We start from the raw sequence: 57,671 nt of genomic DNA, 5'->3' as shown, positions 1-57,671 counted from the left end.
TACAGGATGATCGCGCCGCCGAACCCGCCGCTGGCCGACGCGACGATGACGGCCAGCGAGGTGGCGATGAACAGGGCGTTGCCGAGACCCCAGCCGGCGCGGAAGCCGACGATGCCGTTGATCGATCCGGAGGTGCCGGCCAGGGCGGCGAAGACCACGATGACGACGAGACCGGTGACGAGGGTGCGCTTGGCGCCGAAGCGGCTGGAGAACCAGCCCACGAACAGCATCGCGACCGCCGTCACGATCAGATAGCTGCTGAACAGCAGGGAGACCTGGCTCGGTGTGGCGTGCAGGCTCTTGGCCAGGGCGGGCAGGATCGGGTCGACGAGCCCGATGCCCATGAACGAGATGACGCAGGCGAACGCGACGGCCCAGACAGCCTTGGGCTGCCGGAACGGGCCGGCCGCGGATCCGTTGGGAACGCTCATGTGTGCTTGTCCTCCAAGGAGTTGAAGGGGATTCGGCGATGTCAGGCCCGGTCGTGGCGGTCCTGGATCGCGCGGGCCAGGGCCGGGAGGGCGATCCGCACCGCCTGTTGTTCCGGCTCGGTCAGTTCCTCGATCAGCAGGTCGAGGGCGTGGGCGCGTTCGGCGCGCCGCTGCCGGGAGACCTCCAGGCCCGCTTCGGTGGCCGCCACCAGGACGCCCCGGCCGTCGCTGCTGTCCGCGGTGCGCCGGACCAGGTCCGCGCGCTCCAGCCGGGTGACGAGCTGCGTCATGTTCGGCTGGGAGACGCCTTCGGCCCGGGCCAGGTCGGTCAGCCGGCACGGGCCCTCACGGCCGAGGCGCCCGAGCACGGCGGAGGCGGCCATGCTCAGTCCTCCGGTGACGGCGCTCCGGCGGACGTAACGGACCATCCGCTCGACGGCGATGATCAGCTCCTCCGGGGAGGTCTCGGGGAGCGACGGATCCATAACCCGCTTATGCATAACGCCATTATGAACTTAGATGTAGCGTGAAACAAGATCTCGGCGTGGATCGTGTGTGCGACCAACCGCCGCGCCCGTGCCGGACGCTGAAAGGAACCGGCCGCTGCCGGACAGTACGGGGTGTGGAATCCATGACGGAACAGGAGGCGCGCCGGATGCGGCGGGTGCGCTTCGAAGGACTGGCGCACCTGGTGGTGGAACCGCTGCACCGGTATCTGCTGCGCCGCACGAGCGCCGACCTGGTCGAGGACGTCCTGTCGGAGACGATGCTCGTGCTGTGGCGCCGGATCGACGACGTCCCCGGACTAGGAACGGACCCGGTGCCCGACCCCGCTGACGTACTGCCCTGGTGCTACGGCGTGGCGCGCGGGTGTCTCGCGAACGCGCGCCGGGCCGACGGGCGCAGACTCCGGCTGGTGGAGCGGTTGATCCGGACCCAGGAGGACGCTCCGGCGGCGGACCCCGATCACAGCGCACTGCATGCCGCGCTCGCCACCCTCGGGGCACTGGACCGCGAGGTGGTGCGGCTGTGGGCGTGGGAGGGGCTCGCGCCCCGGCAGATCGCGGAGGCGACCGGGCTGACCCCGAACGCGGTGAGCATCCGGCTCCACCGGGCGAAGGCGCGACTCGCCGCGCGGCTGGCGCGAAAGGATGCCGGACGGCCCGGACAGAAAAGGGACGAAGGAAGGAGCAGTCGGTGAATGACGACGAGTTGCTGGCCCGGCTGAAGTCCGCGGACCCGGCACGCACCCGCCTTGCTCCGCCGCCCGACATCGACCGCCTTGTGGAGGCCACCTTGAACACCGACACCGCAGTCCAGTCGGCGACCGCCGCCGTCGCCGTGACGACCGCGGGCTGGGGACACCGTCATCGCGTCGGACTCGCGGCGGCCGGCGCGCTGCTCGTCCTCGGCGGTGGCGTCGCGGGAGGAATCATGGCCAACAGCGGTGACAGCAAAGGCCGTTCGGTCGCGGCCACGAGCCCGGCCCCGCCCCACAGCTCCGCCCCGACCGGCCCGCTGCGGCTCACCGCCGGCGGAGGCTCCGCCAAGTGCATGGAGCCGAGCCCCGAGACGCTGGGCGGATACCCGACCCTCTTCGCGGGCACGGTCACGTCCGTCAAGGACGCGACGGTCACGTTCCATGTCGACGAGTGGTTCAAGGGCGGCGGAGTGGCGGCCGTCGAGCTCACCGCCGACACCGAGGTGCCGGAGACGCTGACGTTCTCGGAGGGCGAGCACTACATCGTGGCCGCCAAGGACGGCGTCGTCCCGCCGTGCGGCGCGAACACGGCCTCGCCCGAGACCGTCGCCAGGTTCCGCCAGGCGTTCGGGACCTGATCCCGGCCGCTCACGCGGGGGCGTCCAGCAGGCGCCGGGCGAACGCGTGCGCCGGGTCCGCCAGCCCGGCGCGGAGCGCGGCGAAGAGGTCCGCCGCCCTCGTGCCGGACCAGGTGGCGGGAAGGAGGGCGGCGGGCAGGCCCGGGTCGAGATAGGGCAACCGGCGCCAGGCGGTCAGGACATGGACGTAGTCGACGAACGCCTCCTGGTCCGACACCCCGGCGCCGGTCCCGCTCCAGCGCGCGGCCATCGGCGTGAACTCGGTGACGAAGTCGTCGTAGAGCTTCTGGAGCGCGGCCAGGTCCCACCAGCGGCCCACCTGCCGGGCCGGGTCGCCGAAGGCCACGTAGTCGGCGCGGAAGAGGTCGACGTACTGTTCCAGGCCGTGCCGGAGCAGGTGGTCGCGGGTGTCGTCGAGGGCGTGGGCCGGGGCTATCCAGACCCCGGACGAGACCGTGCCGAAGCCCAACCAGGCCAGCCTGGAACGGAGTTGGTGCCGCTGCTGGCGCTCGCTCTCCGGTACCGAGAAGACGGCGATGACCCAGCCGTCGTCGGTGACGGCATGACGTTCGAAGATGCGCCGGTCACCGGTCTCCAGGACGGAACGGGCGTACGGCGAGAGCGCGTACCCCGCGCGGCCGTCCCGGTGCTCGGAGACCAGGATCTCGCGGCGCTTGAGCCGCGAGATCGACGAGCGGACCGCCTGCGCGTCGACGTCCAGCTCGGCGAGCAGCTGGATGAGGGTGCTCACCCCGATCCAGCCGCCGACCTCGCGCGCGTAGAGGCCGTACACCGTGACGATCAGGGAGCGCGGCGGTGCGGGCTGGCCCGGGCTGTCGTCTTCGAGATCGCTTGCCGTCACGGTCGCAGTATTCCAGCGCGCTGTTCCGGGCACGCCGTCGAGACGGCACAGGGCCCGCTCATTCCGCCGCCCTGCCCGGGGTCCACCGCAGATGCACGGCATCCCTCGGCGTCTCCCGCAGCAGCGCGAGACGCGGCCGGACCGCGTCGGTCCGCGAGGTCGGAGGCTTGCGGCGCCCGGCCGCGAACTGCACCGGCCAGTCGGCACCCGCACCCCGGTACTCCTGCTCGGCCGCGGCCTGGAGCGTCCACTGCGGGTTGTACAGATGCGTACGGCCGAGCGCGCACAGATCGGCCCGCCCGGCGAGCAGGATCGAGTTGACGTCGTCGTACGACGAGATCGCTCCTACGGCGATCACGGCCGCGCCCGCCGGAGCGGCCACCTCGTGGCGGATGCGGTCGGCGAACGGGGTCTGGTAGGAGCGGCCGTACGCCGGTTTCTCGTCCTGGGTGACCTGGCCGGACGACACGTCGACGGCCGCCGCGCCGTGCGCGACGAACGCCCGCGCGATCTCCACCGCGTCGTGCTCGGTGTTCCCGTCCGGGACCCAGTCCGTGGCCGAGATCCGTACCGTCACCGGGCGGTCGGCGGGGAAAGCGGACCGTACGGCGTCGAAGACCTCCAGCGGGAAACGCAGCCGGTTCGCGAGGTCGCCGCCGTACTCGTCGGTGCGGTGGTTGGAGATGGGGGAGAGGAACGAGGAGAGCAAGTAGCCGTGGGCGGCGTGCACTTCGAGCAGATCGAAGCCCGCCTCGGAGCCGCGCCGCGCGGCGGCCACGAAATCGGCGACCACCGCGTCCATGTCGGCCCGCGTCATCTCGCGCGGCTGATGACAGCCCGTGCCGTACGGCACCGGGGAGGGGCCCATGACTTCCCAGTTGCCCTCGGTGAGGGGCTCGTCCATGCCCTCCCACATCACACGAGTTGAGCCCTTGCGGCCCGAATGGCCCAGCTGGAGACCGATCTTGGCGGTGCTGCGCTCGTGGACGAAGCCGGTGACCCGGGCCCACGCGTCGCGCTGCGTGTCGTTCCACAGGCCCGTGCAGCCCGGCGTGATGCGCGCCTCGGGGGAGACGCACACCATCTCGGTCATCACCAGGCCGGCACCGCCGAGCGCCTTCGAACCCAGGTGGACGACGTGGAAGTCGTCCGGTACTCCGTCGACGGCGGAGTACATGTCCATCGGCGAGACGACGATCCGGTTCTTCAGCTCCAGACCGCCGACGGTGAACGGCTGGAACATCGCCGGGACCGCCTCCGCCGCGCCCTGTGCGTCCGCGAAACCACGCTCGATCAGGTCGGCGAAGCCCGGGTCGCGTTCTTTGAGGTTGTCGAAGGTGATCCGGCGGGAGCGCGTGAGCAGGTTGAAGCAGAACTGCGCGGGGTCCTGGCCGGCGTAGCGGCCGATGTTCTCGAACCACTCCAGCGAGGCCTGGGCGGCGCGCTGCGTGGACTCCACCACCGGGCGGCGCTCCGTCTCGTACGCCGTCAACGCCTCCTCCACGCCGGGGTGTTCGTGCAGACACGCGGCCAGTGCGAGGGCGTCCTCCATGGCCAGCTTGGTGCCGGAGCCGATGGAGAAGTGCGCGGTGTGGGCCGCGTCGCCGAGCAGGACCACGTTGTGGTGGTGCCAGCGCTCGTTGCAGACCGTCGTGAAGTTCAGCCAACGCGAGTTGTTGGTGAGGAGGTTGTGCCCGGCCAGCTCCCCGGCGAAGATCTCGCGGAGCCGGGCCACCGACCGCTCGTCGCTGACGCCGGGCGCGAACTGCGTGCCCTCCGTCGCGTCGAGGCCCGCCGCACGCCACACGTTCTCCGCCATCTCCACGATGAACGTCGAACCCGCGTCGGAGTACGGGTAGCCGTGGATCTGCATGGTCCCGAACCCGGTCTGCCGGACGAAGAACTGGAACGCCTCGAAGACCCGGTCCGTGCCCAGCCACATGTACTTGTTCGTCCGCTCGTCCAGGGAGGGCACGAACGCGTCGGCGTACTTGGTGCGCACCGCCGAGTTGATCCCGTCTGCGGCGACCACGAGGTCGTAGGACGCGCGGAGTTCGTCCACGTCCGGGGCGAGGGTGCGGTAGTGCACGGTGACACCGAGACCAGCCGCCCGTTCCTGGAGGATGTGCAGCAGGTCCTTGCGGGCCATCGCCGCGAAACCCTGGCCGCCGACCGTGAAGGCGTGCCCGTCGCACTCGATGTCGATGTCGGTCCAGCGGGCGAACCGGCTCTCCATCGCCTCGTGGACGACGGTGTCCGCGTTCTCGATCCCACCCAGGGTCTCGTCGGAGAAGACCACACCGAAACCGAAGGTGTCGTCGGGGGCGTTGCGCTCCCAGACGGTGATCTCGTGCGCGGTGTCGAGCTGCTTCATGAGCGCGGCGAGGTACAGCCCACCGGGCCCGCCGCCCACGATCGCGATCCTCATGCCCGGTCCTCCTTCTCGCTCTCGACGAGCCGACGCAGCAGGAAGTGCTGAAGCTTTCCACTGGTGTTGCGGGGCAGCACCTCGCGAAAGCGCACCGCCCGGGGGTACTTGTACGGCGCGAGCTGCGCCTTCACGTGGTCCTGGATGTCCTTGACCTTGGCGTCGTCACCGACGACTCCGTCGACCAGGACGACGAACGCGCAGACGACGGAGCCGCGTTCGGGATCGGGCTTGGCGACCACCGCCGACTCGACGACGTCCGGGTGGGTGTTGATCGCGGACTCGACCTCGGGACCGCTGATGTTGTAGCCGGAGGACACGATCATGTTGTCCGTGCGGGTGCGGTAGTAGAAGTAGCCGTCCTCGTCGCGCACGAAGGTGTCCCCGGTGACGTTCCAGCCGCCCACCACGTAGTTCTCCTGGCGCCGGTCGTCGAGGTAACGGCAGCCGACCGGACCGATCACGGCCAGCCGCCCCTCCACACCGGGACCGACCTCCTCGCCGTCGAGGTCCAGAATGGTGGCCCGGTAACCGGGCACGGGCCGTCCCGTCGCGCCGGGCCGGATGTCGTCACCGGCGGCGGAGATGAAGATGTGGATCATCTCCGTGGCACCGATGCCGTCGATGACCCGGATCCCGGTCTCCGCCCGGAGCCGCTCCCGGACCTCCTCCGGTATGTGCTCCCCGGCGCTCACCGCGCCGCGCAGACCGTGCAGCCGGTCCGCCTTGCCCGCCTTGAGGATCTGCCGGTACGCCGTGGGCGCGGTCGCCAGCACGGTCACCCCCGCCTCGGCGACCAGATCGGCCAGTGGCTCCGGCGCCACGGCCTCCGTGAGCAGCGCGCACGCTCCGGCACGCAGGGCACAGACGACCAGGATGCCGAGACCGAACGTGAACGCGAACGGGGCCGTGCACGACACCAGATCGTCCGGCCGCAGGCGGAGCGTGTGCCGGCCGAAGGTGTTGTCGATCGACAGGATGTCCCGGTGGAAATGCGTCGTGATCTTCGGTACGCCGGTACTGCCCGAGGTGGGCCCGAAGAGGGCCACATCGTCGGCGGCGGTGTCGACCGCGCTGAACTCCCCCGGCTTCGACTCCACTTGACGCGTCAGATCGTCGGGCGCCTCCCCGCCGTACGCCACGATCCTGAGGGCCGGCAGGACGTCGTCGCGTACGGCTTCCACGTCCGCCGTGAACCGGTGGTCGACCAGGGCCACGGCCGGGCGGGTCTTCTCCACGACCGGGGCGAGTTCACGGGCCCGCAGCGCGGCCATGGTGGTGACGACTATGCCCCCGGCCTTGAGGGCGCCGAGCCAACACGCCACCGTCCAGGGGTTGTTGGGCGAGCGGAGGAGCAGGCGGTTGCCGGGGACCAGGCCGAGGTCGGCGGTGAGGACGTGGGCGATCTGGTTGGCGCGGCGCAGGAGTTCGCCGTAGGACCACACCTCGCCCTCCGGGGTGCGCAGGGCCGGGCGGTCGGGGCCGAACGCGGCGGTGGGGACGTCGATCAACTCGGCGCCGGCGTTGAGGCGTTCGGGGTAGCGGAGTTCGTCGGTGGTGAACTCCAGGACCGGCCACTGGGCCAGCGGCGGGAGGTGGTCGCGGGCGAACGTGTCCGGATAGGCGGAGGGCGAGAGACCCATCTGGTCCAGCTGGTCCATCGGGAGGTTCCTTTCCGCAGGCAGGCGGCGGGCCGTGCAGGGATCAGGAGCTGCGGGGGAGGCAGGAGCTGTGGGGGAGTCAAGAGCTGCGGATCAGGCCTTCCTGGACGACCGTCGCCAGATGCGTGCCGGTGGGGGTGAAGAAGCGGCCCACGGCGAGACCGCGACCGGCGTCGGCGGCCACGGCTTCCTGGGCGTAGAGGAGCCAGCCGTCCACCGGGGCGGGCTGGTGGAACCACATCGCGTGGTCGAGGCTCGCGGTGACGAGTCCGGGGAGTGCCCACGGCAGATCCAGCATCCGCAGGACGGGTTCGAGGATCGTGTAGTCGCAGACGTAGGCGAGCGCGGCCAGGTCGCGCTGCTCGTCGGTGAGGCCCTCGACGGGCCGCAGCGGATCGAACGGCCGCACCCACACAGCTTGTTGGGGGACGCGCTCGCCCTCGATCGTGAGGTAGACGGGTCCCGGCACGTGCCGCATGTCGAAGCTGCGGCCACCGCCCCAGTACTCCTCGGAGGCGTCGGTCATCGTGCCCCGAGGCGCGGCCGTGTCGCGCAAGTAGGAAGCGGAGCTGGGCAGTTCGGCGGGGCCCGGTACATCGGTCGGTGGCTCGGCGGCGAAGGTGCCACCCGGCTCGCCCGCCGCGAAGTTGGCGAGGCAGACGTAGACGGGCTTGCCGTTCTGGAAGCCGCGGACCTGCCGGGTGGCGTAGCCGCGGCCGTCGCGCAACAGCTCGACCTCGTAGCGGACGTCGGCGCCGATGTCGACCGGCCGCAGGAAGTAGGAATGCGTCGAGTGCAGCGTCTTGCCCTCGACGGAGCGCATCGCGGCGGCCGTGGCCTGCGCGACCATGTCACCGCCGTAGGCCTTCGGCCACGGGCAGGGCTGGGTGGTCGCCGTGAAGGCGAGGTCGAAGTGCTCGGGCTCGGCGGGGGTGAGCGCGATCGCGGCGGTGAAGGCCGCCGAGGTCGGGACGGAGCGGAGGCCGGCGCCGGTGGCGCGGGAGCCGGTCACGGCCGGTCCAGCCAGTCGCGCAGCTCGGTGTCGGCCACCTCGGCGAGGTTGACCACGATGTTCTCCGGCGTGCGGGTCGTCATCCAGGTCAGCGGGTTGTTGCGGTCGAGGTTGCACTCGACGTGCGGCATGAACGGCGGGACGAAGACCCAGTCGCCCTCCGCGAGGTCGAGGTAGTCCTCGAAACGCTCGCCGAAATAGATCCGGGCCCGGCCCGAGAGGACGTAACCACCGGTCTCGGCCTCGCCGTGGTGATGCGGCACCGAGCGGTAGCCCGACTCGTTGCTCACCTTCCCGAACCACAGCCTGGTCGCGGGCGTGTGCTGCGCGGAGACGCCCGAGATCCGGGTCGCGCCCGCCGACTGACCCGTGGCGCCGACCTCCAGGCCACCGCGCGTGACGACCGGGACGACCAGGCCTGACGCGTCGGCGTAGGACGAATTGTCGCCCTCCAGAACGTACTTGGAGAAATCGGGTTCCATGATCAGCTCCTGGGGTCGGTGAGACGGAAGCGGTTGCGCAGGGTGCCGATGCCGGGGATCTCCGTCTCGACGAGGTCGCCGTCGGTGAGGAAGACCGGCGGGGTCATGCCCGACCCCACGCCGCCGGGGGTGCCGGTGAGGATCAGGTCGCCGGGGCGCAGGACCGTGAAGGCGGAGACATAGGCGAGCAGGTCGGCGGCGTCGAACACCAGCGTGCGGGTGTCGCCGCGCTGTCGTTCGACCCCGTTGACCCGGCAGATCACCTCGACGCCCGCGACCGGGTCCAGCTCGTCGGGCGTGACGACCACCGGGCCGATCGGGGTGGTGCGGTCCCATGCCTTGCCCTGGAACCACTGCAGAGTGCGCTTCTGCCAGTCGCGCACGCTGATGTCGTTGGCGACGGTGTATCCGGCGATGGCCCGTTCGGCCAAGTGCCGGTCCGCGTCCCGGACTTCGGCGCCGACCACGACCGCGAGCTCGGCCTCCCAGTCCACGTCGACACCCGGCGGGAGGACCAGGTCGTCATCGGGGCCGGTCAGCGTGTCGGCGAACTTGGCGAAGAGGGTCGGGTGGGCCGGCAGTTCGCGGCCCATCTCGGTGATGTGGTCGGCGTAGTTGAGACCGCAGCAGGCGACCTTGCGGGGCGAGGGCAGCGGCAACACGGCTGTGGCGCCGGGGAGTTCGGGCCCGGCGAGGTCGGGGATGCGGTCGGTCGCCGTGGTCGCCAGCAGTGCGGAGAGGTCGTCGGCCGGCAGTGCCCGCCAGCGGTCACCGTCGAGGACGGCGGCCGTGGTGCGGCCTCCATGGGCCACGGTGGCGAGCTTCATGGGGCGGTCTCCCTCGGGTGGAAGCGGGCCGGGGCGGTTCGCGCGGCCGGGGTGTGGCGGGTGGCGCGACTGGTGGTGTGGCTGGGCGAGCGGCCGGATTGAGGTATAGCGAGATTTTCACGACCGTCGAAAACAGTCAATAGATGGGCTACGCTGGCTGCGTCAGCCGGTCCGGTGCACCCAGTCCACCCAGTCCACCCGGTCCGGCCGATCGACCCGATCCGGCCCGTCCGTTCGATCCACCTGGTTCACCCGATCCGCTTGATCCACCCGGTCACCCGATCCGCCCCGGTTCACCAGGTCCACTGATCCGACAGACCCCTCCGGCCCGTCCGGCCCACCCCGAGGAGCACTCAGCCATGACTCCGATCCCGGTGAACCCGCCCTCGCTCCCCGTCCCGAGCGGCTACTCGCACGGCACCCTGAGCGGCAACACGCTCTACCTGGGCGGGCAGACGGCCCTGGACGCGGACATGCGGATCGTCCCCGGCGGCATCGTCGAGCAGTTCCGGCAGGCGTTCGGCAATGTCCTCACCACGCTGCGGGCGGCCGGAGGCATCCCCGAGGACCTGGTGAGCCTGACGATCTACCTCACCGACATCCCCGACTACCAGGCCCATGGCAAGGAGATCGGCAAGGTCTGGCGCGAGCTCGCGGGCCCGGTCTATCCGGCGATGGCCGGCATCGGCACGACCGCGCTGTGGCAGCCGGAGGCCATGATCGAGATCCTGGGCGTGGCGGTCGTACCGGACGAGCGGCTCGTCCGGACGCAGGGCGGGGGCGTCCCCGAGGCGTGACGGATCGCTGAGGCCGTGACGGAGTTCGCCGCTGCCCCGGAGTCAGGCCATGGTGGTGTTGTAGTTGACTATCCGCTCCACGAGAACGGCGGACGCACCGGCCAGCGGACTGTCCGCACCCTTGCTCGCCACGTCGGGCAACCGGTGTGCCTCCTCTTCGGCGACTGCCACCATGCCCCAGAACGCGTTGAACCCGGACGGATCCGACGGCTTGTCGGTGGCCGCCCGGACCGTCGCCGTGCCGTCTCCCTCGACCACGGCCAGGGCCCCCATCTGCCGGAGGGTGTCGGGGTCCCGTTCCTCGGCGGCCACGACGCTCCACCCCGTGACCTCCGTCTGCCGTAACGCGGCGAGGAGACTGCCCGAACTCCCCGCGCCCGAGACAACGATGTCGGGCAGGACGAGGGCCACCGGCCCCCGCGTCATCGGCAGGGCGGACCGGATCGCGCCGTCAAGATCGGGTTCGAGCGCGTGGTCCTGGTAGACGAAGACCAGGTGAAAGATGTCGGCGTAGCGCGCGAGATAACCCACCGTGTCCAGCTTGTGCGGGGCGAACACGACGACCAAGCGCACGTTGAGTCCGCCCTTGGCCAGCTCGACAGCGGTCTCCAGGCTGCGGTCCAGCACGGTGACGCCGGGAGCCAGACAGTGCAGCTCCTTCGAGTAGGGCGCCCCGAAACGCGTCGCGAACCCGGCGCAGGGCAGGATGATCGAAACGTCGGGAACCGGCACGGACGAACTATGCATTGGGAGCCCTCGGATTGTGTTGACGATCGGGAACCTTGCGCACTTCGCCGTGTACGGGTGGGGACGGCCCAAGAGCGACGCCACGCACACCGTCGGCCTGGAGGCAACGCCCGCGCTCGCCGTAGCCACTTGAGCCACTCGGGGCGCCTTAGTGCGAGAGGGAGCGAGCGTTGATCGACGAGATTGTCCCCAAGGTGCTCCGTAGGTATTCGCCGCCGTCCGGAAAGGGAGAAGTCGCTGTTGAAAGAGCCGAGTTGACCCATTAGCGGAGCGAAACCGGCCGTTGGTCCCCGACGTTCGAAGGGAAACCTCGCCCCCGTGACCCGGCCCACCAGGCAGTGGGCCAACCGTCGCACGCCGCTCCGGGACCGACGCCTGACTGGTGTCGAAAGCCGCCAAGTCCGTTGGGGCGAGGCCTACTTGCTTGTGCACCTCGGCGATTTCGAGGCCGGCGCGGATCACGGTGGCCCCGCCTTCGAGGACTACTGCCGCGTTCCCGATCACTCGACGTACACTGCTGCCGCGCACCCGCTGCCGCCGAACCCCCGCCGTCGGCGTGGACTGTTCGGGGCCGGGCGGGCATGGGCCGAAACGTAGGGGAAGACCGAACGGAAGAGGACGCCGGATGCGGGTGCTGTTGTCCACGTACGGGACGCGGGGCGATGTCGAACCGCTGGTCGCACTCGCGGTACGGCTGCGGGAACGAGGCGCTGAGGTGCGCATGTGCGCCCCGCCCGACGAGGAGTTCGCGCAGCGGCTGGCAGGTCTCGGGGTGGGACTCGTGCCGGTCGGGCCACCCGTACGGGCGCTGATGAGCGGGACGACTCTGCCGTCCGCGGCGGATCTGTCCCGGTACCGGACCGAGATGCTCGATGCGCAGTTCGAGATCTTTCCCGGGGCGCTCGACGGATGCGACGTGATGGTGGTGGCGGGCCTGGCGCAGATCGCCGCACGGTCCGTGGCCGAGGCCGCGGGCGTCCGCTACGTGTACACGAGCTATTCGGCGGTCAATCTGCCGTCGCCGTACCATGCGCCGCCACCGCGGCCCGGCTGGCCGGAGCCCGAGGCGCACGACAATCCGAGGCTGTGGGAGCTGGACGCCGACAGTGTGAACGCGCAGTTCGCTGAACCGCTCAACGGCCACCGGGCGGTCCTCGGCCTGCCGCCGGTGGACAACGTCCGTGACCATGTCCTCACTAACCGGCCCTGGCTGGCGGCCGATCCGGTCCTGGGACCGTGGCGGGAGACCCCGGGCCTCGACGTGGTCCAGACGGGCGCGTGGACGCTGCCGGACGAACGCCCGCTGCCCGCCGACCTGACGGCGTTCCTGGACGCGGGCGCACCGCCGGTCTACGTGGGGTTCGGCAGCATCCGCCCGTCCCCGGACATCGCCCGCAGGGCCGTCGAGGCGATCCGCGCCCAGGGCCGCCGCGTACTCGTCTCACGCGGCTGGGCGGACCTGGACCTGGGCGACGACCGGGACGACTGCCTCGCGATCGGCGAGGTCAGCCATCAGAGTCTGTTCGGGAAGGTGGCCGCGGTGGTCCACCACGGCGGTGCGGGCACCACGCTGACGGCCGCCCGAGCGGGTGCGCCGCAGGTGGTGGTGCCTCTCCCCTTGGCGGACAACCCCTACTGGGCCGGTCAGGTGGCGGAGCTGGATCTTGGTGCGGCGCTTGACAGTCCGAATCCGACGACGGAGTCCCTGACCGTCGCGTTCAAGACGGCCCTGGCACCTGAGACACAGGCTCGGGCCAGGGAGCTGGGCGGCAGAATCCGCAGCGATGGAGCGGCGGTTGCCGCGAAGCTGCTTGTGGACTCCATCCGGTAGCGGGACGGGCCCTGTCCGCCGGCCCGGGGCGCGTGCGGCGGGAACCCCGGCGGGCGCGCAGGTGCTCGGCACCCTGTCACCTCCGCCATGGCCGGCTGCTAGCGTTCCGGCGCATGGACGACGGCGTGTACGTGGGTAATGCGGGCAAGGACGCGGCATTGGACCGGGGCTGGCTGCTCGGGCACTTCAAGGCGGAAGGCGGTCCTCTCCACAGCGACGCCGTGGAGGTCAAATGGGGCGTACACGCGCGTGGCGAACAGCGGGCGCAGTGGGTACAGGGTGAAGTGCGCGCGGCCCTCCTGGTGCTGATCTCGGGTCGCTTCCGTCTGGAGTTTCCCGGTCGGAGCGTGCTGTTGGAAGAACAGGGCGACTATGTCGTCTGGGGGCAGGGAGTGGACCACTCCTGGACCGCGGAGGACGAGTCCGTCGTACTGACCGTGCGCTGGCCTTCCGTGCCCGGATACGCCGTGTCGCGGGAGGAAGTCCAGGACGGTTCCCCCTGACCGGGTGAGGTCCGCCGGGGCATGGGGCATTTTTTGCGCGTAACGATGTTTCGCCGAACCGGAGGGGGAATCACGTGAGGTTGTGGAGTCATTGTTCCGATATGGGAGTTTCATCGGGCTCTTTTTCGGTTTGGGTGTTCTGTGAAGTGTTGCGGAATGTTGAGTGTTGACATGTCCTGAGCCTGTGATTGATGATTACGACCGCATCACGGAGTTCCGGAAGGGAATCCGCGAGTGCCGAAGAAATTGACCGCGACCGCGTAATTGGCCAGTAATTTCAAGAATCGAATTATCGAATCGCCTGGCCGACACAGGCCCCTTTGTCCCGTGGACCCGCCCCCTGTCAACCACCTGACGTGTCGCCCCGTCCCGAGGTGACGGCTCCGCGGTGACGGCGCCCCGCGCATTCCGCCCGCCCGCGCCCGCCCCCACCACGACGCCCGCTCGATGGCGAGCGCGCCTCCTCACGACCGACGGAAGTCCGGTGATCCCGGCTCCGCGCGCTCGAAGTCGCCCCGCCCCACCCCGATGGGAAGGCCAGGTACCGCCGGTGCACACCACCCCCCACCCTGTCCCCGCTCCACGCGCGTCCACCGGGACGTCCACGGGCGGCGCCGAGCGAGCGCCCCGCATCCGGCCCGCCTCCTTCGCCCAGCGGCGGCTGTGGTTCCTGGCCCAACTCCCGGGCGCGAAGGCCGCGTACAACGAGACGATCGACTTCTCGCTGACCGGTCCGCTCGACGCCGGGCTGCTGACCCGTGCCTTCGACGCGTTGACGGAACGTCACGAGACACTGCGGACACGGCTGGTGGCCACGGAAGGGGACGTGCGCCAGCACGTCGACCCACCGGGCGGGGGTTTCGCCCTGACCGTCGAGGACCTCACCACCGACGACGACCCCGATGCGGGGGTGGCCGCCCGCCAACTCGACGAGGCGCAGACGCCGTTCGACCTGGAGAACGGCCCGCTCGGCCGGGGACGCCTCCTCACCCTCGGGCCCGAGCGCCACGCCCTCCTGCTGACGTTCCACCACAGCATCTACGACGGCGCCTCGATGAACGTCATGATGCACGAACTCGGCCTCGTCTACACGGCGTTGGCGGCCGGCGCCCCGAACCCCCTGCCCCCGCTCACGGTGCAGTACGCCGACCACACGCGGACCCGGGAGCAGGCCGTCCTCGACGGCGGGCTCACCGACCAGGAGGAGTACTGGCTGCGCGCGCTGGACGACGCGCCGCCCGTCCTGGAACTGCCCACCGACCGCCCACGGCCGACGGAACAGCAATACGACGGCGGACGGGCCGAGTTCAGCCTCGACGCCGGGACCACCGCCGAACTCCGGGCCCTGGCCAGACGGCACGGCGCCACCCCCTTCGTCGCCGTGCTGACGGGCTGGGCGATCCTCCTGTCGCGTCTCTCCGGTCAAAACGACATCGTTGTCGGCAGCCCCTTCGCCAACCGGCGCGGCCCCGGAGCGGCCGGACTCATCGGTTTTCTCGTCAACTCCCTCCCGTTGCGCATCGATCTGTCCGGCTCCCTCACCGTGTCCGAAGCACTCACCCGCACCCGCGCCGTCGTCCGTGAGGCCCTCGCCCACCAGGACCTGCCCTTCGAGCGCATCGTCGAGCTGGTCAACCCGCCCCGCAGCGCCTCCCGCACACCCCTCTTCCAGACCATGCTGGCCTGGGTACCCGAACGCCGGAACCTGCTGCACCTGCCCGGAGTCGACGCCCAGCCGCTGCCGATCGCCCACGCCCCGGCCAAGTTCGACCTCGCCGTCTCGGCGACCGAGTCCGACGGCCGCATCACCGGACACCTCGACCATGCGACGGCGCTGCTCGACCAGACCACGGCCGAGCGCTGGGCCGGGCATCTGCGGCACCTGCTCACCGACATGGCCCGGCATCCCGAACGGGACGTCCGCGCACTGCAGTTGATGGCGCCTCAGGAACGCAGACAGGTACTGCTGGAAGGTGACGCGACGGACTCGGGCATCCTGCTGGACGGCGACGCGACGCGGACAGGCGCCCTGCCCGACGGCGACACCTCGCAGTCGCGCACTGCGCACGAGCAGCCCGCCCCGCAGCCGGCACCTCCCGGTCCCTCGCCCCACCGGACGACCGGACTCGTCGAACTCTTCGAGGCCCAGGTCCGCGAACGCCCCACCCGCACCGCCGTGGTCGACCGCGACACCTCGCTCGACTACGCGACCCTCGATCTCCGCGCCAACCGCCTCGCGCACGCGCTCATCGCCCGCTCCGTCCGTCCCGGTGACGTCGTGGGCCTGCACGCGAAGCGCTCCCGCGACCTGGCCGTCGGCATCCTGGGCATCCTCAAGTCGGGCGCCGCCTACCTCCCGCTGGACCCGGGGCAACCCGCCGAGCGTCTCGCGACGATGGTCGAGGACGCGGCCTGCCCCGTCGTGCTGAGCGACCACGACAGCGTGGACCGCGCACCGGAATGGCTCGACCTGCACGCCGTGGAGGCCGAGGGGGCGAACCGGCAGGGGCCACCCTCGGGGATCGGTCACGCGCCGGACCGGCTCGCCTACGTGATCTTCACCTCCGGGTCCACCGGACGGCCCAAGGGCGTCGCGGTCGAGCACCGCAGCGTCCTCAACCTCTTCGCCGGCTGGCACGCCCGCATGGGCACCGCCCCGGGCGAGGTCGGCTCGGCCTGGTCCAGCATCGGCTTCGACGCCTCGATCCACGAACTGCTGCTGCCGCTGACCACCGGCGGTGAACTCCACATCGTTCCCGAGGAGTTGCGCGGCGACCCCGAGGAACTGATGGCGTGGATGCGCGAACACGCGGTGACCCAGGCGTTCCTGCCGCCCGCGTACGTCAAGTGGATCGACGAGGACCCGGCCGTACGACTGCGCGGACTGCCCCTGCGCAAGCTGCTCACGGGAGTCGAGTCCCTCACCGAAGCCGCGCTGCACCGCATGACACAGCACCTCCCGGGCCTGCGCGTCTGCTTCGGCTACGGCCCCACCGAAGCGACGCTCTACAGCACCGCTTACTACGACCCCGGCCCGCTGGAGCGGTCGTGCCCCATCGGGCGTCCGCTGCCCGGGACCCGTATGTACCTCCTCGACGGCCGCATGGAACCGGTCCCGCCCGGCGTGGTGGGGGAGGTGTACCTCGGCGGGGCCTCGCTGGCCCGCGGCTATCTCGGCCGCCCCGACCTCACCAAGGAACGGTTCCTGTCCGACCCGTTCGTGCCCGGTGAGCGGATCTACCGCACCGGAGACCTCGCCCGACGCCTGCCCGACGGCCAGGCCCACTACCTCGGGCGCGCCGACGACCAGGTCAAACTGCGCGGCTTCCGCATCGAACCCGCGGAGGTCGAGGCCGCGCTCATGGCGGTGCCCGGCGTCCGCGAGGCCGCCGTCCTCGTCGACCGGGACGCGGCGGGCCAGCCCCGTCTGGTCGCCGGCATCGGCCGGGGCACCGCTCCGGCCCGCACGGCGCACGACTGGCGCACCGCCCTCGCCCGCCGGCTGCCGGACTACATGATCCCCGCCGCCTTCCTCGACCTCGACACCCTGCCGCTCAACCGCAGCGGCAAACTCGACCGGCCCCAACTCCTGCGCCTGGCACAGGAGTCGACCTCCACCCAGGTCAACACGGCCGCTCCGCGCGACCACGTCGAACACGGCCTGTACCGGATCTGGCAGCGCATCCTGCTCCACCCCGACATCGGAGTGAGCGACAACTTCTTCGAGATCGGCGGCACTTCGCTCTCGGCCATCAAGATGGCCCATGCCGTGACCGAGACGTTCGGCCGTCGTCTTCCGGTGGGCGAGGTGATGACCCGCCCCACCATCGAGACCCTGGCCGCGCTGCTCCGCGAGGACGGCACCGCCCGCGCCCCCGGCAGCCTCATCGAGTTCCGCCCCGGCAGCGGCCCGCGCGTGGTCTGTGTCCACCCCGCCGGCGGCACCGCCTTCTGCTACCTGCCCCTGGCCACCCTGCTGCCCGAATCCGTCGCCCTGTACGGCATCCAGTCGCCGGGCGTGAACCCCGGCGAGGACCTGCTGCCCAGCGTCGAGGCCATGGCCGAGGAATACCTCCGCCTCCTGCCACCGCCCGGCGACGAACCCCTGGTCCTGACAGGCCTCTCCTACGGCGGGCTCGTCGCCCATGAGATGGGCCGCCTGCTGGCCGGCGCCGGACACCGGGCCGTCAGCGTCGTCCTCCTCGACACCCAGGCCACCGACGACGCCTCCGCACGCGCGGAGATCGGCGCCGTCGACGCGGCCGAGTTCCGCGACAAACTCGTGAGGTTCAACGGGATGTACCCCGGTATCGACGACGCCCAGGTCGACCGCTACTTCCACCTCTACAACCACAACCGCCTCACCGCCCGCGGCCACCTCCCGGCCCCCTCGCAGGCCCGGCTGATCCTCGCCCAGGCCGTCCCGGACGGCGACGACACGCCCTTCCACGGCGAGGTCCGGGCGTTCTGGCAGCGCCGGGCCGAGGGCGAGTACCGCGTCGAGACGATGGAGTGCGACCACTGGGAGATCCTGGAAGGCGCCGGTGCCGCCCAGGTCGCCCAGCTGTTCGGCGCCGAACTGGCCCATCACGCCGAGCAGTCGGCCCTCTCCACCCGGGAGGCCTGATGGACCCCCGCCCTGCCTCCGGCACCTCCACGGCCCCTTCGAGGCCGGCCTCCCTCGCCGAAGCCGTGCTGGCCCAGGCCCGCCGCACCCCCGCCGCCGTAGCCGTCGAGGACGGCGCCCGGACCCTCGACCACGCGGAACTCGAACGGCTCAGTGGCCGAGTGGCAACCCGGCTGCACGCGGCCGGAGTTCGCCCCGGCCACACGGTCGCCGTCCACCTGCCCCGCTCCTGGCGGCTGATCTGCGTCATGCTCGGCATCCGCCGCGCCGGAGCCACCGTCGCCCCTCTCGACCGGCTCAGCCCACCCGACCGGCAGCGCCACATCCTCGACGACTCGGGCGCCGTCGCCGTCGTCCACGACAGCGGGCATGCCCCCCAACTGCCGGAGCACACGGCCGCGTTGGATGCCGACCTGCTCCTCGACGCCGACGACGGCCCGCTGCCCGCGGTGTCACCGAGGCACCCCGGCGACACCGCCACGGCCTTTGTCTTCTACACCTCCGGCAGCACGGGAAACCCCAAGGGCGTCGAGGTCACCGACGACGGAATACTGCGCCTGGCCCGCCCCGGATACCTGGACCTGCGTCCCGGCGCCCGGATGGCCTGCCTGGCCAACCCCGCCTTCGACGCGCTCAGTTTCGAGGTGTGGGTCCCGCTGCTGACCGGCGGCGTCTGCGTCGTCCTCGACGACACCCGGGCGCACAGCGCGCACCGGCTCGCCGAAGCCCTCGCCGAGCGCCGCGTCGACACGCTGTTCATCACAACGGCCCTGTTCAACGCGGTCGTCGAGCAGGTGCCCGACTGCTTCGCCACCATCGGGCAGGTCCTCGTCGGCGGCGAACAGCTCAACGCCCGCCTCATCCGCCGCTGGTACGCGGCCAACTCGGCCGCCCCGACCGTCCTGCACAACGTCTACGGCCCGACGGAAGCGACGACCTTCGCCCTCTGCGGCCCCATCCCGCGCGACTTCGATGGCGACACCATCCCCATCGGCACCCCGCTCCCCGGCACCGGCGCACTGCTGCGCACCGAGGACGACCGCACCGCCGCACCGGGCGAGGTCGCCGAACTCCTGCTCTCCGGAACGGCGTTGGCGCGCGGCTACCGCAACCTCCCGGAACGGACCAGCCGCAGCTTCGTACGACTGCCGGACGGGAACGGCGGCGAGGAGCGCTGGTACCGCACCGGCGACCTCGTACGCCAGGACACCGAAGGCCGGATCACCTACGTCGGCCGCGCCGACCGCCAGGTCAAGGTGCGCGGCTTCCGCATCGAACCGGGCGAGGTGGAGCGCCTGATCCTGGCCCAGCCCGCCGTCCGCCAGGCCTACGTCTGCACCCGCCGCGACCTCTCCGACCGCAGCGAACTGCTCGCCTTCCTCGTCCCGGGCGACGACCTCTCCTACGACGCCTACGACCGGCACCTCGCCGCCGCCCTGCCCTCATACATGCGGCCCCACCACACGTACCTCGTCGCCGAGTTGCCGCGCAACGCCAACGGAAAGGTCGACCAGGCGGCCCTGGTGCGCGATGCCGGTACCCCGTGGCGCGGCACGTCCGAGAACGACGCACCCGTCACCGCCGAGCAACAGCGCGTACTGGCGGTCGCCGAGGACATCCTCGCCGTCAACGGCCTGCGCCCCGGCGACCGTTGGGCGGCGAGCGGCGGTGACTCCCTCAAGGCCCTGCGCTTCCGCTTCGAGATCCTCAGCCGGTTCGCCGTCGACCTCCCGCACGACCTCGTCCTGCGCTCCGACTTCGCCGCCCTCGCCGACGCCGTACATGCCCCCGGGGCGGCGACGGGCGAACACCCGCCCGTGCCCGCCGCCTCCGGCGAACCGTCGGCACCGGCCACCAGTGAACAGGAACGCCTCTGGCTGCTGCACCAGCGGGACCCCGAGGACCGCGCCTACGACGTACCGCTCGCCTTCCGCGTCCGGGGCCGCGTCGACCCGGCCGGCCTGCACCGCGCGGTGCGCGCGGTGGTGGAACGGCACGTGGCCCTGCGCACCCGGCTCGTCCCCACCCCCGAAGGGCTGGTCCAGCAGGTCGGCGACCCCTACGACCCCTGGCAACCCCTCGAAGACCGCGCCGGTGAGGAGTGGCAGGACACCGCCGACCGGTTCTTCGCCCACCGCTTCGACCTCGCCGATGCCCGGATGCTGCGGGCCGCCTGGGTGACACGGCCCGACGGCGGACTCCTGCTCCTGCACCTCCACCACATCGCGGTGGACGGCTGGTCCCTCAACCTCCTCCTGCACGACCTGACCGACGCCTGCGCCGCCGCCGGAGACCAGCCCGCACCCGCCCTCACCCCCCTCGACTTCGCTCGCTGGCAGCGCACGTGGCACACCAGCCCCGCCTACGCGGACCGCCGCGCACGACTGCACTCGCAGTACGGCCGCGACGGCGAACCGTCCCCCACGCTGCCCGCCCCCCTCGCGCCACGGGCCCGACTGCTGCGCACCTCGCTCGACCCGGTCCACCGCAGCGCACTGGACCGCCGTGCCGCACAACTCGGCCTCACGCGCTTTCAGTTGCTGGTGTCCGCGTTCGCCGCAAGCCTCTACGGCGTGACCGGGCAGGGCCGTCCGCTGATCGCCACACCGGTGGTGAACCGGCCCCGGCCCGAATTCGCCGACACGGTCGGCATGTTCGCCAACACCGTTCTCCTGGACCTTCCGACGGACCCGGCTCGGTCCCTGGACGCCCAACTCGCCGTCCACGCCGAGGCCGTGCACGCCGTGCTCCAGGACCAGGAGGTCGCCCTCGCCGACGTCGTCGCGGACCGTGCCTTCGGTGAGCGCACCCCCTTGTTCGACTACCTCTTCGTCCTGGAGAACACCGACTTCTCGGCGCTGCGTCTGGACGGTTGTGAGGTGCTGCCGGTCTGGCCCGAGCCGCTGGGCGCCAAGTGCGCGCTCACGCTGTCGGTCGTGGAGCACGAAGGCGGGTTCGACTGCCTGTGGGAGTACCGCGACGACATCGGCGCCGACCGCGCCCGGGCCGCGGCCCTCCTCTTCCGCCAGACCCTCGACCACCTCACCGGCGACACCGACATCACCCTGCGCGACCTGGTCGCCGACCACCTCCGCGCCCTCCCCGACCACGGTCGAGGCCCCACGCGCGCACCGGACTTCACCACCGTCGCCGACGCCTTCGCCCGGCAGGCGGCCGACACCCCGCACGCCCCGGCCGTCGCCACCGGCCCTTCCACCCTCACCTACGCCGAACTCGACGCCCAGGCAGCCGAGTTGGCGACCGCACTCGCCCCCCGCCTCCCGGCCGACCCCGCCGCTCCGGCGGCCGTGGCGCTCTACCTGCAGCCCTCCGCCGAGCACGTCGTGGCGCTTCTGGCGGCGGCCCGCCTCAACCTCACCGTCGTACCGCTCGACCCGGCCTACCCGCCGCACCTCCTGCGGCACGTCCTCGACCAGGCCGACCCCCTGTGCGTGCTCGTCGCACCCGCGGACGAGGACATCCTCGACTCGGTCGCGCCCGCGTCCCTGCCCCGGCACCTCCTCACCCTCGCCGACAGCCCCACCGCCGAAGCACCCCGGCTCCCCGCGCACCAGGGCCTCCGCCCGCTCTACACCCTGTTCACGTCCGGCTCCACCGGCACGCCCAAGGGCGTCCAGGTGTCCGACCGGACCCTGTGCAACCTGCTGACCTGGCAGCGCACCGACGGCGGCCTGCGCGGACCCGCCGTCACCCAGCAGTTCTCCATGCTGTCCTTCGACGTCTCCTTCCAGGAGATCTTCACCACCCTCTGCTCCGGCGGCCTGCTGCGTCTGGTGGAACCCGCCTGGCGGCACGATGTCCCCACCCTGCTGCGGGAGTTGGAGACCGGGGGAGCGGAGCGGATCTTCCTGCCGTACGTCGCCCTGCAACTCCTCGCCGAACACGGCGTCCGCACCGGCCTGTTCCCCTCCCGGCTGCGTGAAGTCGTCACGGCGGGAGAGCAGTTGGTGTGCACCGGCGCGATCCGCAGCTGGTTCGACGGCCTGCCGGACGCCCGCCTGTTCAACCACTACGGCCCCACCGAGACCCACGTCGTCAGCGGCCTCTGCCTCGAAGGCGACCCCGCGGCCTGGCCGTTGCGTCCCGCGATCGGCCGGCCGGTGTCGAACGCCGTCCTGCGTGTCGTCGACGAGGGCGGACACCCCGTGCCGCCCGGTGTCACCGGTGAGCTGCTCATCGGCGGCCTCATGGCCAACCGCTGCTACGTCGGCGACGCCGCACCGCACGCCGACCGCTTCACCGACGACCCCGACCTCGGCACCTTCTACCGCACCGGCGACCTGGCCCGCTTCGACCCCCAGGGGCTGCTGCACTACGCGGGCCGTGCCGACAGTCAGGTCAAACTCGGCGGCCATCGACTGGAGTTGGGGCAGGTCGAGGCCGCGCTGCTGCTCTATCCCGGTGTGACGAACGCGGTCGCGGCGGTGCGGGACGGGCGGCTGGTCGCATGCCTGGAGTGCCGTGGCGACGACCCCGACCTGGCGGATCTCACGCGTCACCTGGCCGGACTGCTGCCGGCCTATGTGCGCATCGGCCGCTTCCGCCGCCTGACCCGACTACCGCGCACACCGAGCGGCAAGCTGGACCGCCAGGCCGCGCTGACCGTCGAGGGCCGCGAACTGCGCCCTGCCGACGCGACCGCCCCGGCCCTGTCACCACTCGAAGGACGGCTGACCGCGCTGTTCGAGACGGTGACCGGCAGGACGATCGGCGTGGACCAGCGCTACTTCGACGCGGGCGCCACCAGCCTGGACCTGATGCGCTTCCAGCTCCGCTGCGCCGGGGAGGACGAACTCGGCTTCACCGTGCCGGAGTTGTTCGAGCACGTCAGTCTCCGCGCGCTGGCCCGGCTCATCGAGGGACGCGCGACGGACACCGCTCGGGCGACCGCCGACCTCGTTCGGGTACCGCCGGGGGAGCGGGCCGACGAGCCCATCGCCGTCATCGGGATGGCCGTACGACTGCCCGGCGCCCCGGACCTGGCCGCCTTCTGGGACCTGGTCGTCTCCGGCCGACGGGGCATCGAGCACTTCCCGACGGGCGACGAACGCGTCGGCGCACGCAGCCAGTTGGCGGGAATGCTCGACTTCGACCCCGGCCGCTTCACCATCAGCCCGCACGAGGCCCGGCTCATGGACCCCCAGCAACGGCAGCTCCTCATGAACTGCGTCGAGGCACTCGCCCACGCCGGGGTCGCGGACCCGACCGCTCATCGCGTCGGACTGCTCGCCGCCTGCGGGGAGAACACCTACTTCCAGAACATGCTGCGCCAGGCCGACCAGGCAGCCCTGCCCGACACCTTCCGGCTCGCGCTGCACCACGAGAAGGACTTCCTCGCCACCAAGGCCGCCTACCATCTCGGCCTGACAGGACCCGCGTTCACCGTCCAGTCGGCGTGCTCCAGTTCGCTCGTCGGCGTGCACGTCGCCGCCGGACTGCTCCGGCAGGGCGACGCCGACGTGATGCTCGTCGGCGGTGTCCTCGTCGACACCGACCTGACCGACGGCTACACCTACCGCCCGCAGCACATCTTCTCGCCCGACGGGCACTGCCGGCCCTTCAGCGCGGACGCGGCGGGCACCGTCGGGGCCAGCGGAACCGGCGTCGTCGTCCTCAAACCGCTCTCCGCGGCCCGCCGGGACGGGGACACCGTCTACGCCGTCATCACCGGCTCGGCCATCAACAACGACGGTTCGGACAAGCTCAGTTACAGCGCACCCGCCCTCGCGGGACAACGTGCCGCGCTCCGCACCGCCCTGCACCGCAGCGGGCGGACCGGCGCCGACCTCGGCTATGTGGAGGCCCACGGCACGGGCACCCGGCTCGGAGACCCGGTGGAGACGGCCGCCCTGCGCCAGGCATACGGCCTGACCGACGACTCGCGCGTGGCGCTGTCCTCGGTGAAGAGCCAGATCGGCCACCTGGGCGCCGCCGCGGGCGTCGTCGGCCTGGTCCGCGCCGTGCTCGCCGTGCACCACGGAATCATCCCGCCCACGGCGGACTTCGACCGGCTCAACCCGGAGATCGACGACGGCCCCTTCCGTATCCCGGTCACCGCCGAACCCTGGCCGGCGGACCGGCCGCGCGTGGCCGCCGTCAGCAGCTTCGGCATCGGCGGGACCAACGCCCATCTGCTGCTGGAGGACGGGGACGTGGGACAAGTCACCGACCAGGTCGACGAGTTGCCGTCGTGCCTGGTGCTGTCCGGCGGCTCCGAAGCCGCCGTGCGAGCGGACGGCCGTCGTATCGCCGCCTACCTGAGGGCGCACCCCGAGACCTATCCGAGGGTCCTGCGCCACCTCCGGGCCGGGCGACCCGCGCTCGGGTTCCGGGCGGCGGCGGTCTGCCCGGACGTCACCTCGGCCGTCGCGTGGCTCGACGCGCCGGAGATCGTGGCGGCACGGCCGCAGAACGGGCCCGCGGAGACCGGGGACCCGTACGACCTCGCCGACGCCTGGACGGCCGGGCACACCCTCGTCCGGCCCGAGGGCCCCGCGTCCGCGCCCTGGGACTTTCCGCCGCCCGCCTTCGAGACGGCGGAGTACGACTTCCCGCGCCCGCCCGCCGCGGCCTCGGCCGACGAGCCCGAACCTCCGGTCGGACCACGGCGGTTGCCCGCCGACCAGTGGCTGCACCAGCCGCAGTGGACCCGGTTGCGCCGAGCCCGTACCGGTACCCGCGTACCGCGCCGTACCGCCGTGGTGGTCGCACCGGCGGACAGGGCCGACACCTGGCGGTTCCTGGAGCGGCACTACGCCCGGGTGGTGACCGTGCGAGCCGGGGAGACCTTCACGCGTCTCGACGAGGACCGCTACGAGGCCGATCCCGCCGACTCCGGTCAACTCGCCGCACTGCTGGAGCAGTTCACCCGGGAGACCGGACCCGGTGTCGACTGGCTGCACGCACTCCCGCTCGCCCTCGACGGCAGCGTCGACGAGGACGCCCTGGACGCGGCCCGGTCGGCCTGCCTCGACACGGTCGCCGCGCTCAGCCGCGCCCTGGCCGAGGTCCCCGACGCCGTACGGCCCCGCGCCTGGCTGCTGTCCCACGGGGCGCAGCCGGTCACGGGTGTGGTGCACACCCCGGAGGCCGGCCTGCTCGCCGCCGCCCTCGAAGTGCCCCGCCAGGAACTCGGCGTGACCGTGCGCTGGATCGACCTGCCCGGACCCCGTCCGGCCGACTGGGCCGCACACCTGCCCGACCTGCTCCTCGACGACACGATCACCGAACCGGCGACCGCCCTGCGCGACGGCTTCTGGTGGCACCGGGCCCTTCACCCCGTCCAGGGCCACAACTACCCGACGCCCGCCGTCCGTTCGGCCGCACCCGGCACCCACCTGATACTCGGCGGCACCGGAGGCATCGGCGCCACCTTGGCCGCCCGCCTCCTCGAACACCCCGGCAACCGCGTCGTCCTCGTCGCCCGGGGAACCGAGATCCCGCCCGTGCTGAGGCCGGACCAGGATCGCGTCACCCTGATCCCGGCCGACCTCGCCACGGACGACCTCACCGCCGTCGCGGACCGCCTCGCCCCGCACCTCGACGGCCTCGCCGGCATCGTGCACGCCGCCGGAACGGCCGCCGGGGGACTCCTCGCCCGCCGCGACCCCGCCACCGCCCATCGCGGTACGGCCGTGAAACTGCGCGCGGCCCTGCTCGTCGAGCGGCTCATCGCCGAGCACGACCCGGACTACGCGGCCTACTGCTCGTCGATGGCGGCACGGTTCGGCGGAGTCGGCCAGTTCGACTACGCGGCGGCCAACGCCTGCCTGGACGCCTACGCCCACCACGCACCCCCCGGCGACGACGCCGGCACCGTCCGCATGACCATCGGCTGGGACGCCTGGCGGGACGTCGGCATGGCGCAGCACGCCCTGACCACCGACGCCCGCCATCAACGACATCTGGAGGTGGCGCTCACCCCCGAGGACGGAGCGGACGTCTTCGAGCGGGCCCTGCACCTGCAGTTGCCGCATCTGATGGTCAACACCACACCCCTGACGGAGACTTCCTACTTCTACGAGCAGGAGCCAGACGGGCGAGCGGAGTCCCCGGCGGACCCGGTGCGACCGGCACAACCGGGCCGCCTGGAGCCCGCCGAGCACCCCGCCCCCACCGATCCCACGGCCGAACTCACCGAGATCCTGCTCGATCTCCTCGGCGTGGACACCGTCGACCCGGAGGCCGCCCTGTACGACCTGGGCGCCGACTCGCTCACCCTCCTGGAACTCATCGACGAGGTGAAACGCCGCTTCGGCACCGACATCGACCTCTCCCGGCTCAGCCACCGGGTGAGCCTCGACGAGATCCTCGGCCATCTCGACACTGGCACCCGCGCGTCCTCCGCGGTGGACGTCGAGGTGTGGCAGCGAGGAGCCGGCCCCGACGTGCTGTGCCTGGTCCATCCGGTCGGCGGCGACATCCAGGCGTACCGTCCTCTGGTGGCGGCCCTGCCCGACGGGTTGACCGTCTGCCTCATCGCCGATCCGAAGCTGCGCGACCCGGCACTGCCCGCCCGCTCCATCACCGACCGTGCCGCGCACTACCTCAAGGCGGTCCGGGCCGCGTTCCCGGAACCCAACGTCCGCCTGAGCCTGGCCGGTTGGTCCTTCGGCGCCTGGACCGCCCTGTCCATGGCGGCACATGCCGAGGCCGACGGCCGTCCCGTCGAGGCCGTCCACCTCCTCGATCCACCGCCACCCGGCTCCGGTCAACGGCTCGCCGCCTACGACGACCAGCAGGTGGACGCCGTGTTCGCCCGCGAGTTGAGCGGAAACGGCGGCGGTGACGGTGGCGGCGCCGGACGGCTGTCGGAGTCCGGCCGTGCCTACGCCGAACGCCTCGCCCACTGCTGCCGTACCAACCTCGCCGCCATGGCCGACCACCGGCTCCCGCGACTCGACCGGACGCCCGCCGAGGTCTGGCTCGCCGAACGCGCCGTGGAAGAAAGCGTGTTGGGGCCGGACCCGACCGCGCCCGACGCCTGGGACGCCCATCTGCCGCAGCCCTTCGGGCTCCATCACGTCGACGCCACCCACTACGAACTCGTCGCGGAACCCCACGTCCAGGCCATCGCCGGTGCCCTCGCCGGTTCCCTGGCTGCGGGGGCCCGGACCGAGGTGCCCCAGTCCGCCGGAAGAGCCTGAGGAGAGGTCGGAGTGGAGCACCCTTACACCCGGTTGCCCGAGCGGTCCTTCTGGCGCACGGCGGTCGCCGAGCCCGATGCGAGGGACATCACCGGACTGTGGACGCCGAAGTTCGCGATCGGGCAGGACGCACCCGTCGTCACGGCCGGTTCGTGCTTCGCCGCCCACATCGGGCGGGCGCTGCTGGAGGAGGGCATGCACTGGTACGACGCCGAACCACCGCCGCCCGGACTCACACGTGCCGAGCAGGCGGCACGCGGCTACCGCCGGTTCTCCTTCCGGACCGGGAACATCTACACCGCCGCCGCGCTGCGCCAGTGGGTCGCGTGGGCGCTGGACGAGGAGAAGCCACCGGAGGAGGTCTGGGCGCAGGACGGCGCGTTCCACGACCCGTACCGGCCGACCGTCGAACCGGACGGTCACGCCTCGCCCGAGGACCTGCTGCGGGCCCGCGACCGCACCCGCGCCGCCGTCCGCACCGCCCTCACCCGGGCCGACGTCCTCGTCTTCACCCTCGGCCTCACCGAGGCCTGGCACGACACCGTGACCGACACCGTGCTGCCCATGTGCCCCGGCACCGTACGTGGCACCTTCGACCCCGCCCGGCATGTGCTCCGCAATCACACGGTGGCGCAGGTGCACCGCGACCTGACGGACGTGCTCGCCCTCGCCCGTGGCATCAACTCCCGGCTCCGCATGGTCCTCACGGTCTCTCCGGTGCCCCTGACGGCTACCGCCACCGGCCGCCACGCGCTCGTCGCCACCACGCACTCCAAGTCCGTGCTGCGCGCGGCGGCAGGACAGCTGGCGGACGAGTCGGACGACGTCGACTACTTCCCGTCGTACGAGATCATCACCGGCTTCCCCTACCGCGCCGCCTTCTACGAACCCAACCTCCGCACGGTCACCCCCGACGGCGTGGCCTTCGTGATGCGGCACTTCTTCGAGGCCCTCCAGGGCCGGTCCGCCCGGACGCGACCCGAGCCCGGACCCCGACCCACCACGCCCGTCGCCGGCGGAGAGGACCACTGGTGTGACGACGCCGTGCTCGACTACTACAACCCCCGCCCGCTTCCTTCTGCTGGGTGACTCCCACGCGGGCTGCGTCGGACGGGCCGCGCAGGTCGCTGAACTCCCCTTCGTGGGCGGCCCGTTGGGCTCGGGGCGGGACTTCCTGGGCCCCTTCTTCGACGCGGACGGCACCTTTCGGGCGGAGGAGCCGCAGCGGCTGTACCGCGCATTCCTCGACACCCTTGAGGTGAGCGGACTGGCCGCACTGCCGATCCCGCTCGTGTGCACCTTCGGGCTGAGCGCCCACACGGTGGCCACCCGCCAGAACTGGGACCTCTACCGCGACCGCCACGGCACCGTCCCGCACACCTTCCTCGACAGCCGCCTCTTCACCGACCTGGTCAGGGCGACCGTCCGGGGCGCCCTCGCCTTCTACGACCACGCCGTCGCGCTCGGCCTGCGCGTGCTGGCGCCCCTGCCGCCCCAACGCGTCCCCGCGATGTCCGACCCGGACGTCTTCTTCGCCGCGCAGAAGATCGTCGTAGACGAACTCACCGCACGAGGAGTCGAGTTGATCGACCTGCGCTCCCGCGTCACCGACGCCACGGGTCTGCAACTGCCCGCCTTTTGCAAGGCGGACGACACGATCCACGGCAACCTCGCCTTCGGCCGCCTCGTCCTGTCCGAACTCCTCGACCGAGGCCTGTAGGCACCCCTCACGCCCACCCCGCCACCCCACCCCGACACACCACGGAGGTCCCTCATGGAGGACTACGCGCTCAAGGCCGTCGAGCGGCTCACCACCCGCCCCGCCGAGCCCTACGAGACCCTGTCCGTCGCCCCGATCACCCCGCTGCTGGGCGCGGAGGTCACCGGCCTCGACCTGGCAAAGGAGCTGACGCCCCAGCAGGATAAGGAACTCAAGCACGCGTTCCAGACACACCACGTCCTCGTCTTCCGCGACCAGGACATCACCCCCGAGGAACACAAGCGGTTCGCGGGCGTCTTCGGCGAATTGCACCCCGTGGCGCTCGCCCCCGAGGGATCCGACCCGTACATCCTGGAGATCAAGGCGACCAAGGAGTCCCGGGCCGTGGCCGGCAACGGCTGGCACGCCGACGGCACCGCCGACCCCGAACCCTCCCTCGGCTCACTCCTCTACATCACCACCATTCCCGAGGGCGGCAGCGGCGGCGACACCGTCTTCGCCAACATGCACCTCGCCTACGAACTGCTCTCCCCGGCGATGCAGAGCTTCCTCGGCACGCTCACCGCACTCCACGACGGCGCCCTGCCCTGGACCGCCGCGGGACAGACCCCGCCGCCCGAGTACCAGGTGCCGCGCACCGAACAGCCCGTCATCGCCCGCCACCCCGAGACCGACCGCAAGCTGCTGTTCGTCAACGCCCCCTACACCTCGCACATCACCCAGCTGTCCCGCCCCGAGAGCGACGCACTCCTCGACATGCTCTACGCGCACATCGCCCGCACCCCGCTGCTGCACTGCCGGGTCCGCTGGCAGGAGCGCACCCTCGTCCTCTGGGACAACCGCAGCGTCCAGCACCACGCCGTCTGGGACTACTTCCCGCACACCAGGGAGGGCCGCCGCATCGCGGTCGACGGCAGCCGCCTGCACGCCTGATCCGGTTCCCCGACGGAAGTCACGGTGCCCATGACCACCATCCCCACCCCCGAGGCCTTCGCCGCCGCGCGGTGGAACCCCGCGTCGGCACACCCCAGTTGGTCGGCGCGGCTCGCCGCCGCCCTCCACGAGGAACTGCCGGCGGACACCCGGGACGGCTGGGCGATCCGCCTGCGCACCCTCCTCCGCGCGGAACCGGACACGAGCACGCTGCGTGCCGTCCACACCTGGCACGCGGACACGGTCCTGCCGCTCCTCGGGGAGCACGGGGACACCGCCGTGTTCACGGCGCTCGGCGTCCTGCACCGCGAGGCCGCGCACGGCGGGACCGTGGACCAGGACACCTGGCGGACGGCGCTCACCCCGGTGCTCCTGCGTCTCCACGACGCCGCCTACGACCGGACGAGCGCGTACGCCGAAGCCCACACGGGCGCCCGCGACCACGCGCTGGCCAACGGCTTCTCCGCGACCGAGGCGGACACCTACGGCCACGCGTACGCGCGGCTGAGCAGCGACGCGAACGCGCGGGCCTGCGCCGAGGCCCACGCCGAGGCGCTCGGCCCGGCGCTGGCCCGTGCTTACGCGAGCGACGCGTGCGAGGCGTACGCCGACACGTATCCCGACGCCCAACTCCGTGCCGTGACACGGGCCTTGGGGGCGGCCTCCGTACCGCGGCTGGCCGAGGGGTTCCTGTCGGCGCTGGAGGCGGCTCGACCGTAGCGGCCGTCCTGGACCGCGTCGGTGCCCGTCCCCGGGCGGTTCAGTCCTCGTCGTCGAACGGCAGGGCGTCGAGGTCGCCGGTGAGGTCCGCCGCGTCCGGGAACATCAACTCCAGCGCCGCGTCCGGAAGTTCGGTCCGCGCCTCGGCCGCGTTGAGCGACTGCTCCGTCCAGATGCACTTGCCCGTCGGCGTGTAGCGGGTGCCCCAGCGCTGGGTGAGGGCCGTGACGAGCTGGAGACCGCGACCGCCCTCGTCGGTGTCCGTGGCGCGGCGGATCCTCGGCATCGTCAGGCTGCCGTCGAAGACCTCGCAGATCAGCTCGGCGCCGTGCAGGAGCCGCAGACCGACCGGGCCCTTCGCATGGCGCACGACGTTGCCGACCAGCTCGCTCGCGAGGAGTTCCGTGGTCGGGACCAGGTCCTCCAGGCCCCAGGCGCCCAGCTGTTCGCGGACGTGGCGGCGGGCCTGGCCGGCCGCTCGCGGGTCCTCGGGCAGCGTCCACGAGGCGATCCTGTCGCCGGTCAGGGCGTGCAGCCGGGCCACGAGGAGGGCCGCGTCGTCGGCCGTCGGATGCTCGGCCGGGAGCAGGCTCTCGGTGAGGGTGTCGCAGAGCTGCTCCAGGTCCGCCTCCCCGCCGGACTCGGTCCGGTACGCCGTCCGCAGAAGGCGGGCCAGGTCGGCCATGCCCTCGTCCATCTCGCGCTTCGCCGACTCCACGAGGCCGTCGGTGTACAGCACCAGCAGACTGCCCTCCGGCACCTTCAATTCGACCGTCTCGAACGGCGGTTCCGCCGCGCCGAGGGGCGGATCGGCCGACAGCTCCGGGAAGTGCACGGTGCCGTCCGGGTGCACCACCGCCGGTGGCGGATGACCGGCCCCGGTAAGGGAACAGATCTGGGTCGTCGAGTCGTAGAGCGCGTACAGACAGGTCACGTACGACTCCTCGCCCATGCCGACGACAAGGTCGTTCAGGTGGCCCATGATCTCGTCGGGCGGCAGCTCCAGGTCGGCGAGGGTGTGCAGCGCGGTGCGCAGGCGGCCCATCGTCGCCGCCTCCGGGAGGCCGTGGCCCATGACGTCACCCACCACCAGGGCCACCTGGCCGCCCGAGAGCGGGATGATGTCGTACCAGTCGCCGCCCACGTCCATGCCCTGGCCCGCGGGCAGATAGCGGGCCGCAGCGGTGCACGCCGGCAGCTCGGGCAGGACGCGGGGGAGCAGACTGCGCTGGAGCTCGCGGGACCGGGTGTGCTCGGCGTCGTAGAGCCGGGCCCGCTCCAGGGCCTGGGCGACGAGGGCGCTGGTCGTGGTCAGCAGCGTGCGTTCCTCGTCGGTGAGGCGCCGGGCGCGGTCGAAGGCGACGACACAGACACCGAAGGTCTTCCCCGAGGCCGTCAGCGGCAGGAACGCCCACGCCTGCTTGCCCGCCCGCGCCGGTCTGGCCGCCAGGCCGGGATAGAGGGCCGTGTACTCCTCGATCGAGGAGAGGAACAGCGGCAGACCGGACTCGACCACGTCCCAGGACGGGTCGCCGGGCACCTGCGGGCGGCCGTCGATGGCGGCGAGGAAGTCCTCCGGATAGCCTTCCGCCCCCACGTGATGCAGCCGGTCGCCCTCGATGGCCTGCACCAGGAGTCCGGTGGCGGCGAACGGCGGCAGCACCCGGCGGGCGACCGCGGCCACCACGTCCTGCGAGGTCGTCGCCTTGGCGAGAGCCGCCGTCAACTCGGCGATACGGGCGGCACGTCGGGCGGCGGAACGCTCGGATGCCTGCCGCTCCTCCTCGTGCCGGCGCTTCTCGGTGACGTCGGTGAGGTAGAGGGTGACACCGTCGGGGCCCGGGACCACCCGCAGGTGGTAGCGGCGGCCCGCGTCGCCCACCCGCGCGTCGAAACCGACGGGCGTCTCCTCGGCGGCGGCCTTCCGGCAGCGGTCCTCCAGCCCCGGGACGTCACGGGCCGAGGGCAGCTCCCACAGCAGGCGCCCGAACAGCTCCTCCTCGGAGAGGCCCAGCGTGCGCTCCGCCTCCAGGTTGGCGAAGGTGATCCGCCACTCGTCGTCCACCGCGAGGAAGCCGTCGCTCATGTGCCGCAGGGCGCGGCTGAGCGCGTCGCGGGCGGTCCGTGACTCGTCGCTCTCCCAGCCCACGCCGATCATCCGGAGGGCTTCGCCGTGCTCGTCGTACGTCGCCCTGGCGCGGGCCCGCGTCCAGCCGTACGACCCGTCCAGGCGCCGTACCCGGTACTCGGCCTCGAACACGCCGTGCTCGCGGATCGCGCGGTCCACCGCGTCCAGCGTCGGCGCCAGGTCGTCGGGGTGGACGCACGCCATCCAGTTCTCGACCCGGGCGGTGTAGTCCTCGGGCCTGGTGCCGTACAGCTCCAGGGCCGCCTCGTCCCAGATCAGCTCGCCGCCCCGGATGTCCCAGTCCCACGAGCCGACACTGACCTCCTTCAGAGCCTGCCGGAGCCGGTCGCGGTTGCCGCTGAGCTCCGGCTGGAAGGGGCGCGAGGGCGGCGGTGCCTGGCGCATGCGCTCCTCGGTCCAGGCGGTCAGGTCCCGCAGGAACCTCCACTGCTCCGCGGTGGGCTCGGCCCGCTCGCCCATGAGGACCGTGAGCGTGCCGATGCTGCGGTCCCCGCCGGACACCGGCACGGCGGCGAGGCCGGTGCCGGGCCAGGCCGGCACCTGGCCAGCGGAGGCGGACCCCACCGGCACCCACACACCGCTGCCCTGGTGCAGGGCGCGGGCCGGGGCCGTAGGACCCTCCTGGTCGATGATCTCCCACGGGCGGGTGAGAGCGGGCGGCAGACCGGTCGACGACACCAGCCGCAGCGCGGACATCGGGCCGCGCAGATGAATCGCACCGCCCAGGGCACCCAGCTCGGCGACCGCGTGCTGGAGCGCCAGCCGGAAGACCTCGCTCTCGGTGACACCGGGGTCGACGGCGGCGAGCAGAGCCAGACGCGCGTTCATACCGTGAATTTTACCGTTCCCGCCTCATATGACGCCGTGCTTCGCAGGACTCACACCTTTGTCCCGGACCCCCGAAAACGGCTCTCAACAGGGAGCATTCGAGCGCGAGTTGTGCCGGAGGTCCACCGGTGTTCGCTCCGGTGACAATACTCGGCATCCGGAGGAACGGGACGTCACGATCAGGGTATGGAACCCCTTGATCATGTGCCCGCGTTGTCACCCCGTCAGGCTCACCCCGCCCGGCACGACCCCACTCGTCCACGAGGAGCGGCATGGACATCGGCGTCTTCATCCCCATCGGCAACAACGGCTGGCTGATATCGAAGAGCTCACCCCAGTATCTGCCGAGCTTCGAGCTGAACAAGGCGATCGTCCAGAAGGCCGAGACGTACGGGCTCGACTTCGCCCTGTCGATGATCAAACTCAAGGGATTCGGCGGCGAGACCGAGTTCTGGGACCACAACCTGGAGTCGTTCACGCTGATGGCAGGCCTGGCCGCCGTCACGGAGCGGATCAAGCTCTACGCCTCCACCCCGATCCTCGCCCTGCCCCCGGCGATCGTCGCCCGCATGGCCTCCACCATCGACTCGATCGCCCCCGGCCGCTTCGGCATCAACATCGTCACCGGCTGGGCCCCCGGCGAGTACTCCCAGATGGGCCTCTGGCCGGGCGACGCCCACTTCGGCAACCGCTACGCCCGCGCCGCCGAGTACGTCACCGTGATGAAGGAGCTGTGGAGCGAGGGCGTCAGCAACTTCAAGGGCGAGTTCTACGAGATGGACGACTGCGTGCTCTCGCCCCGACCGGCGGACGGGCACATCCCCATCGTCGCCGCCGGACAGAGCGACACCGGCATCCGGTTCGCCGCCGAACACGCCGAGTACAACTTCATCCTGGGCAGCGGCGTCAACACGCCCCTCGCCCTGTCGGACACCACGGCCGGCCTCGTCGGCGCGGCGGCCAGGACCGGCCGTGACGTCGGCGCGCTCTCCCTCTTCATGGTCATCGCCGACGAGACCGACGAGGCAGCCCAGGCGACCTGGCGGGACTACCACGACAACGCCGACCGCGCCGCGCTGGCCTACATGGCCGGCGAATCGGCCACCGACACCACCGCCGGCGACACCTCCACCGCCCGCACGATCGTGTTGCCCGAAGGCGCGGTCAACCTGAACATGGGCACGCTCGTCGGCTCGTACGAGACCGTCGCCAAGATGCTGGACGAGGTCGCCGAGGTCGAGGGCACCAAGGGGATCATGCTCGTCTTCGACGACTTCCTCGTGGGGCTGGAGAACTTCGGCACCCGGATCCAGCCGCTGATGAAGTCACGCCAGCCGACGCGGTGACAGAGCGTCGCGCGGGGGCGCCGTCGACCGGACGGGCCGTGCGCGGGCCGTGGCGGGTGTTCGCCGCCACCGCGGTCGGCGTGGTCGCCGTGTTCCTGAACATGAGCGGTCTCGCCGTCGCACTGCCCACGATCACAAGGGAGTTGGGGGCCGACCCCGGGCAGGCCGACTGGATCCTGCTCGGCTACATGCTGGTCACCACCGCGCTGATCCTCGTCTTCGGCCGGCTCGCCGACATCGTGGGCCGCCGCAGCCTCTACCTCGCCGGACTCGTCGTCTTCACCGCCGGGACCGGGCTCGCGGCGCTCTCCCCGTCGGCGGGTCTCCTGATCGCGGCCCGGATCGTGCAGGGCGTCGGCGCCGCCGCCGTGATCACCAACAACACGGCCCTGCTGACCGACGTGTTCCCCGCACGAACACTGGGCCGGGCCCTCGGCTGGAACGTCACGGTGGCGGCGACGGCCCAGGTCGCCGGTCCCGTCGTCGGCGGCGCGGCGACCCAACTGCTCGGCCGGCGCGGCCTGTTCATCGTCTGCGTACCGATAGGGCTGATCGCGATCGGCGCGTCCATGGCGGCCGTTCCGGCGAACCGCAAGCGCGACGGCGGGACCCGGGAACCCTTCGACCTGCCGGGCGCGCTGCTCTCCACGGCGATGCTGACGGCCCTGGTCCTCACCCTGACACCCGGGGTCACGGCGGGCGTCGCCGACTGGCTGCCGTGGGTCTGCGGCGGAGCGACCGCCGCCCTCCTCGCGGCCTTCGCCGTCGTCCAGACCCGTCGCTCGCACCCGCTGGTCGACGTCCTGCTGCTCCGCACCCGCGCCATCGCCCTGGTGCTCGCGGCCGTACTCGCCAACGCCGTCGGCAGCTACGCCGTCGTCCTGCTGGCATCGCTGCACGAACAGGCGGTCGGCGGTGCGTCGTCCCTGGAGGCGGGGGTGCTGGTGACACCGGTCGCGGCCGGCACGCTCATCACCTCGGCCGCCGCCGGCTCCCTCTTCGACCGCTTCACCCCGCGAGCGCTGACGACGACCGGCATGGCGACGACGGCGTGCGGCCTGCTGGGCTTCTCCCTCACGCTCTCGGCGGCGGCGGTCCCCTTCTGGACGATGGCCCCCTTCCTCTTCCTCGTCGGGGCGGGCACCGGACTCTTCATGACGCCCAGCACGAGCGCGCTGATGCTGAGCGCCCCGGCCGACCGGCGCGGCATGGCCAACGGGCTGCGCTCCACCACCCAGAACGTCGGCTACCTCCTCAGCACGGCCCTCGCCCTCGCCCTCACGACGACGGGCCTCGGCGAACCGGCCCGCCGGGCCGCGTACGACGGCACACTGAACACCCTGAACGTCCTCGGGTCCGGCGAACTGCACCGCTTCGTCGCCAACCTCCGCGTCACCGGGTTCGTCCTCACGGGCATCACCGTGATCGGAGGAGCGGTGTGCCTGGCCTTGCCGAACTCGCTGCGGACGGCCCGTGGCGCCGCCACCGAGGAACCCCCTGCCGCCGCGAACGGCCGCCCGGAGCCCGCCACTTCACGGAAGGCGTCCCCATGACCGGTTCCCGTTCCCCGCAGGAGGACTACGCCCGCGCCGGACTGGCCGGCCACCTCACCCCGGGCACCGCCCCGGCCCTGCTCCTGGTCGACCCGGCCCGTGCCTACGTGGACCCCGACTGCCCGCTCTACGCCGGTGCCGAGCAGGCGGCCGACGCGATGCGGCTCCTGCTGGCCGACGCGCGCCGGGCCGGGATACCGGTGATCGTCACACGGGTGCTGCTGAGCGCGGACGGCAGCGACGGCGGCCTCTTCCTGCGCAAGGTGCCCGCCCTACGGGTCTTCGCCGAGGACAGCCCGTTCAGCGCGTTCATCGACGGTCTGGCCCCGACGCCGGACGAGCTGACCGTGACGAAGCGGTCCCCGAGCGCCTTCCACGACACCGCACTGGCCGCCCACCTCACGGCGAACGGCATCGACACCCTGGTCATGGGCGGACTGTCGACGAGCGGCTGCGTGCGCGCCACCGCGCTGGACGCCCTGCAGCACGGGTTCGTGCCGATCGTCACCCGGGAGGCCGTCGGCGACCGCGACCCGGACATCCATGCCGCGAACCTCTTCGACATCGAGCACAAGATCGGCGAGGTCTGGCCGCTCCGGCGGGTCCAGGAGTACCTCAGCTCCCTGCGCGGTTGAGCACCGGGGTCCGAGCCCGGCATCGACGCCGTTGCGGGTTCGCGCCCTACGACTGCGATTCCGGCGCACCGCGGAGGTGCCGGATCCGGCCGCGGAGGGACGTACGCCGTCGCCCGAGGGTGCCCTGGGCCGCGGCCCGGGTGATGTTGCGGGCCATGCCGCCGAAGACGACCGCGTGGAAGGGGGAGACGGACCACCAGTACATGTGGCCCAGCAGTCCGCGCGGGTGGAACAGGGCGCGCTGGCGGTACCGGGTGCGGCCGTCGTCCGCCGTCTCCACGTACATCTCCAGCCAGGCGAGGCCGGGCAGCCGCATCTCGGCCCGCAGCCGCAGCAGTTCTCCGGGCGTGATCGCCTCGACCCGCCAGAAGTCGAGTGAGTCGCCGACCCTCAGATGCTCGGCGTCCCGGCGCCCGCGCCGCAGGCCGACACCGCCGACGAAGCGGTCCATCCAGCCCCGGACGGCCCAGGCGAGCGGGAAGGAGTACCAGCCGTTGTCGCCCCCGATGGCCTCGACGACCCTCCACAGCGCCTGCCGCGACGCGTCGACCGACTGCTGCCGCTCGTCCTCGTAGAGGCTGCCGCCCGCCCAGTCCGGGTCGGTGGGCAGCGGGTCACTGGGCGCCCCCGGCACGGCGGCGGACGACCAGCGGGTGACCACCTGCGCCTCCCGCACCCGGCGCAGCGCCAGGGAGAGCGCCTCCTCGAACGGCAGCGGGCGGCCCGGCGCGTCGGGCACGTACCGGGCGATGTCGTGCTCGTGGCACACGACCTCGTGCCGCAGCGACTCCGTGAGCGGCCGGGCGATGGAAGCGGGCACGGGGGTGACGAGACCGACCCAGTGACTGGACAGCGTCGGGGTCAGCACCGGGACCGGCACGATGAGCCGCCGGGGCAGGCCCGCGACGACGGCGTACTGGCACATCATCTCGCGGTAAGTTACGACGTCCGGGCCGCCGATGTCGAACGTCCGGTTCACGTCCGCCGGCATCGCGGCGGAGCCGACCAGATAGCGCAGTACGTCCCGCACCCCGATGGGCTGGGTGCGGGTGTGGACCCAGCTCGGGGTGACCATCACCGGCAGGCGCTCCGTGAGATAGCGCAGCATCTCGAACGAGGCGGACCCCGAGCCGATGACGACCCCGGCCCGCAGCACGGTGGCGGGCACCGGCGCGTCCAGGAAGACGCGCCCCACCTCGGTGCGTGAACGCAGGTGCGGGGAGAGGGAGTCCTCGGGCACGCCCTTCGGGGTGAGCCCGCCGAGATAGACGATCCGCCGCACACCGGCGAGCGCCGCCTGCTCGGCGAACACGCGCGCGGCCCGGCGGTCCGTCTCCTCGAACCCGGAGCCGGACCCGAGTGAGTGCACCAGGTAGTACGCGATGTCCACGTCCCGCAGGGCCTCGGCGACCGACCCGGCGTCGGTGACGTCCCCGCGGAGCGACTCGACGTCGGCCGACCAGGGGTGGTCGCGGAGTTTGTCCGGCGAGCGGGCCAGACAGCGGACGCGGTGGCCGGCCTCCAGCAGCTCCGGCACCAGGCGTCCGCCGATGTAGCCGGACGCCCCGGTGACCAGGCAGCGCAGCCCCTCGGAGTCATGGCCGGCGCCTACCTCCGCGGTGTCGGTGTCCGGCGCGTTCCGCTGGTCGTCCGTGTTCACGATGGTGCCTCCACGCGTTCGGTCGGCGGCCGGTGCCCCGTCGTCCGATCATGACCGCAACGGCCCGGCCGTGCCCGTCGCGGCGGCGCGGGCGGCGGCCACGCCTCGGGACGCGGGTACCCCGTTCGGGTCGTGCGCCGTAGGTCCGGACGCCACCGGTCCGCACTGCCTCTTCGCACGGCAGCGCGCCGCCGGATGCACCGCGGCCCCGTGTCCTCGGACACGTCCTCCCGGCGTGGGCGGGTCAGGCCGCGGAGACACCGCCGGGGCCGGTGTGCCCGTCGGCGGTCGCGGCGAGCTGGGCGTGGAGTCCGGCGAGCCCCTTGGCCAAGGCGCGCCGGTCGGCGTGGGACATGGACGTGATCGCGAGGTGAAGCATGTCCTCGCGCTCCTCGCGGATACGACGTATGTGGGCCTGCCCCGCCGCGGTCAGCCGCAGGGTGACCTCGCGACCGCTGTCGGGGCACGGCAGCCGTTCCAGGAAGCCGATGGCTTGGAGGCGGTCGCACATGCGGGTGACGGAGGGAGGCGCGGTGGCCAGCCGTTCGCACAGGGCCCGCATGCGGAGCGCGCCGGCACGGTCGACGACGTACATCAGGCGCAGTTGTGACGCGGACGCGGGGGCGGGCGCGGACTCCCTCGCGCGCTGCCACAGCACGTCGAGGAGTTCGACGACGTCTCCCACGGAACGGGCGGCGTCGTGGGAGACCGTGCCCGGGACGAGGTCTGGCGGTGTCATGGTCTTCCCCGTCCGTGTCTCTGGCACTCGTTCACGCCTGAGGAGGCATGACGTCAGGTGGTGCTGTCCGGTCCGGTGGGGCGAGCCGACGTTCCCCGGCCCGGCAGGGAGGTGTGCGCGGTGCTGCGGGCGGAGTCCGCGACGCCGTGGGGAGGCGCCGTCAGATGCTCCAGCGTACCGGTGATGGTCAGGAGCCGTTCCAGTTTCGCGCTGCGGGCATCGAGGTGCAGGCGGACACCCGCCTCACTCGTCCTGCGGCGGATCATCAGCAGGACGGACAGACCCAGCGAGTCGACGACGTCCAGTCCCGCGCAGTGCAGGTGCAGGTCGTGCAGGCGCGGGTGCGCGGCGAGTCTCTCGCTCACCGCGGTCATGAGGTGATCCGCGTTGTCGTAGTCGAGATCGCCGTGCAACTCGATACGGACCGTGGTCTCGGTGTCGACCGTGGTCAGACGCAGGTGGGCGGGGGGCGTCGTGGTCATGCGTGATTCCTGGCGGTGATGCGGTGGACGGGATCGAGCGCGATGGCGCCGTGTTCGAGGATGCGGGTGGCCCGCGGGAAGTCCTTGAGCTCGCGGGCCAGGATGTCCAGCGTCGGCGGCAGGCTGTACGCGGGCACACCCCGGGCGGTGAGGATCTGGGCGGTCCAGGTGACGAACCCGGTGAAGAGCTCCTCGTCGTCGACGTACAGGGCGGTGGCGAGGAACTCCACGATATGGGCGAGATCCTCCGCCACGCGCTCCCGCTGCGCTCCGTCGTAGGCGCGCATGGCCGGGAACGCGTCCTCCAGGGCCGCGAGGGCGGTGCGCACGAGGGACGTGCCGCTGCGGGCGACCACCGTGTACTCCTGGTCGGCCAGATGCGGCAGGTCGTCGATCTGCTGGTGGTCGGGGTGCGGGCGGCACAGCGGGCGCCCGGCGAGCAGGTCGGCCGCGGTCCGGGCGTCGGGCGCCCAGGCGTCGGCGCCGAGCAGGCGGGCGTAGCGTCCGTCGAGTCCGAAGGCCGCGCCGCCCACGAGGACGGGCACGCCGACGGCCTGGCAGGCGGTGATCGCGGCATGCGCGGTGGGCAGCCGGGTGGCGATCGAGCTGGAGAGGGCGACCGCGTCGGCGTCGGTGCGGTGCAGGTGCGTGATGAGGTGCGGGGCGGGGACCTGGGCACCGAGGTAGTTCACGTGCCAGCCGCGCAGTTTCAGGACCTCGGCCAGCAGGCGGGCGGGCAGCGCGTGCCATTCGCCGTCGACGCAGGCCACCGTGATCTGGCCGCGGGTGGGAGTGGTGCGGGCGGCGGGGTGCAGCGAAAGGGCCGCGACGGCCCGCTCGTTGATGGCCGTCGCGGCGTGTTCCTGGGCCACGTTGATGCGGTTGGCGGCCCACTCCAGGCCGACTCTGCGCTGTACCGGAGCGATCATGCCCAGCAGGACGTCCTCGGGCGGGACGCCGTCCTCCAGCGCGCGCAGCACCACGGCAGTGGCCGTGTGCTCGTCGGCCGCCAGGACGGCCTCCCACAGCTCATCGGTGGGCGGCTCGGCCGGCGGATCGCCCGGAGGGCGCTGCTCGGTACGGGTGTTCATGCAGTGAACCTGCCCCGAGTATGGCCGTTCACCGCACTGAGGTGGTGCGTCCGGGGCGCCGAGATCACCACGACCGCCATGTCGTCGTGGTGGCCCGTGCCGACCCACTGGGAGGCGAGCATCTGGATGCGTTCCACGATGCTCTCGGACGGCATGCCCACGCACTCCGACAGGGCACGCTGGAGGCGTTCCTCGCCGTACTGCGTGTTGCCCAGCGGGCCGCCCTTCGCCTCGGTGACACCGTCGGTGTACAGGACGCAGGACTCCCCGGGCGCGAGCGTGAGGCCCGTGGTGCGGGTGACGGCGTCGGGGATCGCGCCGACCAGGGTGCCGCGTGTGTCGGCCTCCTCGACCGTGCCGTCCGAGCGGAGGATCAACGGGCTCGGATGGCCGGCGCTGGTCAGCCGCAGGCTCACCGAACTGCCCTTGCGCACCGCGGAGGCCAGAACCAGGGTCGCGAAGCGGGTGGTGTGGGAGTTGAGCAGCGCGGTGTTCAGCAGACTGATCATCCGCTGGTGGTCGTCGGCCATGGGAAGCAGCGCGTGCAGGGTGTTGCGGATCTTCCCGGTGAGGACGGCCGCTTCGAGTCCCTTGCCGCACACGTCCCCGAGCGTGACCAGCGAGGCCTCGCCCTCGACCGCGGCCGGGTGCACGTCGTAGAAGTCCCCGCCGACCCGCTCGTGGTCCGCGGACGGCCGGTAGCCGCCGGCGAAGTCCACGCCGGAGACCTGGTGCAGTGACGGGGGCAGCAGCTCCCGCATCAGGACCTCGGTGATCGACGACTGCTCCGCGTAGAGACGGGCGGCCGACATCGCGGCCCCCGCGCGGGCCGCGAACAGCCGCGCGAAGACCTCCTCGCCTTCCGTGAACAGCGCGGTGTCCGAACGGCGCAGCAGGACGAGTGCTCCGGCCGCGACACCGTGGCCGGGCAGGGGTGTGATGACGATCGAACCGATCGGACCGAAGTCCTCGGGCACCATCCAGTCGGGGGCGCTGGAAGGATCGATCCAGCGGGAGGGCACGGGCGGGAAGCCGCGCAGCGCCTCGGCGAGACCCGGCACGTCGTCCGGGGAGGCGGGCGCGTCGGAGGAGACCGGGCTGCCGCCGCGGACGCAGGTGACCACCGGCAGCCGCAGCCCGCGCACCGGGGAGATCACCAGTGCCGCGTCGGCGAGATGCTCGGCGGCCAGCTGCGCGGTCGCGTCCATGCAGCGCCCCAGGTTCAGGGAGGACAGCAGGGTGCTGGACGCGGTCGCCAGGAACGACGTCCGCTCCCGTTCCGTGCGCAGGGCTTCCCGCGCCAGCTGGTGATCGGTGTCGTCGGCCAGCCACCACACCACGGTGCCGTCGCCCCGCAGGCTCGGATGCGCCTCGAAGACGCGGTCGTCGATCAGGCCCGAGACCGGCGCGCCCGCCGTGCTGCCCGCCCGTGGGCCGGGCAGCGGCACCGCGGGGTGCGCCGCCGACAGCCAGGCGGGAACCACCTCGGCGAACCGCGCCCCCGGCCGGGCCGCGGGCAGCAGCGCACCGGCGGCGGCGTTACGCAGGACGACGGTGCCCTCGGCGTCGACCACGAGGGCCGGGTAGGGAGCGTGATCCCACGGAGAGCCGTACGGTGTGGCGTCGGTCTGGGCTTGGGTCAGGGCCAAAAGTCGAGGACTCGCTGGGCGAATCCCTCACCTCATCCACTCGAAGAAACGTTGCCGTCAGGCAACCATCCCGCACACCCCACCCGCCCCGCAACCAGCCCCCCTGCCTTGCCGAGGTCGGATGACCGGGTCCGCACCGGGTGAGGCACGCCCACAGCGGCGTCGCCGCAGTGGCCCAGGGAACCCACTCGTCCGCCTGGGCCATCACGGGTGCCCCAAGTCGCTCGGCTCAAACCGACGTTTACCCATGACGTACCCTTTCATGCGGAGTGTCCGCGCGGAGCACACCCTCGCGACTCCTGACGGCGGAAACACCGAGCGTCACGTTGACGCACGGCGTGCCGTGGTCGCGCTCCCGGAGGCGGCGGGCGGCCCGCCGCCCGTCCCGGCCCGGGAGCCGGCGGTCAGGACGGGAGCGGGCCGTGCATCACGAGGGCGAGACTGTATTCGGCATCGTGGTTCAGGGCGTTGCGGAACGCCTTCTCGTAGGCGTCGTCACCGACCGCCTTCCGGGCTCGCAGCTCCCATTCGTCGCGCACCTCGGAGAGTTCCGGGGTGCCGTGGTTCGGGTGGCCGAGCATGCGCCAGAACGTGTTTCCGGTCCCGGAGGTGCGCGCGGCGGCGATGCCGTTGCCCTGGACCGCGTTCGCCCCGGTGAGGAGATCGAGCGCGAGGGCGATGCCGAGGTTGTCGTTGAGGTCGTGCTTGCAGGCGAGCATGGCCCGGGCGTGCCGCTCGGCGTCGTTCGCGCGCCCCTGGAGCAGATCTATGAACGCGAGTTGATGGAACGCGTACGACCTGGCCCAGTGCTCGCCGTACCGGACGCTGAGGCGGCGCAGCGCTATGGCCGCCTCGTAGGCCTCGGACAGCCGGCCGAGCGCGGAGTGCGCGAAGACGCGGATGACCATGCAGCACAGCTGCGGCGCGCCCGCGGGCGGCGAGGTGCCGTGGGCGATCAGGGCGTGGTCGCACACGTCGTACGCGGCCTGCGGGCGGCCGGCCATCAGGTGGGTGAGGCCGAGGGTGTGGGCGGCGAAGAGTTCGGACTGCGGGGTGCCGTCCGCGTGGGCGGCCGCGGCGCACTCCTCCCCGATGCGCAGGGCGCTGTGGTGGTCGCCCTGGAGGGTGAGCGTGATACCGAGGGCCCAGAGCGCGCGGGTGTGGGACGGTCCCCTCGGGGTGCCGAGGGCGAGGGCGCGTTCGAGATAGTCGCGGGACTCGTGCAGGTGCCCGCAGCAGGGCCAGAACAGGCCCGTGCGGCCGGCCATTTCGACGGCCGCCTCGGGATCGGCCTCGATCAGGTGGTCGAGCGCGGCGCGTACGTCGCTGTGGATCGCCGAGATCCGGGCGTACCAGGAGACCTGCCTGCCGCTGAGCCAGCCCGCCTCGGCCTCCGACAGCACGGTCGCGAAGTGCGCGGCGTGGCGCCGGACGAGGACGTCCTCCTCGCCCAGCTCCGCGAGCCACAGGGCGCCGTACTCGCAGAGTGTGTCGAGCATGCGGTAGCGGGTGCCCGTCAGCTGCAGGACGGACTGGTCCGCCAGCCGGTCGAGGAGGGGCGGGATGTCGTCGGCGTCGAGCGGGCCGCCCGCGCAGACGGACTGGGCGTCGGCCGCTTCGAGGGGGCCGCGGAAGACGGACAGCCGCGCCCACAGCAGGCGTTCGAGGGGGGAGCAGAGTTCGTGGCTCCAGCCGATCGCCGTGCGCAGCGCGCGGTGGCGCCGGGGCCACGCGGTGTCGTCGACGAGTGTGTCGAGCCGGGAGCCGAGGCGTTCGGCGATCTCCGTGAGGCTGTTGTCCCGCAGGCGCGCGCAGGCGAGCTCGACGGCGAGCGGGATCCCTTCGAGGCGGTGGCAGATGTCGGAGACGACCTCGGCGGAGCCGGGGGAGTCGAGGGACACGCCCGGAGCGGCCGTGGCGCAGCGTTCACGGAACAGGCGTACGGCGTCCGCGGTGCCGTGGCCCGTGTCGCCGTCGTCCGTGGAGAGCGGGGACACCTCGACGCGGTGCTCACCCCTGACGCCGAGGGGCTGTCTGCTGGTGGTGAGGACCGTCAGTTTCGGTGCGGCGGCGAGGATCTCGCCGATGAGGAGACGGCAGGAGGACAGCACGCGCTCGCAGCAGTCGAACACGAGCAGGACGTCCCGGCCGGTCAGCCACTCGCACAGCGCCTCGACCGGGGCGCGCGGATTGTGGTCCAGGAGATCCACGGCGTCGCAGACCGTGGCGGTGAAGAGGCGGTCGTCGTAGAGGTTCGACAGGTCGACCCACCAGACGCCGTCGGGGTACCGCTCCCGGATCTCCTCCGCGGCGCGCAGCGCCAGACGACTCTTCCCGACACCGCCGCCGCCGGTGAGGGTGACTGTTCGATACCTGGTCAAGGCTGTTTTGACCGCGGCGAGTTCGCTCTCACGGCCGACAAAGCTGGTTGTCATGACGGGGAGGTTGCCTAACACGGTCCCATCCTGCACGGCCCGCACGTGGGGCTAAACCCCCTCACCGAAAACGGTCGCAACTGATCGAAATAAGTCACCATCCGATCCGAAGCTTCCTGTGACGGAAGGGGTGAAACGCTTCGGCTGACCGGCAGGGCCGCCGCCGTCCACCCAGCCCGTGCGAGGCCTGGGTGGACGGCGGACGACCGCGGGCGTCGGTCAGCCGCAGGTCACGGTGATCGGCGTGCGGGCGCTCCGCGTCGGGAGCGTGACGGTCAGGGTGCGGGTCGCGCTGTCGAAGTGGTAGGCGTGGGCGGGGAGTCGCGAGCCGCCCACCCGGACGGTGCTCGGGGCGGTGACGCCGAGGAGGGAGACGGTCCACTGCCGGTTTCGGATCTGGCCGTGGAAGGTTCCCGTCGGCGGGGCGATCGTCACCGTGCGGTGGGTGCCGCTCTCCCGGTACCGGATCTTCGTGACGGCGCTGTGGCCGTGCCCGGTGCCGGTGGTGCCGTCGTCCTCGTAGAGACCGGTGGAGCCGGAGGCGCCCGCGGCGACGGTGAGCGTGACCTTGGTCAGCGGCGCCTTGTCGTCGCTGGTGACGTCGTCCGTGCGGGTCGGGACGACGGCACCCGCTCGGACGAACACCGGCATGGTGTCGAGGCCGTTGGTGATGTTCTGGGTGGTGCCGCCCGCGTAGGTCCTGCCGGTGAAGTAGTCGGTCCACTGGCTGCCCGGCGGGAACCACACGGAGGTCGTCGTCGTGGTGCCGGGTGTGGTGACGGGAGCGACGAGCATGTCGGGTCCGTAGAAGTACTCGCTGCCCGAAGTGGCGTACGCCTGGGGCTCGTCGGGGTACTGCAGGTACATCGGCCGGGTGACCGGGACGCCGGTGCTGTTGGCCTGCTGGGCGAGCGAGTAGGTGTAAGGCACCAGGTTCTCGCGGAGGTTGAGGAACTTGTCGGCCGAGGCGCGCGCCGCCGTGCCGTACTGCCAGGGCAGCCGGTCGCTGTGGTTGCTGTGCAGCCGGTCGATGGGCTGGAAGGTGCCGAGCTGGACCCACCGGGCGTACATGTCGTCGGGGAGCTTGCGCGTGGTGTGCGTCGTGCCGTCGGCGGTGTAGGTCTCCGAACCGGTCAGGTTCGTCGTGTCGTTGTGGCCGCCGATGTCATGGCTGATGGCCGACATGCCGGTAGCCGCGGCCTCGCCGGGCGTGTAGCCGACCTCGGCCTTCAGGGTGCCCCAGGTGGAGGCGGTGTCACCGGTGAAGTGGACGGTGGTGCGCTTGTCGGCCCACGGCCCGGTGGGCAGCCCCTGCTGGCCGCTGTAGCCGCCCGCCTGGAGAGAACCGTAGGCGCGGGAGACGGCGAAGCCGCGGCCGATGGTCTTGTCCGCGTCCGTCGCGTACTGCTGGTTGATCCACGCGTCGGGGGTCACCCCGGGCAGCGAGGACCGGGAGTCGTCGCAGCACCAGTCCAGCCACCAGAAGTCGTTGCCCTGCTGGTCCATGGTCTGATGCAGGTCCATGTACGCCTTGAGCTGGTCGGGGTCGCCCCAGTCGAAGGTGTAGCAGTCCCCGGCACCGCTGCTCGCGGCCGACGCGCAACCCCCCTTGCGCAGCTTGCCCTTGGCGGTCGCCTGGGCCTGCGCGAACTGCGGGTCGCTGCTCAGGATGCTCGGATGGATGTTGAGCGTGTTGTGCAGTCCCTGGGACGCGGCCCAGTCGAAGAACCCCTTCGGATCGGGGAACTTGGACGTGTCGATCTCCCAACCGCTCCATGTGTTGGGCGACTTGAAGTCCGTGTCGGTGACGAGGACGTCGAGGGGCACGCCCTCGGAGCGGAACGCGGGCAGGATCCGGTTCTCGTAGTCGGCGGCGGTGCGGTCGATGTACTCCGAGTACCAGACGCCGTACGCCCACTGCGGAAGCAGCTCCGGGGGTCCGGTGAGCGTCGCCAGGTCGGTCAGGGCCCGCTGGTAGTCGTGGCCGTAGCCGAAGACATAGCCGTCCTGGTACGGCGCTCCGCCGCGCGCTGGGCGCTGGGTGACCTTTTGGGTGCCGGTGTCGTAGAGGGCGGAGGCGGTGTCGTCGAGGAGGTACCAGCCGTCCTTGTACAGCAGGCCGGGCGTGGTGGTGGGCGCGCCGTTGTCACCGTTGACGCCGTCGAGGCTGCGGCGGTAGCCGCCGAGCGCCAAGTGGGGCTGCGGGGCCGGGGAGTTGGAGGCCGTGACGGAGACCGTGTCGAGGTTGACGTGACAACTGGCTGCGTCCGGGCAGCCGATGGCGATGTCGTTCGCCCCGGCCTTGAGGGTGACCGGGACGGAAGCGGTGGTCCAGGTGTTCCAGTCACCGGTGACGGGCAGCGAGAGCGTCCGCGTGGTGCCGCCGGAGGACACCGTGGCCGTACGGGTCTGGTACTTCCCGTCGCCGCCGGTGGCGTTGGCGTAGCGCACCTGCAACGCGTAGGTGCCGTCGGCCGGGACGCCCACCACGTGGGTCGACACGCCCGCGCCCTGGTTGAGTTCGGCGAGGAAGCCGCTGCCGGAGTAGCCGGTGTGGTCGCCGGCGACGACCGCGGTGCCGGAGGCGCGATCGGCCTCGGCCTCGCAGTTCACGCCGTATCCGCAACTCGTGATCGCGGTGGCGGAGGTGGCCGGGAAGCCGCTGCCCTGGTTCACCAGGGCGACGCTGTCGAGGTTGATGTCACCGGAGTCCGTGGCGGTTCTCGTGAGCGTCAACGTGTGCTGTCCGGCGCCGAGTTGGACGGAGCTGCCGGCGACGGCCCAGGTGTTCCAGTTGGCGGTGGTCGGCAGGCTGAGAGTCCGGTTCGCGCCGCCGTCCACCGAGAGGGTGAGGGTGCGGGCGGTGTTCTGGCCGTCTCCCCCGAGGGAGTTGGCGTAGCGCGCGTCGAACGTGTAGGTACCCGCCGAGGCCACGTCGATGTCGGCGGACACGGAGTCGCCGGTCCCCTCGAAGCCGGCGAGGAACCCGGACCCGGTGTAGCCGGTGTGGTCGGAGGCGGCGCCGACTCCGCCGTGCGCGAGTTGCTCGGCCTCGCACAGGGCGCCCAGCCCGCAGGTGAGCCGGTGCCACGGGTCGGCGTCGACCGCGGCCGAGCCGGCCGACAGGTGCACGGAGAGGTTCTGGGCGTCGAACGGCCCCGAATTCACCTGGTACTTGAGGGTGAGCGCGCTGGTGGTGATGGTCAGCCAGCCGTTGGACGTGGTCGAGGTGTACGGGGGCGGGGTGAACGCGGTGCGGCCGATCGCGTTGAACGTCGCGCTGTCGGTGAACTTCCCGTCCTGCGCGTACTCCGTGCGGATCAGGGTCGGGGACAGGACCTGGAAGCGTGCGTTGCCCGAAGTCACCGCCGCGGCACGGTGGTTGGCCGCCGCGTGCGCTGAGGCCTCACCGGTTCCGGTGCCGGTCACGAGCAGGGCGGCCAGGGTGCTGAGGAGGGCGAGGACCGTGACGCGTCTTCGCGGCAGGCGGGTGATGCGGTACGCCGATCGTCTTCTCACGGACGGCTCCGTCCTGGAAGTGGGGCCACGTGGGCCTGTGGTGGAGGTGTGCCGGTTCCCGTTCGCGCCCGGTGGAATCTGCCGCCGTGCGACATCGTTGTCAAGACGTCCGGCGTCCTCACCCGTCCGACCATGGCCGGTGACGGCGTCGGCGGGCCCGTTCCGTTCGGCCGGATCCGGCCTCGGCGCCGTCGTCGGCTCAGGTCACCCGGGGAGGACGCCGAAGCGTTCGGCGCGGGGTTTCCGCTCCACCCGCGAGGGTCAGGCGGCGCCAGGACCGTCGAGGAAGCGGAGCAGCACGTCGGCCTCGGCGCGGAGCCGTGCGACGCGCTGAGCCTGCGCGGGAGCGGTCAACTGCGTTGCGGCGTCCAGCCGTTCGGCGGCCTCGGCCCGCACGATCCCGGCCATGTCCTGCTCACTCAGCTCACGACGGGCCACCTCGGTCGCTCCGGCCCCCACCGGCGACTGCTCAAGGGCCAGGCCGCGCGGCTCGACCCCCGCCACGGACACCGCCTCGGCGTTGTCCAGCGCGGCGAGGGCCGTGCGCAGGGCGCTCACCGCGGCCTTGTCACCCGAGCGCATCGCTTCGGGGAGGGCGCGGCGCATGCGAAGACGTAGAGACGACATGTCGGCGACCCTACGGCGGCACCCCATGATCCACAACGTGATTTGCGGGTCCGCCGTCACAGACGCAGGACGACCAGGGCCGTGTCGTCGGTGTTGCCCTCGGCGGGCAGCAGGTCGGCCAGGAGGGCGTCGGCCAGGGGCTCGGGGTCCGCGTGCCGGTGGTGGGCGAGGGAGTCGGCGAGGCGGGCCAGGCCGTGGTCGATGTCCTCCCTGCGCCGTTCGATCAGTCCGTCGGTGTACAGCACGAGGGTGGCGCCCTTGGCGAAGGGGACGCTCGTCTCCGGCCGGCCGAGGTGCTCGGGCCTGGCGCCCAGCGGCGGGTCGGTGGCCTGGTCGAGGAAGGTCACCGTGCCGTCCGGGTCGAGCAGCGCCGGGGGAGGGTGCCCCGCGCAGCTGTAGGTGATGGTGTGGTCGTCCCAGTCGATGAACGTCGTCACCGCGGTGGCCGACTCGGCTCCCTCGACGAAACGGGCGTACAGGCCGAGGGCCTCCAGGGCGGAGCCGGGCCCGTCGGCGACCCGGCAGGCCGCGCTCAGGGCGCTGCGCAGCTGACCCATGGCACAGGCGGCGGCCAGGCCGTGCCCGACGACGTCACCGACGGCGACCGCCATCCCGCCGTCGGGCAGGTCGACCAGGTCGTACCAGTCGCCGCAGACGTTCAGCGCGTCCTGGGCGGGCCGGTAGCGGACGGCCGCCCGGTGGTGGCCGACGGGCCGGGGCGGGGGCAGCATCGCTGCCTGAAGGGTCAGGGCCACCTCGCGCTCGTGGGCGTGCGCCTTGCGCAGCCGCTCGTTGACCTCCTGCAGCTCGCGGGCCCGGGTGTACAGCTCGGCCTCCAGCACCCGGGCCCGCCGGTCGTCGGCCCGGCCGCCGAATGCCCGGATGAACTCGGTGACCTCCTCCACCCGGTGGACGATCAGCGCCACCTTGCCGTCGGGGCCGAGCACGGGTGCGTTGACCGGGCTCCAGAAGTGCTCCACCCACCGGCCGGGCCGCACCGGGTCCTCGATGTCGTAGCGGAGCAGGGCCATGGTGTCGCGCTCGCCGGTGGTCACCGCGCGCAGCATCGACTCCCGGGTCTCGCGCATGCCGGCCGCTGCCGGATCGCCCGGGTTCTCCGGGAAGACGTCGAAGATGTAGCGGCCGATCAGTTCCTCGCGGGTACGTCCCGACAGGCGTTCGAAGTCCTCGTTGGCGTCTATGTACACCAGCTCGGGGGTGAGCAGGGCCACCATGCCGGGCAGGGCTCGGAAGACCGCCGCATGGTCGATATCCGGATCCTGCATGGCCTGCCCGCTTCGCCGCCGAGGGTCACTGTCTGGTTCCACGATAGGAGGGATCCGGACACGAGGCCCGGAAACAGCTCTTTTCGGTTCGGTGAGCAGCGCTGACGCGGTCCGGCGTCACCCGACCGAGTGGCCTGCCCAGGGAAGCCGTCCCGGACGGCCGGAGGATGGTACAGCCCGATGTACAGCCGCTCCGCTCATGATCCGGTCTCCGTCGGGCCGCCGACGTCCGCGGTGACCCGGCGGTAGGCGGCGCGCGCGTGGCGCAGGCGGCCCAGGGCCGTGCCCGCCAGGGCGGCGGTGCACAGGCAGCCGAGCCAGAACGCGTCGCGGTGCACCGCCCAGGTGAGCGTGCCGGCGGGCGGGACGGCGAAGCCGTTGAGGAAGAGCCAGCACAGGACCGCCGTGCCGGGAGCCGCCACGAAGCGCGCGCACAGGCCGAGCAGCACGGAGAGCAGGGACAGCGCGGCCAGGGCGGGCGACGGCCGGCCCGGCCCGACCAGGGCGTTCAGCAGCGCCACCAGCGCGAGCGCTCCGCCGGAGGCCGCGGCCCAGACCAGCGGCGTGGCCACGGGCGACGGGACGGGCCGTGCTCCGGTACGGAGAGGAACCCAATGGATCATGCCGGGACTCCTTCTGTTCGTCCCGCCTCTCCTGGCGACGGGGAAGTCAGCCTGCCCGAGTCCATGCCCCCGGTACAACTCGGCCCGTTGGCTCAACTCCCGTTCGCCACCGCCTGCTTCGGCTCTCTCGCCGATCGTCGTTCGTAGCGGATCGGCCACAGGGCGACGAGGACGAGCAGCCAGACCACGGCCACGGTGCGAAGGTGCGCGCCGAACAGCGCCAGCAGCAGGGGCAGTACGCAGCAGGGGAGGGCCACACACAGCAGCCACCGCCGTTCCCGGCCGGCCCGGCCCAGCCAGGCGAGCCCGCTGAGCAGGAAGTATCCGGCCAGCGCCGAGCAGAGCAGCCACCGGGTGGCGTCCGGCAGCGTCTCCAGGTGCTCGGCCGCCGCTCCCAGCCCGGCGGCCAGCGCGGCGAGGCAGCCGGACACGAAGCAGTGCAGGGGCAGCGCCGCACGGGCCGGCAGCACGCCTGCCGCGAGGTGCGGCACGCCCGCGTAGCCGTGCCGGAAGGACAGCGCCCACAGGGTGACCAGCAGGAAGAACGCCGCGACGGCGAGCATGTACAGCTGGGTGTCCCACTTCTCCTGGGACGTGGCTCCGACCACCTGGGCGACGCCCTCCCCGAGCACGATGATGACGAAGAGGCCGAGGCGTTCGCTCAGGTGCTCCGTCTGCGACCGCGCGAGCGACGGGCCCGGTGCGGAGTCGCGGCGCGCGGGTCGCTCGCCACGGCGTTCCCGTGCCTCCTGGTGCTCGATGATGTCGCGTGCGGAGACCGCGAACGTGACGTAGAGATCGAGGGCGATACCGAGCGCCCAGAGCCAGTAGCGCAACGGGTCGTGCGCCCAGAGGGACACGGTCCACGGGATCACGCCGAGCGACATCTGCGCGGCCGGCCAGTCGACGAGGATCTGCCGGCGGTTCTGCCAGGCGCGGTTCGCCAGACCCCGGATCACCACGTAGGCGAGAGCGAACACCCGCGCGTGCTGGTCGTCCCCCTCGTGGACCCCCGACACCGCCGCCGCCATCACGGCCATGCCGAACATCGCGGCCAGCACCGTACGGACGTGGGTGCTCTCGTAGGCCACGTTCGCGTAGAGGGTGAAGCAGATCCAGGCCGTCCAGAAGGCCAGGAACAGCAGCGCGTACAGACCCAGGTCGGACAGGTCCGGGACACCGTGCAGCAGGTGCGCGATCTGTGCGACGCCCGCCACGGCGACCAGGTCGAAGAAGAGTTCCAGCCAACTGGCGTGCCGGTCCTCGGTGCTGGCCTGCGCGGCCGGTGCGGTGGTGTCGTCGTCGCTCACCGCATCACTTTGCCCGATCACCGGACCGGTCGTCGACGCAGCCCGGCAGGACCCGGCGCCGCCCGGTCGGCCAAACCGGTCAGGGCAGAGCTTCTCGTTCCGTGGCGGGGACGGTGACCTGTCCGGCATTCACTCGTTTGACGCAACGACAGCACGCCATTTCCCGACAGGAAAGCGTCCCGTTCCATGCATCTTCACCCGATCCGGTCCGATGCCGGGGGTGCCAGGTCCCGGGTTCGGCAGACCGAATCCGTCCTCGTCGAGCAGTACGGCGACCTGGTCCGCCTGGCGCACCTCGTCCTCCCCGCCTCGCTGGGCAGGCACCAGCGGGTCCTCGTGGCACACTCCCTGGTCCAGCGCGCGCTGCGCCGGGCACGCACGGCACGCACCGCACCCGCCGTCCCCGCCCCGCGCGGGGAGTCGCGCGGCGCGGACACCGTCGAGCGCCGTCTCCTGGTGGCGGTGCTGCGCGCCGCGCTGACCTACGGCAGACGGCCGCGGATGTGGCCGGAGGGATGGGTCCACCCCGGCGCCCTGCGCCCTCGGCTGCCGCTGGTCTGGGGACTGCGGTTGTTCCCGCGTTCGGGCGGGGTCGACGAACTCGCCCTGGCGCAACGGCTGTCCGCGGCCCCCGCCGCGGCCCGCGCCGCGTTCCTGCTGCGTACCGTCCACGGTCTTCCCGACGACACCGTCCGAGCCCTGCTGGTGGCGGCGGACGCGCCGGACGTGTCCGCCGCCCTGCGCACCGCGGGCGTCCTCGAGGAGGAGTCGCGCCGGTCGCCCGCCGCGCTGCTCGCGTCGGACGAGTTCGACGCCTGCGCCCTCCAGGCAGGCCCCACCGACCTGCTGCGCCGCACCAGGCGGGCCCGCCTGGTCCTGGGAGCGGCGGCGCTCGGCCTGGTCACGGTGGTGACCCTGGCCGTGGCCGATGACGGCACCACACACCGGGCCGCTCCCCAGGTGCCGACGGCCCGCAGCATCCCGAGCACGGCCGACCTGGTGCGCACGGCTGCCGGGACGTGGGACAACACCTCACGCGTCGACTTCACCGCCTGGCCGGCCCGCGGCTCCCGCGCCCACGACCAGAGCCTCCTCGACCGCGCCCTGTCCGCGTGGACACACCCGAGGTCCCGCATCGGCCTCGCCCCCGCCACGACCGCGACCCCACCGTCCACCGCGCCACAACTCCTCTACGCCGGAGACGTCGGCGGCCGTGCGGTGGTACTCCTCTACGACGGACAGCGCCTCGCCCGCTACAGCGAGAGCCGTTCCGGGGCGGGGGACGCGGAGCTGAGCGTCGCCCGTGCCGACGACGCCGACGTCACCACGGCGGCGGCCGTCACCCTCACGCCCGCCGGCGGCACCGCCCGCTACCTGCTGGCCCCCTGGGTCGCCGAGGCGCAGACCCGCGACCTGCTGCACCCCGATGTCCTCGCCCGCGCCCTGCACGTCTCGAAGGACGGCGTCACGGACCCGGTGCCGACCATGCCCGCGTCGGGCGGCTGCGACAGCCGGCCGGTCCTCCAACTGCGCTCCTCGCAACGCATCGCCGAGCACCACGCGTTCCTGCTCGCCCCCCTGGGCGACCTCTCGCCGGTCCACCTCACCTACACCCCGCTGCCCGGACACGGCACCCCGCCCGCCCGCGCGCCCCGCGAGGCCACCGGCCCTCAGGCACTGCTGGCCTGGGCCCACCAGGCCTGCACCCTGCCGTCCCTGCGCGACACCGGCGTACGCGCCGTCAACAACTGGGACTTCGCCGAGCAGGACCTGCCCGACGGAGGCGGCCACGCCGTGTGGACCTGCGCCCGCGCCGACACCTGGCGCGGCTCGGGCGACGTGACGGTGTCCTTCCGCACGAGCCGGTACGCGCCCGCCGAACCCGCCCGCACGGTCGCCCGGGCCCGCGCGACCGCCGCGTGCAGCCGGTTCGGGCAGCATGTCGTGGCCGCGAGCGGCTGGCGGTCCCCGGACGGCCACTGGTACGCGCTGGCCGCGGGCAGCCGGGCCGTCACCCGTCTCTCGGTCGGTGGGGACGTGAAGGCCACCGAGCAGGGCCGCACCCTCGCCGTCCCGGCCACCCGCAAACCGCGCGTCACCGTACGAGCCCACCTCTCCACCGGTGAGGACCTGGACGCCGTGGGCACTCCCGGAGCCTGATCCCGAGCGCGGGGCACCGGGCCGGTCGACCACCCGGTGGTCCGGCCGCGGAAGGTGGCCCTACCGGCTCGCGGTCCTCGGCGGAGCGACCGAACCACGGGGCTTGGCTTCCGGGGCCAGCACCTTGCGCCGGCTGAGTCTGTCCTCGTCGATCGCCTTGACCGTGCGCTTGACCACCAGGTCCACCAGGAGGTCCGCCGGCCACCGGTAGCTGGACAGCGGTGGCGTGAGCAGCCGCGACAGCGGGTGGTCGTCGAAACCCATGACCGAGACGTCGTCGGGGACTTCGAGGCCGAGTTCGCGGGCTCCGGCGTAGACGCCGTAGGCCATCGAGTCGGCCAGGCACAGGAAGGCGGTCGGCGGGTTCGCCGAACTCAGGACGGCTCGCGCCACCGCGGTGGCGCCGTCCAGGTCGTGCGGGGAGGGGTGGAGCGTGACGTCCAGCCCGAGCCGCTGCGCGACCTGATGGGCGATCGCCTCGGCGGGACGGTCGGGCGTGGTGGGCCGGCTCGGCGTCATGACGGCGATCCTGCGGTGGCCGCAGTCGACGAGTCGCCGGAGGGCGTCGGTGACCCCGGCCTCGTTGTCGAAGACGACCTCCGCGGCGGTGGCCGCTCCGGGCAACCCGTCGCCGATGGACGTCAGTACCGTTCGCCGGGCGACCTCTTTCCAGTGCGCGGCGGCAGGGTCGACCGGCAGCACGATCAGCGCGTCCACCCGCTGGTCGGCCAGTTGGGAGGCGAGGGTCGCCTCCAGCTCGGGGTCGTTGGACGCGTCGACGATCAGGGCGTGCCGGCCGACTCCGAGCAACCTGCGGCCGAGCGCGGCGGCGATGTCCTGCTGCCACACGTCGGCGAGGGACCCGCACAGCACGCCGACGTATCCCGTGCGGCCGGAGGCGAGGGCGCGGGCGATCGGATCGGCCTGGTATCCGAGCCGGTCGGCCACTTCTCGGACACGCCGCTGGGTCTCGGGCGGCACCTGGAGTCCGCGGAGCGCGTACGACACCGCGGCGGCGGAGAGCCCGGTCTCCTCCGCGATGTCGCGCAGGGTGATCCGCCGCGGCTGTTTTGGCACCTCGTCAGTGTAACGACCGGATGAACCGGGGAGCCGCTCCTGTCGCCCGGGGCGGTGGGAGGCCTCCGGGCGAGCATTGACATCGGCTCAGCTTAAGCGCTTCACTGTATCGCATCACTGAACCGCTTAAGTGAGGAGATGGCGGTGCGAACACGGTGCGACCGACCTTCACCGACCCCGGTGCCCGGACGCTCTCGCCGGGCGGTCGAGAGTCCGCCCGGACTCGCCGCCGCGACACCGGGATCCCGCACCTGGACGGTCAACCGCCCGTCCGGGTAAGGCCGGAGCACCACGAGCAGCCGTGACTGCCCCGCCCGGACCCCGCCCCGCCGACACGGCCGCCGCGCGCGGGACGCGGTCGCTCGCCCGCGCGCATCGACGCCTCGGCGACGGGCTGCGACGGCCGTGCCCCGTCCGGCCGCCCACGACCTCGGCGCGGCGGCCACACGCGACGAAGACGTCAGCAATTCCTGCACCCGCACGAAGGAGTACGACCGTGACCGCACCGCTTCCGTCCCACGACCTCGACACCGCCGCCGCCCGCGATGCCGTGCCGTGGCGTCACGTCCGCGCGGCCGTCACCCTCGACACCCTCCCGGGCCGCGACCTCGACAAGCGCGAACTGCTGGAGCTGGCCTCGTCGATAGCCGCCGACCCCGACATCTGGAGCGAGCACGTCGCCTACGACGACGACAACCGGCACTACGTCTCGCTGTACCGGGACGCCCACGTCGACGTCTGGGTGCTGTGCTGGACGCCCCGGAACGACACCGGCTGGCACGATCACGACGTCTCGTCCGGCGCCGTGGCGGTGGCCGAGGGAGCACTCGTCGAACACAACCTGGCCGTCGGCGTGCCGAGCCTGGCCACCGAGGTCCCGGCCGGCCAGGTCTTCTGCTTCGGCCCGGACCACATCCACCGCCTCACCGGACGCGACGCGGGCAGCGTGTCGATCCACGCCTACTCGCCGCCGCTGTGGCGGATGGGGCAGTACACGGTCTCGCGCACCGGCATCCTTCGGCGCACCTCGGTCTCCTACGCCGACGAACTGCGGCCCCTGGACGACATGGTCTGACGCGCCGGGCCGTCAGTCCGTGTACACCTCGGCCCGGTCCACGCTCACGAACGAGGCCGTCGACTGGGCGTTGTGCTCACCGGTCACCCGGATCCGCAGGGTGTGCCGGCCGGCGGCGAGCCGCGGACTGACGTACTGGACGGTCTCGCCCGTGCGGATCGCCCCGTAGAAGTCGACCCGGGTCTCCGCCCCGCCGTCGACGCTGAGGGCGGCGATGCCGTTGCCGGTGTCGCGTACCGACAGCAGGGCGATGCGGGTACCGGTGAAGGTGAGGGTCGCCGTGTTGCCGGCCTGGTCGCTCCAGTGGTCGTCGCCCCAGAAACACTGTGTGCCGCACCCCGTGCCGGAGTTCCAGGTCCCGGTGTAGGCGAGGGTGCCGTCTCCGCTGGAGCGGCTGTCGTCGTTGATCCAGTGGTTGCCCGAACCGGGGTCTCCGGAGGGCAGGTTCTGGGTGGCGCCCATGGCGAGCGGGCTGCCCAGGTTCGGGCTGCCGTCGGCGTTCCAGCCGATCTTCTGGGCGCGGCTGGTGCGGTCGGTGTAGGTGTACTGGGACGTCGACTTCGCGTGGTAGACCATCCAGTCCTCGGTACCGTCCGGGGACTTGAAGAAGGCGTGGTGGCCGGGACCGTAGACCCCGACCGAGTCGTTGCGCGAGAACACCGCGCCGCCGCGCTGCTGCCAGTTGGACGCCACCAGCGGGTCGGCGCCGTCGGCGAGGGACATCATCCACAGCTGGTAGTCGGGCTTCCCGGTGTCGCAGGTCGAATAGGTCATCCAGGTACGGCCGTTGCGGTTCAGGAACTCCGGTCCTTCGCGCACCTCCGCGCAGCCTCCGGCGCC

39 protein-coding genes (2 of these 39 running past the window's edge) are annotated in these 57,671 nt (G+C 72.1%); 16 read left to right on the top strand and 23 right to left on the bottom strand.

The annotated features are described in order from the left end of the window. A protein-coding gene (locus ACIPTO_RS17275) for an MFS transporter (protein ID WP_401192799.1) crosses the window boundary here: on the bottom strand, positions 1-431 show its 5' end (the start). Its footprint begins 1,291 nt before the window's first position; the window shows 431 of its 1,722 coding nt (coding positions 1-431); it begins with the start codon at positions 429-431; its stop codon lies off the left edge, out of view. Positions 432-472: 41 nt separating this feature from the next. Then, entirely contained in the window at positions 473-931 is a 459-nt protein-coding gene (locus tag ACIPTO_RS17270) for a MarR family winged helix-turn-helix transcriptional regulator (protein WP_401192797.1), read from the bottom strand. Between the two features lie 131 nt (positions 932-1,062). On the opposite strand from ACIPTO_RS17270, the gene ACIPTO_RS17265 reads away from it, so the two are divergent. Together ACIPTO_RS17265 and ACIPTO_RS17260 are read left to right on the top strand one after the other, a co-directional pair. After that, entirely contained in the window at positions 1,063-1,632 is a 570-nt protein-coding gene (locus ACIPTO_RS17265; RefSeq protein ID WP_401192795.1) for an RNA polymerase sigma factor, read from the top strand. Then, complete coding sequence (locus tag ACIPTO_RS17260) at positions 1,629-2,270, top strand: hypothetical protein (protein ID WP_401192792.1); 642 nt, start codon at positions 1,629-1,631, stop codon at positions 2,268-2,270. The genes ACIPTO_RS17265 and ACIPTO_RS17260 overlap by 4 nt, the downstream gene beginning before the upstream one ends. A 10-nt stretch (positions 2,271-2,280) precedes the next feature. Here ACIPTO_RS17260 and ACIPTO_RS17255 read toward each other — a convergent pair whose 3' ends face one another. From ACIPTO_RS17255 to ACIPTO_RS17230, 6 genes are all read right to left on the bottom strand, one after another. Continuing rightward, complete coding sequence (locus tag ACIPTO_RS17255; RefSeq protein ID WP_401192790.1) at positions 2,281-3,132, bottom strand: PaaX family transcriptional regulator C-terminal domain-containing protein; 852 nt, start codon at positions 3,130-3,132, stop codon at positions 2,281-2,283. Between the two features lie 58 nt (positions 3,133-3,190). Beyond that, positions 3,191-5,560, bottom strand: a complete 2,370-nt coding sequence (locus ACIPTO_RS17250; protein ID WP_401192787.1) for a bifunctional salicylyl-CoA 5-hydroxylase/oxidoreductase — start codon at positions 5,558-5,560, stop codon at positions 3,191-3,193. After that, positions 5,557-7,221, bottom strand: coding sequence for an AMP-binding protein (locus tag ACIPTO_RS17245; protein ID WP_401192784.1), 1,665 nt, complete (start codon positions 7,219-7,221; stop codon positions 5,557-5,559). Before ACIPTO_RS17245 ends, ACIPTO_RS17250 begins: the two co-directional genes overlap by 4 nt. Before the next feature lie 79 nt (positions 7,222-7,300). After that, on the bottom strand, positions 7,301-8,233 hold the full coding sequence (locus ACIPTO_RS17240) for an acyl-CoA thioesterase (protein WP_401192782.1): 933 nt from the start codon (positions 8,231-8,233) through the stop codon (positions 7,301-7,303). Continuing rightward, positions 8,230-8,715: a cupin domain-containing protein gene (locus ACIPTO_RS17235; protein WP_401192780.1), complete on the bottom strand. Its 486-nt coding sequence runs from the start codon at positions 8,713-8,715 to the stop codon at positions 8,230-8,232. The genes ACIPTO_RS17240 and ACIPTO_RS17235 overlap by 4 nt, the downstream gene beginning before the upstream one ends. Positions 8,716-8,717: 2 nt before the next feature. Continuing rightward, positions 8,718-9,542, bottom strand: a complete 825-nt coding sequence (locus ACIPTO_RS17230) for a fumarylacetoacetate hydrolase family protein (protein ID WP_401192777.1) — start codon at positions 9,540-9,542, stop codon at positions 8,718-8,720. Positions 9,543-9,901: 359 nt separating this feature from the next. Here ACIPTO_RS17230 and ACIPTO_RS17225 point away from each other — a divergent pair, with 359 nt between their 5' ends. Then, complete coding sequence (locus ACIPTO_RS17225; RefSeq protein WP_401192775.1) at positions 9,902-10,339, top strand: RidA family protein; 438 nt, start codon at positions 9,902-9,904, stop codon at positions 10,337-10,339. 42 nt (positions 10,340-10,381) lie between these two features. On the opposite strand, the gene ACIPTO_RS17220 is transcribed toward ACIPTO_RS17225, so the two are convergent. Then, positions 10,382-11,071 carry a hypothetical protein gene (locus ACIPTO_RS17220; RefSeq protein WP_401192773.1) on the bottom strand — a complete coding sequence of 230 codons (690 nt, stop codon included), beginning with the start codon at positions 11,069-11,071 and terminating at the stop codon, positions 10,382-10,384. A gap of 640 nt (positions 11,072-11,711) precedes the next feature. On the opposite strand from ACIPTO_RS17220, the gene ACIPTO_RS17215 reads away from it, so the two are divergent. From ACIPTO_RS17215 to ACIPTO_RS17180, 8 genes are all read left to right on the top strand, one after another. Next, a complete protein-coding gene (locus ACIPTO_RS17215) occupies positions 11,712-12,917 on the top strand; it encodes a glycosyltransferase (protein WP_401192771.1) in 1,206 nt (401 codons plus the stop codon). A 113-nt stretch (positions 12,918-13,030) separates the two neighbouring features. Then, positions 13,031-13,420: a signal peptidase I gene (locus tag ACIPTO_RS17210; protein WP_401192769.1), complete on the top strand. Its 390-nt coding sequence runs from the start codon at positions 13,031-13,033 to the stop codon at positions 13,418-13,420. Between the two features lie 550 nt (positions 13,421-13,970). Further along, entirely contained in the window at positions 13,971-18,047 is a 4,077-nt protein-coding gene (locus tag ACIPTO_RS17205) for an amino acid adenylation domain-containing protein (protein WP_401192766.1), read from the top strand. Beyond that, the gene (locus ACIPTO_RS17200; RefSeq protein WP_401192763.1) at positions 18,047-27,214 is read left to right on the top strand and encodes an amino acid adenylation domain-containing protein; all 9,168 of its coding nucleotides are present in this window, start codon (positions 18,047-18,049) and stop codon (positions 27,212-27,214) included. The genes ACIPTO_RS17205 and ACIPTO_RS17200 overlap by 1 nt, the downstream gene beginning before the upstream one ends. A gap of 12 nt (positions 27,215-27,226) precedes the next feature. Next, a complete protein-coding gene (locus tag ACIPTO_RS17195; RefSeq protein WP_401192760.1) occupies positions 27,227-28,303 on the top strand; it encodes a GSCFA domain-containing protein in 1,077 nt (358 codons plus the stop codon). Next, positions 28,248-28,934 carry a hypothetical protein gene (locus tag ACIPTO_RS17190; protein ID WP_401192757.1) on the top strand — a complete coding sequence of 229 codons (687 nt, stop codon included), beginning with the start codon at positions 28,248-28,250 and terminating at the stop codon, positions 28,932-28,934. Before ACIPTO_RS17195 ends, ACIPTO_RS17190 begins: the two co-directional genes overlap by 56 nt. A gap of 54 nt (positions 28,935-28,988) precedes the next feature. Next, positions 28,989-29,867: a TauD/TfdA dioxygenase family protein gene (locus ACIPTO_RS17185; protein ID WP_401192755.1), complete on the top strand. Its 879-nt coding sequence runs from the start codon at positions 28,989-28,991 to the stop codon at positions 29,865-29,867. Positions 29,868-29,897: 30 nt separating this feature from the next. Further along, the gene (locus ACIPTO_RS17180; RefSeq protein WP_401192753.1) at positions 29,898-30,587 is read left to right on the top strand and encodes a hypothetical protein; all 690 of its coding nucleotides are present in this window, start codon (positions 29,898-29,900) and stop codon (positions 30,585-30,587) included. A 40-nt stretch (positions 30,588-30,627) separates the two neighbouring features. Here the strand turns inward: ACIPTO_RS17180 and ACIPTO_RS17175 are convergent, their stop codons facing one another. Beyond that, entirely contained in the window at positions 30,628-33,564 is a 2,937-nt protein-coding gene (locus ACIPTO_RS17175; RefSeq protein WP_401192750.1) for a SpoIIE family protein phosphatase, read from the bottom strand. Positions 33,565-33,836: 272 nt separating this feature from the next. Here ACIPTO_RS17175 and rutA point away from each other — a divergent pair, with 272 nt between their 5' ends. Genes rutA through ACIPTO_RS17160 form a run of 3 tightly spaced genes read left to right on the top strand, consistent with a single transcriptional unit; the run spans position 33,837 to position 37,098 of the window. Next, entirely contained in the window at positions 33,837-34,910 is a 1,074-nt protein-coding gene (gene rutA, locus ACIPTO_RS17170; RefSeq protein WP_401192748.1) for a pyrimidine utilization protein A, read from the top strand. Then, positions 34,907-36,463, top strand: a complete 1,557-nt coding sequence (locus tag ACIPTO_RS17165; protein ID WP_401192746.1) for an MFS transporter — start codon at positions 34,907-34,909, stop codon at positions 36,461-36,463. The genes rutA and ACIPTO_RS17165 overlap by 4 nt, the downstream gene beginning before the upstream one ends. After that, positions 36,460-37,098, top strand: coding sequence for an isochorismatase family protein (locus ACIPTO_RS17160; RefSeq protein ID WP_401192744.1), 639 nt, complete (start codon positions 36,460-36,462; stop codon positions 37,096-37,098). Before ACIPTO_RS17165 ends, ACIPTO_RS17160 begins: the two co-directional genes overlap by 4 nt. Positions 37,099-37,144: 46 nt before the next feature. Here the strand turns inward: ACIPTO_RS17160 and ACIPTO_RS17155 are convergent, their stop codons facing one another. From ACIPTO_RS17155 to ACIPTO_RS17105, 11 genes are all read right to left on the bottom strand, one after another. Further along, on the bottom strand, positions 37,145-38,683 hold the full coding sequence (locus ACIPTO_RS17155) for an SDR family oxidoreductase (protein WP_401193644.1): 1,539 nt from the start codon (positions 38,681-38,683) through the stop codon (positions 37,145-37,147). 319 nt (positions 38,684-39,002) lie between these two features. Next, entirely contained in the window at positions 39,003-39,497 is a 495-nt protein-coding gene (locus ACIPTO_RS17150; RefSeq protein WP_366317960.1) for a MarR family transcriptional regulator, read from the bottom strand. A 53-nt stretch (positions 39,498-39,550) separates the two neighbouring features. Continuing rightward, positions 39,551-39,979: an STAS domain-containing protein gene (locus ACIPTO_RS17145; RefSeq protein ID WP_401192741.1), complete on the bottom strand. Its 429-nt coding sequence runs from the start codon at positions 39,977-39,979 to the stop codon at positions 39,551-39,553. Further along, positions 39,976-41,070 carry a B12-binding domain-containing protein gene (locus ACIPTO_RS17140; protein WP_401192739.1) on the bottom strand — a complete coding sequence of 365 codons (1,095 nt, stop codon included), beginning with the start codon at positions 41,068-41,070 and terminating at the stop codon, positions 39,976-39,978. The genes ACIPTO_RS17145 and ACIPTO_RS17140 overlap by 4 nt, the downstream gene beginning before the upstream one ends. Continuing rightward, positions 41,067-42,644, bottom strand: coding sequence for a PP2C family protein-serine/threonine phosphatase (locus tag ACIPTO_RS17135; RefSeq protein ID WP_401192737.1), 1,578 nt, complete (start codon positions 42,642-42,644; stop codon positions 41,067-41,069). The genes ACIPTO_RS17140 and ACIPTO_RS17135 overlap by 4 nt, the downstream gene beginning before the upstream one ends. Before the next feature lie 479 nt (positions 42,645-43,123). Continuing rightward, on the bottom strand, positions 43,124-45,154 hold the full coding sequence (locus tag ACIPTO_RS17130) for an ATP-binding protein (RefSeq protein WP_401192734.1): 2,031 nt from the start codon (positions 45,152-45,154) through the stop codon (positions 43,124-43,126). A 219-nt stretch (positions 45,155-45,373) separates the two neighbouring features. Then, entirely contained in the window at positions 45,374-48,589 is a 3,216-nt protein-coding gene (locus ACIPTO_RS17125) for a TIM-barrel domain-containing protein (RefSeq protein WP_401193642.1), read from the bottom strand. A 345-nt stretch (positions 48,590-48,934) separates the two neighbouring features. Then, positions 48,935-49,255 carry a hypothetical protein gene (locus ACIPTO_RS17120; protein WP_401193640.1) on the bottom strand — a complete coding sequence of 107 codons (321 nt, stop codon included), beginning with the start codon at positions 49,253-49,255 and terminating at the stop codon, positions 48,935-48,937. A 101-nt stretch (positions 49,256-49,356) separates the two neighbouring features. Further along, complete coding sequence (locus tag ACIPTO_RS17115; protein WP_401192732.1) at positions 49,357-50,586, bottom strand: PP2C family protein-serine/threonine phosphatase; 1,230 nt, start codon at positions 50,584-50,586, stop codon at positions 49,357-49,359. A gap of 197 nt (positions 50,587-50,783) precedes the next feature. Next, the gene (locus ACIPTO_RS17110) at positions 50,784-51,209 is read right to left on the bottom strand and encodes a hypothetical protein (RefSeq protein ID WP_366317972.1); all 426 of its coding nucleotides are present in this window, start codon (positions 51,207-51,209) and stop codon (positions 50,784-50,786) included. 92 nt (positions 51,210-51,301) lie between these two features. After that, positions 51,302-52,519, bottom strand: a complete 1,218-nt coding sequence (locus ACIPTO_RS17105) for a low temperature requirement protein A (RefSeq protein ID WP_401192730.1) — start codon at positions 52,517-52,519, stop codon at positions 51,302-51,304. A gap of 186 nt (positions 52,520-52,705) precedes the next feature. Here ACIPTO_RS17105 and ACIPTO_RS17100 point away from each other — a divergent pair, with 186 nt between their 5' ends. Next, positions 52,706-54,679: a hypothetical protein gene (locus ACIPTO_RS17100; RefSeq protein ID WP_401192727.1), complete on the top strand. Its 1,974-nt coding sequence runs from the start codon at positions 52,706-52,708 to the stop codon at positions 54,677-54,679. A gap of 60 nt (positions 54,680-54,739) precedes the next feature. Here the strand turns inward: ACIPTO_RS17100 and ACIPTO_RS17095 are convergent, their stop codons facing one another. Further along, positions 54,740-55,756: a LacI family DNA-binding transcriptional regulator gene (locus ACIPTO_RS17095; protein ID WP_401192725.1), complete on the bottom strand. Its 1,017-nt coding sequence runs from the start codon at positions 55,754-55,756 to the stop codon at positions 54,740-54,742. Between the two features lie 496 nt (positions 55,757-56,252). Between ACIPTO_RS17095 and ACIPTO_RS17090 the strand changes: the two genes are divergently transcribed. Next, positions 56,253-56,831, top strand: coding sequence for a cysteine dioxygenase (locus tag ACIPTO_RS17090; protein WP_401192723.1), 579 nt, complete (start codon positions 56,253-56,255; stop codon positions 56,829-56,831). 12 nt (positions 56,832-56,843) lie between these two features. Here the strand turns inward: ACIPTO_RS17090 and ACIPTO_RS17085 are convergent, their stop codons facing one another. Then, positions 56,844-57,671: the 3' portion of a glycoside hydrolase family 43 protein gene (locus tag ACIPTO_RS17085; RefSeq protein ID WP_401192720.1), read on the bottom strand. Its footprint extends 624 nt past the window's final position; the window shows 828 of its 1,452 coding nt (coding positions 625-1,452); the start codon falls outside the window, past its right edge; its stop codon occupies positions 56,844-56,846.

The sequence above is a fragment of the Streptomyces sp. NPDC090083 genome (assembly GCF_044747445.1).
Taxonomy (GTDB): Bacteria; Actinomycetota; Actinomycetes; order Streptomycetales; family Streptomycetaceae; genus Streptomyces.
Note: the sequence above shows the minus strand (reverse complement) of the source record. Positions and strands in the feature narration are given on the sequence as shown.

Bases quoted from the DNA above. Each gene is read 5' to 3' on its own strand.
- ACIPTO_RS17150 (WP_366317960.1), bottom strand. From the start codon at position 39,497: ATGACACCGCCAGACCTCGTCCCGGGCACGGTCTCCCACGACGCCGCC.
- ACIPTO_RS17175 (WP_401192750.1), bottom strand. From the start codon at position 33,564: ATGAACGCGCGTCTGGCTCTGCTCGCCGCCGTCGACCCCGGTGTCACC.
- ACIPTO_RS17270 (WP_401192797.1), bottom strand. From the start codon at position 931: ATGCATAAGCGGGTTATGGATCCGTCGCTCCCCGAGACCTCCCCGGAG.
- ACIPTO_RS17110 (WP_366317972.1), bottom strand. From the start codon at position 51,209: ATGATCCATTGGGTTCCTCTCCGTACCGGAGCACGGCCCGTCCCGTCG.
- ACIPTO_RS17180 (WP_401192753.1), top strand. From the start codon at position 29,898: ATGACCACCATCCCCACCCCCGAGGCCTTCGCCGCCGCGCGGTGGAAC.
- rutA (WP_401192748.1), top strand. From the start codon at position 33,837: ATGGACATCGGCGTCTTCATCCCCATCGGCAACAACGGCTGGCTGATA.
- ACIPTO_RS17130 (WP_401192734.1), bottom strand. From the start codon at position 45,154: ATGACAACCAGCTTTGTCGGCCGTGAGAGCGAACTCGCCGCGGTCAAA.
- ACIPTO_RS17210 (WP_401192769.1), top strand. From the start codon at position 13,031: ATGGACGACGGCGTGTACGTGGGTAATGCGGGCAAGGACGCGGCATTG.
- ACIPTO_RS17160 (WP_401192744.1), top strand. From the start codon at position 36,460: ATGACCGGTTCCCGTTCCCCGCAGGAGGACTACGCCCGCGCCGGACTG.
- ACIPTO_RS17245 (WP_401192784.1), bottom strand. From the start codon at position 7,221: ATGGACCAGCTGGACCAGATGGGTCTCTCGCCCTCCGCCTATCCGGAC.
- ACIPTO_RS17145 (WP_401192741.1), bottom strand. From the start codon at position 39,979: ATGACCACGACGCCCCCCGCCCACCTGCGTCTGACCACGGTCGACACC.
- ACIPTO_RS17235 (WP_401192780.1), bottom strand. From the start codon at position 8,715: ATGGAACCCGATTTCTCCAAGTACGTTCTGGAGGGCGACAATTCGTCC.
- ACIPTO_RS17265 (WP_401192795.1), top strand. From the start codon at position 1,063: ATGACGGAACAGGAGGCGCGCCGGATGCGGCGGGTGCGCTTCGAAGGA.
- ACIPTO_RS17200 (WP_401192763.1), top strand. From the start codon at position 18,047: ATGGACCCCCGCCCTGCCTCCGGCACCTCCACGGCCCCTTCGAGGCCG.
- ACIPTO_RS17115 (WP_401192732.1), bottom strand. From the start codon at position 50,586: ATGCAGGATCCGGATATCGACCATGCGGCGGTCTTCCGAGCCCTGCCC.
- ACIPTO_RS17250 (WP_401192787.1), bottom strand. From the start codon at position 5,560: ATGAGGATCGCGATCGTGGGCGGCGGGCCCGGTGGGCTGTACCTCGCC.
- ACIPTO_RS17100 (WP_401192727.1), top strand. From the start codon at position 52,706: ATGCATCTTCACCCGATCCGGTCCGATGCCGGGGGTGCCAGGTCCCGG.
- ACIPTO_RS17215 (WP_401192771.1), top strand. From the start codon at position 11,712: ATGCGGGTGCTGTTGTCCACGTACGGGACGCGGGGCGATGTCGAACCG.
- ACIPTO_RS17120 (WP_401193640.1), bottom strand. From the start codon at position 49,255: ATGCGCTCGGGTGACAAGGCCGCGGTGAGCGCCCTGCGCACGGCCCTC.
- ACIPTO_RS17230 (WP_401192777.1), bottom strand. From the start codon at position 9,542: ATGAAGCTCGCCACCGTGGCCCATGGAGGCCGCACCACGGCCGCCGTC.
- ACIPTO_RS17225 (WP_401192775.1), top strand. From the start codon at position 9,902: ATGACTCCGATCCCGGTGAACCCGCCCTCGCTCCCCGTCCCGAGCGGC.
- ACIPTO_RS17140 (WP_401192739.1), bottom strand. From the start codon at position 41,070: ATGAACACCCGTACCGAGCAGCGCCCTCCGGGCGATCCGCCGGCCGAG.
- ACIPTO_RS17185 (WP_401192755.1), top strand. From the start codon at position 28,989: ATGGAGGACTACGCGCTCAAGGCCGTCGAGCGGCTCACCACCCGCCCC.